The sequence below is a fragment of the Bradyrhizobium sp. SZCCT0148 genome (assembly GCF_018129985.1).
In the GTDB taxonomy this organism is placed as follows: Bacteria; Pseudomonadota; Alphaproteobacteria; order Rhizobiales; family Xanthobacteraceae; genus Bradyrhizobium; species Bradyrhizobium japonicum_H.
On the sequence record NZ_JAFCKT010000007.1, the window covers coordinates 223,895 to 277,157 of the forward strand.

Consider the following 53,263-nt stretch of genomic DNA (forward strand, 5'->3'; position numbering starts at 1 on the left):
GTCGATAAAGGCAATGTACCCTATCTGTTCTTCGTTCGCAATATGTTCTTTGCGGAATTGAGAGCTTGTCCGCGGGAATGGCGCCTTCTCTCAAGGCCGTGCCCTCCCCTCGCGTTGTGCGCACAACTGCACAGACGTCAGCCAATCGGTGGCCCCTAATGGACCATCACCGTACGAAGCATGGCTCCAATCGGTGATGAGACCGCCGATTGCGCTCCCGCCTTCCTCGCACGGAAAGGAGCATGCCATGTTCAAGCGGCGACGTTATAAGCAGCAGATGACCCTTCAAGACCGGCTTTCCGCGTGGGTGAAGCAGGTCCAGCAACAGGCGTCGAAGCTTCCGCCCGAGCCCGAGCGGGATGCCCTGCTCAAGAAGGCCCGCCGGGCCGATGTCGCCAATCACCTGCAGGACTGGGCCAAATCCCCCGGATTGCAACCGCCGAAATAGCAGGGCTGCGGCAACGCCTTTCGCCGACCGAAGCTGACGCGCATCAAAGACGCGTGGCCCGGCCGCCGTCAGAATTCCGTAATCCTGCGGCATCGGACCTTTTCACGTTGTCGGGCCTTCTTCAGGATGAGACCGCAACTCTGGGAACTTCAATCATGACGGACAACACGCACCGCGAGACGTTCAGGCGCAATCCCCTGCTGGAGACGGCGCATCGGGAGATGATGAAGTTCGAGCGCCAGGAGAACGAGTTCCGCAAGAAGGACCGCGAAGAACGCGCCGCCGAGTTGCACCTTCCGCTGAACGACATCAAGGTCCACTAGCCCCGGCGCGGAGCCGGCCAACCGACATGGGCGTGCCGGTTGGTGGCCTTCCCGACGACTGGCGGAAGGTGATCGCCCGGTCACCGCAAGCAGCAGGTCGGGCCGGGTCGATATGCACGGCCTACAGAGCGCATCACGCTCTAAAATGGCATCTGGCTCGCGAGCAAGCCATTGAAAAGACACCGCAATTTTTATGCCGTCTACTGTGCATGGGGTTGTTTTCCGGTTTTGAGTTATCCGGCATGTTCCGCGCCCCATCATCCTGGCGCTCGGCCGACGCCCTCGCGCCACCTAGAGCAGCGCCAGCAGCGCGAGGCCGATGATCAGCACGACGAAGCCAGCCGCAGTCGCGGCGGCGAATGACCGCTCAACGTTATCCATGATGCCACCCCTGGTCGGCGTGCCACGTTTCCCCCATGGCTGCGCCGAACGACGTGAAATTTTGCCGACGGGCGTGTCCGCAGTCGTGCGAACGGATGTCGGAAATGGGACGGCTGTGGGGCCAGTCTGCGGCCTCGCGTTCGGCCGGAATCTGCTGCCTGTCAGGCTGCCGTAAGCGGGGCCGGCTAGGGTGATGTGGCTATGGTGTTGCAGCCCAGCACCTCAGCCTCCAATAACTCTTGGCCCCGTCTGGCTTGCCCAGGCGGGGCTTTTTCATGCCTTCCGGGCGGTTCGCGGCTGCCTCTCCTCCTGCGTCACGAGCAGCGAGAAGGCGCGGATCGCGGGCGCCGCCAGCAGCACGATCGGCAACATCGCGGCCCATGCGATCAGCCACGACACCATCCAGTGCCCCACGAAGCTGGCCGCGCTGCCTGCGGGCAGGCTCGCAATCCCCGACGCGACCAGCGAGGTCAGTCCGGACTGGATGACGCCGAAGACGAAATGACTGTAGCGGCGGGGAATGCCGAGCATGACGGGCCCATGTTGCTGGTTGCCGTTATCGGGCCAAGCAAGGCACATGCCGCCTCTTGCAGGGAAGCGGTCATCCTCGGCGCCCTGCGGCCGGTTCGATCGACGGACCCATGCAACCGGGTGCAGGCCAGGAACTTTGTTCTTGGTCGGAGAACCACGGAGCGCCCGCACCCCCGCGCCCTCAGGCAGTACGCGTTTCGCACTGAGCTTCGGTTGTTTCGGTGCACGCGCGCTTTCGAGATATCCCCGAATTATCCGGGGCTTACCGTCAAAATTCGCTTGTGTCCGGAATATTGGGATGCCCAACGTTGTTTGCAGCCATGAAAGTGAATCGTGGGGAGGTCGCCATGAATCACAGGGGTATCGAGTTCACCGTCGCGAAGACGGCGATTCCCGGAATCTGGCAGTGGCAGTTCCGCATTGGCGGCCAGGTCAAGTCCGGCAAGACCGAGACGAAAATAGATCTGCTTGCTATCCGGCGCGTGCAGCTGCGCATCGACCGGGAGTTGAAGCGATCGGCCAGACAGCCTGAAGCGAGCGGATGACGGCATCCACGATGCGATATGCACGGCAGAGCCACGGCTGCGCGCTGCTGCGCAACATCATCCGTAGCCGCCCGGAATTGATCTGAGGATGGTTTGGGATTGCACTGCGCGCGTCCACAGCCTGGGGCAAGGCCATCACGCGTGCCATCGGTGCCAGCCATGCCGCTGTATTTTTTCGTATCCGGAATGGAAGCTACTCGGGCTGCGCGGACCAGGCGACGGAGTTTGCCGATCGCAATTCGGCCTGGAAAGAGATGACCAATGTCTGCGCCGACATGACCGCCGCCATTGCCCACAAACTCCAGGAAAATTCCGAATGGCGCATGGAGCTGCTGGACGAGGACAAGGAGCCCGTGTTCCGGATTCGCATCGTCGCGGAAACCCTCGACTAACCCAACAGACCTCTTGGATATTGCTCTAGTCGGCGCTGGGCAGTCGCCGCATGGTGAACTCGATGTCGCCGCCGGGCAGCTCGCGCCACGTCTCCACCGCACTCATATAGCCGGCCTTGGGGTAACGGGCGAAGAAGGCCTGCGCCCTTTCCCGCGCCGCCGCGCGCGGCAGCGTGAAAGTCTCGCGCAGATAGCCGTCGCGGACAGTCTGACCCGGCTTGCCGGCGCTGTTGCGCCGGCGCGCCATCCGCTCGGCGAGATCCCGCGGACGGTCGGCCATGTCCTGCCCTCCTCTACGCCTACACTCAGCACAATGTAGGGCGTGGGCCTGACGAAGAGGAGTCCTATCCGAGAGGGGCCATTGCGGCTCCCGAACGGCGTTCGGTTAGTTGGCGGCCGTGCCGCTTTTGGTCTTTTTCGGCGCGCTGGTGGCGGCCGAGGCCTTGGGCGCCGCCGGCTGCTTCGGCGGGTCGGAACGCATGCCGCCCCAGGGATCGTTGGACGTCTTGGAATCCGGGATCTTCTTCAACGTTTCCTTGTAGGCCCTGTCGCGCTCGGCTTCCGCGGCCTTCTCCTCGGGGGTCTTGCTCGGGGCATCCTGCAGCAAATTCAGATTGGGCATTTGCGCATAGGCAGGTCCCGCCAGCACGGCCAGCACCGCGGCGAAACGGAAAAGCTTCATCGTCCACTCCTTGATCATCCAAGAGGCACGAACGGTCCGCGCCTCGTCATCGTTGTCGCGGCCGTAGAGGCCGGTCGAGGCCCGCTAGAGCCGGTCCGATCTGCAGGATTTCGGCGCATGCAGCCAATCGTCCCAGATCGGACCACACTTGGTGCACCCGCTCAGCGCGAGGCCGAGCGCTGCCATACCAAAGAAGAGGACACACCGACGCAACATCATCCACCCACCCCAAGCAGGCATCATATCGGGCCAAGTCGGGCATTTTCAAGCCGACAGGGCCAGTGCCAGACCGGGTGACTTTGCCGCTCCGTTGCGCGCACAATGCTCGAAGCATCCGGCAATACAGGAGAACGCGACAGCAATGCAAATGCAGCCAGACGCCGAATTCGGCCTCGCCGACGCCAGACGCATCCTGGGCGAGGTTTTTGCCCCCTGGGTCCAGGATCTCCACCTCACCGTCGAGCACCTCGAGCACGCGCAGCCGGCGGATGCGCCGGACTGGCAGCCGGGCGCACTGCTGCGCATGCCATTTTCGGAGCGGTTGTGCCGGAACGGCGGCATTGTCTGCGGCCAGGCCCTGATGGCGCTCGCCGACACCGCGATGGTGATCGCGATCCTGGCGGCCAATCGCGGCTACCGCCCCATGACCACGGTCGACCAAACCACGCATTTCATGCGCGCAGTGTCCTCATCGGACGTGCTTGCGGACGCCCGCGTCGTACGACTCGGGCGCACCATGAGCTTTGGCCGCGTCACGCTGCTCTCGGCTGCCGACAACAAGCCGGTCGCGATGGTATCGAGCGCGTTCGCGATGTTGCCGGGCTGAACTGAATTTCAAAAGAAAAGCCGCGCGAGCGCAAAGCGCACGGCGGCTCTCCATCCCGATCGCATCTAAGCCAGTGACCGAAACGCGATCGTATCCGCGCTTCGATCCGCACGCTCCATTACTTGCCGAGCACTTCGTCGGCCGCGGTGACGATGCTGGCGGTCGGATTCTTTCCGCAATAGGCACCGAACTTCTTGGCGTTGTCGATGAACACGTCAGTGTCGATGATCGCGTTGTCCTCATCACCCTTGTACCAGCCGTCCATCCAGGTCAGCACGACCTGGATGTTGTCTTCGCCGCTCTCGAGGAACTGCTTGCAGCTCATGGTCGAGAGGTCCCACTTGACGGCGTGGGCGGGCATCGACGACAGCGAGACCGCGGCGGCGAGCAGAAGCGAAAGCGTGGTCTTCATCAGTATCTCCATCGGCGCGCAGCGCCATAAAACAAGAGCGTGGGGGAAAAGTCGGCGGAGAGATATCCGCGTCGACGTCGTAAACGAAGTCTGAAGCGCCGTGCAAGTAGCGCCAGTATTGAGTTTAGTTCAACGTAATTTCTATGCACTATTTCACGATCATCATTTTGGACCGAAGCGGATGATCGAGAAGCGAGCAGCGCAGCGTCACCGTGTTTTCAAGGGTGGAACGATCACCTTTGAAAACAGCGGCATTCCCTGCACCGTGCGAAACATGTCGGCGGGCGGCGCGGCGATCGACCTCGACACCCCCGTCACATTGCCGCCATCGATCACGCTCTCGATCACGCGCGACGATTTCGTCCGGAATTGTCGCACAGTTTGGCGCAGTGACAAGCGCATCGGCCTCGCCTTCGTGCAATAGCGCGCGCGATGTGAACCAACGTTCGCATCGCATCCACAACACGGTTATGATTGCGAGATGCGACGACGGCGACGCCAGTGACGAACGGCGGCGTTGCCTGGAATTTGATTCGCCGCATCACCTCCGGCGCGCACCGCAACATCGCCGGTGCGGAATTCGAGGACCGGTCCGCAGCGCTCGCCTCGTTCTATTTCGGCTTCTTGGCGGGTTCGCTCGGACGTGCCCCGCCCCACGGATCGTACTTGTCCTTGGGTTCGGGAATGCGCTCGAGCGCGGCCTTGTAGGCTTTCTCGTCGACCTTGGGCTTGTTGTCCGCCGGTTTGACGGCCTCATTGGGGGACCGTCGGCCCTGCGCCTGCGCCGAGGCAATCGCCAGCGCCATGACAGCGGCCGCTATGACCAAAATCCTCATCAGTGCAATCCCCCCCCCGTTTGGGGTACGAACTTAGCTTGCAATTGCGGAATATGAAATGCCGCGAGCTCCAGCACTTCAGCAAAACTTGATTGCCGGGGACTTCGCCGGATTGCTTTCCTGCCTATCTTTTTGCCCGCAGGGGACCTTCACGGATGTTGCGGATCATTATTCATGCGACGCTGCTCGCCGTCGCGCTCGCACTTGGTGCCTGCGGCTTTGCCGACAGCCGCGCACCGGTACCGGAGTTCATGCGCATGAAGGAAACCGAGCAGCCGCCGCCCGAAGCTGCCCCCGACGTCAAGCGCGTGGTGCGCGAGCAGATCGATGTCGTCTTCCTCGCCACGTCCTATCCGCGCGCCGTGCGCGTCGCCATGCCCCACCGGGAAGTGCGCGGGCCGGGCTGGACCGCCTGCGTCCGCGCCGAGCTCACCTCCGCGACCGGCACCTCCCTCGGCCCCCAGACCTACATCGTGACGATATCAGGCGGAAAAGTCGTCGATCGCCGGCGCGCGGAGGCGGACGATATATGCGGGTCGGAGACCTACGAGCCGATCTAGGGCCGCGGCAAAGCGCAGGCTCCGGGAAAAACATGCAAATCAGTCAGGAACAATCACCGCCTCCCCTTCTTGTCGTTCCATAGGGCAGTTTACGGTGGAGGACAGGATGAAGACATTTACGATTGCGCTTTTGGCAGGCGTCGGCGCTTTGGCGGCCGCGTCGGGTGCGAAGGCTTCCGATATCTACACGAGCAGCGAGTACACCAATCCGGATCTCGTCCAGCAGGTCCGGCTTGTCTGCGACGACTCCGGCCGCTGCTATCGCACCCGCGGCGGCGCGCGCGTGATTGTGCGCGATTCCTACAATACCATGCCGCGTGAGCGCTATTACGAGCGTCGCAGTTATCGCGACTGGGACGATGGTCCCCGCGCCGGCGTCGGCATTCGCGCCCCCGGCGTCAGCATCGGTGTTGGCGGCGACCGCTGGTAACGACCGCAAGGTAAGGCAGATGACCGGACGACGATCGTCGTCCGGTCCTTTTCGCGTCAGGCAAACGAAGGCGCCATTCAGCCGGGAGCGGCTTGCTGCTTGAACTGCTCATAGGCCGCGATCGCGTCGGCCGCGTACATCAGCGACGGCCCGCCGCCCATATACACCGCCATCCCCAGCGTCTCCTCGATCTCTTCGCGGGTCGCACCGAGCTTGACGAGTGCCTCGGTGTGGAAGCCGATGCAGCCGTCGCAATGTCCGGCAACGCCGAGAGCGAGCGCAATCAACTCCTTGGTCTTTTTGTCCAGCGCGCCGTCCCGCGTCGCGGCCTGCGCGAGCATCGCAAAGCCCTTCATCGTGTCGGGAATATCGCTCCGCAGCTTCTTCAAATTGGCCGAGATATTCCTGGTGATATCGACGTAATCCTTGTCCATCGTATCCTCATGAGCTGGATTTGGCTGTGGTCGGAGCTGCCTCGCGCGGCGCGCGCAAGGCGATGTAGATCGCGGGGATCACCAGCACGGTGAGCAGCGTCGACGACGCAAGCCCGAACAGCAGCGAGATCGCCAATCCTTGAAAGATCGGATCGAGCAGGATGGTCGCAGCCCCGATCATGGCCGCAAGCGCGGTGAGCAGGATCGGCTTGAAACGGACCGCTCCGGCCTCCAGCACCACTTCGCGAAGCGTCTTGCCGTCTCCGCCGCTATGCCTGATGAAATCGACCAGCAGGATCGAATTGCGCACGATGATGCCGGCCAGCGCGATGAAGCCGATCATCGACGTCGCCGTGAACGGCGCCCCCAGCAGCCAGTGCCCGATCAGGATGCCGATCAGCGTCAGCGGAATCGGCGTCAGGATGACCAGCGGCAGACGGAAGCTCCTGAACTGGGCGACCACCAGAACGTAGATGCCAAGGATGGCCGCGCCGAAGGCTGCGCCCATATCGCGGAAGGTGACCCAGGTGATTTCCCACTCGCCGTCCCACAGCAGCGTCGGATGCGACTCGTCCGTTGGCTGGCCGTGCAGGCTGATTGCGGGCTTCGGCAGCTTGCCCCAATCATGGGCATCAACGCGATCGGCGACCGCGAGCATGCCGTAGAGCGGCGCCTCGAAGCGCCCGGCGAGCTCGGCCATCACCATGTCGGCGAAGCGGCCGTCGCGACGAAAGATCGTCGGCGAGCCCTGCTCCATCGTGGCCTTCACGACCTGACCGAGTTCGACCACCGTCTTGCTGCCGGGCAACGTGTTGGCCGGCACCGGCGTCGAGGCCAGCGCCTCGTCCCAGACCAGATCGCGTTTTCCCAGATGCACCGCGATCTCGATCGGGTTGCGGTCCTTGCCGCGATGCGAATAGCCGATCGAGGTCCCGCCGAACAGCGCCTGGATGGTGTCGTAGACGTCGCGCTGCTCGACGCCGAAGAATTCGAGCCGATCCTGGTCGATCGAGAGCCGCAGCCGCGGCCGCTTCTCGCCGATGGAATCGTCGATGTCGACGATGAACGGTACTTCCGCGAAGACCTTCTTGAGCTCGGCGGTGACCGCACGGCGTGTGGCTGCATCGGGACCGTAGACCTCGGCGAGCAGCGTCGACAGCACCGGCGGCCCGGGCGGCACCTCGACCACTTTGATGCTGGTACCTGCAGGAAAATCGAGCGTCTTCAGCTTCTCGCGGAGCTCAAGCGCGATCTCATGGCTGGCGCGCTTGCGCTCGCCTCGCGCGGCCAGGTTCACCTGCACCTCGCCGAACTCGGGCCTCTCCCGCAGATAATAGTGCCGCACCAGCCCGTTGAAATTGAAGGGCGCCGGCGTGCCGGCATAGGATTGCAGCGAGGTGACCTCCGGCAATTGCCGCGCAATCTCGGACGCGCCGAACAGCGTGCGCTCGGTTGCCTCCAGGCTCGCCCCCTCCGGCAGGTCGACCACAACGGCGATCTCGGACTTGTTGTCGAACGGCAGCAGCTTGACCGTCACCGACTTGGTCGCAAACAGCGTCATCGACAGCAGCGTCGCGATGCCGACGCCGAGCAGGAAGACCCAGGCCGAGCGCTTGCTCCGCACGATCGGCGTGGCGAAGCGCCGATAGAGCCGGCCGAGCCGGCCTTCATCATGCATCGCATGCGCGGAGGCCACCTCGCCCTTTGGGGCGAGCTTGAGCATGAGCCAGGGCGCGACCACCATTGCGACGAAGAACGAGAACAGCATGGCAGCCGACGCGTTGGCCGGGATCGGTGCCATATAGGGGCCCATCAGGCCCGACACGAACAGCATCGGCAGCAGCGCCGCGACCACGGTCAAGGTCGCCACGATGGTGGGGTTACCGACTTCCGCCACCGCCTCGATCGTTGCCTGCAGGCGCGGCCTGCCGTCGCGCATGCCCCAGTGCCGCGCGATGTTCTCGACCACCACGATTGCGTCGTCGACGAGGATGCCGATGGAGAAGATCAGCGCGAACAGGCTGACGCGGTTGATGGTGTAGCCCATGAGGTTGGCGGCGAACATCGTCAGCAGGATCGTCGTGGGAATCACGACGAAGGTCACCAGAGCCTCGCGCCAGCCGATCGCAACCGCGATCAGGATGACGATCGAGACCGTCGCGAGCCCGAGATGGAACAGCAGCTCGTTGGCCTTCTCGTTGGCGGTCTCGCCGTAGTCGCGCGTCACCGTCACCTGAATATCCTCGGGGATCAGGCGCGACTTCAAGCCTTCGAGGCGCTTGGCAATATTCTCGGACACGATGACCGCATTGGCACCGGCCCGCTTCGCCAGCGCCAGGCTGACGGCCGGCGTCCGCGCCCACTGGCCAGCGGAGTTGCGCGAATCCGTCCAGACACGATGCTCGACGGTACTCGGGCCGACGACGACGGATGCGACATCCTTGACGTAAACCGGCCGGCCTTCGCGGCTTGTGATCAGCAGCAACCCGATATCGGGAATGCCGGACAGCGTCTGCCCCGCCGCAACGCTCCGCACGATGCCGGCGTCGCGGACCTGCCCGGCGAGGAACGAGCGGTTGGCGTCCTTCACCTTTGCCACGAGTTGCTGCAGCGTGATCCCGAACAGCGACAGCTTCTCCGGATCGGGCTCGACCCGGATCTGTTGCGCCGCTCCGCCCGAAATATAGGTCAGGCCGATATCGTCGACCTTCATCAGCTCCGAGCGCAGTTTGTCAGCGAGCTCGTAGAGGTCCCTGTCGGTCCAGCGGCTCGCGGCCTCCGGCTTCGGCGTCAGCGTCAAGACCGTCACCGCGACGTCGTTGATGCCCCGGCCGACGATGAGCGGCTCGGGAATGCCGACCGGAATGCGGTCGAGACTGGCGCGAATTTTCTCATGCACCCTGAGGATGGCGTCCTCGAACTTGGTGCCGACCAGGAATCGCGCGGTGACCATCACGCGGTCGTCCTCGGTCTGGCTATAGACGTGCTCGACGCCATCGATGCCCTTGACGATCGATTCCAGCGGCTTGCTCACCAGCTCGACCGCGTCCGGCCCGCGCAGGCCATCGGCGTTGACGCGGATGTCCACCATGGGAACGCTGATCTGCGGCTCCTCCTCGCGCGGGATCACCACGACCGCGATCAGCCCCACCACGAGCGCGCCGATCAGGAACAGCGGGGTCAGCGGAGATGCGATGGTCGACCGGGTCAACCGTCCTGACAGACCGAGATTCACGGCTGCACCAACTGGTCACCGGCCTGGATACCCGAGAGGATTTCGAGGCCGTCGGGAAGCGAGGGCGTCGGCATATCGCGGCCGCGCTGCACTGGCACGTCGATCGTGTCGCTTCCTTTCCGGAGCTGGACGTAGTCGATGCCGAACCGCGTCGTCACATAGCTCGCAGGAATCACGAACGCCGGCCGCGTGCCGCCGGCGATCCAGACACGCAAGCGATCACCGACGAAATATTCGCCAAGCCCCTCGACGGTCGCGTCCGCAATGACGCGCCCCTCCTCGATCTGGGGATAAACGAGGTCGATCACGCCGCGCTTCGAGGCTTCTCCCCCCAGCTCCGCGCCATCGACGCGGACCTTGTCGCCGGCCTTGAGGAAACGCGCATGGCGCTCCGGCACACGCAGCCGCAGCTTGAAGTTCTGCTCGGCCACGGTCACGATCGGGTCGCCGGCAAGCACGACGGATCCCAATATGATCAGCCGCTTCAACACGCGGCCGTCCGCCGGCGCGAGCACCTGGCCCTGGTTGAGCTGCTCGCTGATGACGGCACGCTCCGCAGTCTTGGCGCGCAGGCCATTGTCGGCGACATTGAGCGCAGTGCGCTGCTCGTCGAGCTTGATCCGCGGCAGGATACCCCGCTCGACCAGTCCTTCGGTCCGGGTAAAGTCGAGCTGCGCCTGCTTGGCCTGAGCCTGCAGCGCCTCGATTTGCGCGTCGAGCGATTTCATCTGCAGGACGAGCTTCTCGTCGCCGATGGCGGCGATGACTTGACCGGCGGTGACGCGATCGCCTTCCCGGACCTTGAGCTGAACGACGGTGCCACCGATGCGGCTACGCGCGGGAACCACGCTGATGCTCTCGACGGTCGCGAAGACAGCCTTCTCATCGATGACAGGCTGCTGCGCGACGGTCAGCGTTCCCGCGGCGGCAACGGATCCCGTCGAAACTCCGATTACCGCACACGCAGTCAGAAGCCCCACGCGCGCCAGATTTTGCATAGGACACATCCACGCCATCATCGGTTTCATCACACCGCGCCGCGGTGCCCTCTCATTTTCATCGACATCGGCCGACGTGTGTTGATCTCGCGCAAGGCGCGGCCGCCCGCCGTTTCCTAGGCTTCACTTCGTCCTTGCGGACTTCGGCGCGCAAAACACCTGATAGAGCGTCTTCAGGATCGCACGCGCCGGCTCGCTGGCGATCGAATAGAAGATCGTCTGCGCATCGCGCCTGGAGGCGACCAGGCCATCCTTGCGAAGGAGCGCAAGATGCTGGGAGACCGTCGAGTCCCGCAGGTTCAGGAACTCGGCCAGTTCGCCGACCGACCGCTCGCCGTCGATCAGCTGGCAGATGATGAGAAGACGATGACGATTCGAGAGCGCCTTGAGCAGGTCGCTCGCCTGATCCGCCGCCCGCTCCATGATCTCGCTATCTATTTTCATACTTGCGTATATACGCAAATACGAATATGTAGTCAAGCGCTGCATGACAGCCGGAGCTGAACCGGTGAAGCGGCCTGATCCAACGGAGGTTACCCATGGCGGAGATTGTCGTAGTCGGAGCCGGTCTGAGCGGAACGCTGATGGCCTATGAATTGCTGCCCCAGTTGAGAAAGGAGGATCGCCTCAGTGTCATCTCGCAAGGCGCGGTCTATCATTTCGTGCCCTCGAACCCGTGGGTGGCCGTTGGCTGGCGCAAGCGCGAGGAGATCGAAATCGATCTCGCTGACGTCATGAAGCGCAAGGGGGTGCGGCTGCTGACGCAGGGCGCAAAGCGCGTCCACCCCGAGGAGAACCGTATTGATCTCGGCGACGGCACGTCGATCGACTACGATTATCTGGTCGTCGCGACCGGTCCCGAACTCGCCTTCGACGAGATCCCCGGCCTCGGTCCGCAGGGCCACACCCAGTCGATCTGCCACGTCGATCACGCCGCGCATGCCCGCGAAGCCTTCGAGAAGCTCGCGGCCAATCCCGGCCCGGTCGTGATCGGCGCCGTTCAGGGCGCCTCCTGCTTCGGTCCGGCCTACGAATTTCTCTTCATCCTGGAAACGGAGCTGCGCCGGCGCAAGCTGCGCGACCGGGCTCCTATGACGTTCGTCACGTCGGAGCCGTATATCGGCCATCTCGGCCTTGACGGCGTCGGGGATACCAAGGGTCTTCTGGAAAGCGAGATGCGCGAGAAGCACATCAAGTGGATCACCAATGCTCGCGTCGACAATGTCGCCCCCGGCTTGATGACGGTGGAGGAGCTTTCCGACAACGGCACGTCCCGCAAGGCCCACGAGCTGCCATTCGTCTATTCAATGATGTTGCCTGCCTTTCGCGGCGTCGAGGCAGTGCGCGGCATCGAGAAGCTGACCAATCCGCGCGGCTTCGTCATCGTCGACAAGCATCAGCAGAATCCCACCTTTCCCAACATATTTGCGGTCGGCGTCTGTGTCGCGATCGCGCCGGTCGGCGCGACACCGGTGCCGGTCGGCGTCCCCAAGACCGGCTTCATGATCGAATCCATGGTGACGGCGACTGCGATGAACATCGGCGCCCTGCTCCGCGGCAAGCCGCCGACGGCGCAGCCGACCTGGAACGCGATCTGCCTCGCCGACTTCGGCGATTCCGGCGTCGCCTTCCTCGCGCAGCCGCAGATCCCGCCGCGCAACGTCAATTGGTCCTCCAAGGGCGAATGGGTGCACCTCGCCAAGGTCGCCTTCGAGAAATACTTCCTGCGCAAGATGCGGCGCGGCGAAAGCGAACCGTTCTACGAGCGCTTCCTCCTCGACAGGCTGAACATCGCCAAGATCAAGGAGGTTCGAACCGGAACATGAGCACGACACGCCAGGTCGTCTGCGGACATTGCGGGCGCATCAATCGCCTGCCGGCCGAACGCGCACCGCAAGGTGCGCGCTGCGGCGCCTGTCACCAGCCGATGTTCGCAGGCAAGCCGATCGAGGTGAACGAAGCAGCCTTCGACCGCCATGTCGCCAGCAGCGACATTCCCGTGCTGGTCGACGTCTGGGCGCCATGGTGCGGACCCTGCCGCGCGATGGCCCCGATGTTCGAGCGCGCGGCGCAAACGCTCGAACCCGGCGTGCGGCTGTTGAAGCTGAATTCGGACAGCGCGCCCGCATTGTCGTCGCGGCTCAACATCAGCGGCATTCCGACCCTGCTGCTGATGCACGGCGGCCGCGAGATCGCCCGCCATTCCGGCGCGATGGATACGCGCAGCATCGTCGCCTGGACCGAAACCAATCTGACCCGTTCGTAACGTCGCCAACCAAAAGGAGCCTGCCATGAATGTCGACAAAGCCGTTCTCGCGTTTGCGGGATTCGTCGTCCTGCTCGGTCTCGCACTGGGCACCTATGTGAATGCGTATTGGTATCTGCTGACGGCGTTTGCCGGGCTGAACATGTTGCAGGCCTCGTTCACGGGCTTCTGCCCGGCGGCGATCGTGTTCAGGAAGCTGGGCCTGAGCAGCGGCTGCGCGTTCTCCTGAACGCAACGCAGATGCAGTCAGTGATGCGGGGGAATTTGCCATGACCGACGACACCTTCATCGAAGGGCCTCTCTACGAGAAGCGCAGGAAGGTCTATCCGCAATCGGTCCGCGGCCCGTTCCGCCGCATCAAATGGGCGATCCTGTGCGTCACGCTCGGGATCTATTATCTCCTGCCGTTCGTGCGCTGGAAGCGCGGACCCGGTTTGCCCGACCAGGCCGTGCTGATCGACCTGCCGCATCGCCGGTTCTATTTCTTCTTCATCGAGCTGTGGCCGCAGGAGGTGTATTATTTCACCGGTCTGCTCATCCTCGCTGCCATGATGCTGTTCCTGATGAACGCGGTCGCAGGTCGGCTGTGGTGCGGCTATCTATGCCCGCAGACGGTGTGGACCGATCTGTTCTACGCCGTGGAGCGCTGGGTCGAGGGCGATCGCCGGCAGCGCATGCAGGGCGACAAGAACTACTGGACGTTCGACCACATCCGAAAGGTCGCGCTCAAGCACTTCCTCTGGGTCATGATCGCCTGGTGGACCGGCGGCGCCTGGGTGCTGTATTTCGACGACGCACCGACGCTGGTGAAGGAGCTCGCCACCTTCCAGGCCCCGTTCACGGCCTATCTCTGGATCGGTATCCTGACCGCGACGACCTATGTCTTCGCCGGCCACGCGCGTGAGCAGATGTGCATCTACATGTGCCCGTGGCCGCGCATCCAGGCGGCGCTGACCGACGAGTGGGCGCTCAACGTGACCTATCGCCGCGACCGGGGCGAGCCGCGCATGTCGGTGAAGAAGGCGGAAGCGGCCCGCGCCCATGGCGGTCCCGCCGGCGACTGCGTCGACTGCCACCAGTGCATCAATGTCTGCCCGACCGGCGTGGACATCCGCCACGGCATCCAGCTCGGCTGCATCCAGTGCGGCCTGTGCATCGACGCCTGCGACAACGTGATGAGCGAGATCGGCCGGCCCAAAGGCCTGATCGGCTATGACACCGACATCAATATTCAACGCCGGCGCGAGGGCAAGCCGCCGATCTATCGCATCATCCGCGCCCGCACGCTGGTCTATACCGCAGCCATTGCCATCGTCGGCAGCGTCATGCTGTACACGCTGGCCACGCGCGCGACCATGGACGTCAACGTGCTTCACGAACGCAATCCGCTGTTCGTCCAGCTCTCGGATGGCGGAGTCCGCAACGATTACACCGTCCGCATCCTCAACAAGGGCGCGCAGCGCTCTTTCGCGCTCAAGGTCTCAGGCCTGCCGGGCGCCATCGTCCGCGTCGCCGGTGTCGAGCCGGGGCCCGACGGTAACCCGCTCGTGCAGGTCGGACAGGATCAAACCCGCGAGGTCCGGATGTCTGTGCAGGTTGCTCCCGACCGTTTGCCCAAGACGGCAGTGGATATCGGCGTGGAGATTACCGACGTCGGCAGCGGAGAGCGCGCCGATGCGCGCGATCATTTCGTGCCGAAGGAGTGAACCTCGATGCTGCGGAGCAGCCTTCTCAAGCCGTGAGACGTTGCAGCATCGACTGCGCGTGCGGGGCCATGACGATATCAGGCGCGAGCTGGACGGAGCTGTCGTCAACGACCTCTTCCGTCACGACGTTGAACCGGACCAAATCCGCCCGGCCGAACGCCGTCGAGATCGCGACGTCGGCGGCGTCACGGCCGCGGGCAATGACGATCCTGCCGATGCGCGGATGGTTGTGCCGCGCATCGAACGTGTACCAGCGGCCACCGATATAAGCCTCGAACCAGGCACTGAAGTCCATCGGCGCCGGGTCGGGAGGCACCCCGATGTCGCCGAGATAGCCGGTGCAATAACGCGCTGGAATGTTCATGCAGCGGCACAGCGTCACGGCCAGATGGGCAAAGTCCCGGCATACGCCGATGCGCTCGGCATGACCTTCGGAGGCCGTGCGATCCCCGCGAGCGAATTGGTAGCCGAACTGAATGCGGTTGTGGACGTAGTCGCAAATCGCCTGCACGCGCTGTCCGCCGCCTTCGATCGCGCCGAAGGTCGACCAGGCCAGATCCGCCAGCTTCTGGGTATCGCAATAGCGGCTGCCGAGCAGATACACGAGCGCGTCGTCGGGCAGGTCCTGGAGTTGGACCTGAGCAGCCAACGGCGCCGCCGGCTCGGGAACGCCGGAATCTTCGATCACGAAGTCGTTGCGGATCTCGATCAGGCCGCTTGGCGCGACCAGCCGGGTGCAGACGTTGCCGAAGGCATCGAGATAGTCCCGGGTGCCAACACCGGGCGTGGTCTGGATGGCGTGCGGGGACAGGAGATCGCCGTGCCGGGACGGATGCACGCTCAGCATCAGGATCATCGGGACGTCTTGAAGGCAGTTGAACGCAATGTCGTAGCCGGCGCGAATCTTCAAGATCGTCTCCTCGGAGTCGTCGTTGACCTCGGCACGCCAACCCTGCCCCGGCGCATTCGTTCCGCGTCTTCGGCTGCAGCGCTGCTGAAATGAAGGGCAATCGCGCCCCAATTTCCCTCTTTCCCATGCCGTATCCTCGAATCCCTGCTTGGACCGGGGACGAAAGCAGGGTCATATGGCCGCGGGCCAGAAGCGAGCACATGACAACCTACGCCGTCCACCACCAAACGATCTACCGCTACCGTCGGGCGGTGAAGCTCGGGCAGCACCAGCTGCTCTTCCGGCCACGCGACAGCTATGACCAGCGCCTTTTGGACTGCCGGCTCGTGATCCGGCCCGAGCCTGCCGAGATCCGCTGGATTCACGACGTCTCGGGCAATTGCCTCACGTTGGTCGACTTCGACACCGTCAGCGACCAGCTCCAGTTCGACACCACCATCGAGCTCGACCATACGCCGGAGAATACGCCGGACTTCCGCATCGAGGACTACGCCCGCGAGCATCCCTTCGCCTATGCCGACAGCGAGCTGCCAGATCTCGAACCCTATATGCGTCGCCATCATCCCGAGGACGTCGCGGTGGAGGAGTGGCTGGCCAAATTCGTGGCGGCGGACGGCCGGCGGCCCACGGGCCAATTGCTGATGACGCTCAACGAGGCCATTGCCGAAGGGTTCTCCTACCAGCGCAGGGTGCTGCGGGGAACGCAGACGCCCGCGGAAACGCTCGGACTGCAGCAGGGGACATGCCGCGATTTCGCGCTGCTGATGATGGAGGCGGCACGCGCGCTCGGCTTCGCCGCCAGATTCATCACCGGCTATGTCTACGTTGCCGATCGGGACGGGCCGGTGCGGCTCGGCGGCGGCTCGACCCACGCCTGGTGCTCGATTTACGTGCCCGGCTCGGGCTGGGTGGAGTTCGATCCGACCAACGGCATCGTCGGCAATCGCGACCTGATCCGGGTCGGCGTCGCCCGGACGCCGCAGCAGGCCATCCCGCTCTGGGGCTCCTATTGGGGGGAACCCGAGGACGATCTCGGCATGGAAGTCTCGGTGAACGTGAAGACCGAGCGGGCTTCCCCGGCCGACCAGCCCGCCGCGACATCGTCAACGCAACGTTAACAATTTCGCGCAAATTGACGCGGCGCCCGAACGGCATTTTCCATCCTATGCGCTAGCATGCCCCACAGAACTCGGGCTCGGCCCGCGTGAACGGGGACGAGGGACGTGGTCGATATCGCTCAGCAGGCAGCGATCCATCCGGCACCGGCAGCGGATGCCACGACGGCGCGCGTGCCGCTCACGGCGATCGACCCCGGCCAGTGGCGCGCCCTCGCGCAGCGGGCGATCGAGCCGAACGGATATTATCTGCCCGGCTGGGAGCTCGCCGTCAGCGCCACCGCGCGCGGTCGCACCGATGCCTCGGCATTGCCCGCATTCGACGGCTTGTCGACGCGATTGATCGGGCTGATGCCGGTGATTCCGCTGTGGCGCTCCTTCAAGATTCCCCTGCCCGCGCTGGTGAGCGCGCATCCCTACGGCACGCTCTGCAGCCCGCTGATCGATCGCGATGCCCCGATCGAGGCGGCCACGCAACTGCTGCAGCAGGCCCGCGAGACCGGCGCGCATGCGCTGGTGCTCAACGACGTCGCGCTCGACGGAGCCGCGATGACTGCTTTGAAGCAGGTCCTGGACCGCGACGGCCTGAAGCCGCGCGTGCTGTCCTCCTACGTCCGCGCCAGCCTCGATGCGACGCAGGATGACGAAACGCTGCTGCGCGAGGCGCTCGGCACCAAGAAGCTCAAGGAGCTGCGCCGACAGCGCCATCGGCTCGACGAGCACGGAGCCGTTGCGTTCGACGTCGCACGTCGGCCTGACGAGATCGGGCCCGCACTCGAGACATTCCTGAAGCTCGAAGCCAGCGGCTGGAAGGGCAAGCGCGGCACCGCGCTGGTCCAGCATGCGGGCGATGCGACCTTCATTCGCCGCGCCGTGCCGGCGCTGGCCGAGACCGCGCAGTGCGAAATCATCACGCTTCGCACCGGGACGACACCGGTGGCCGCCGGCATCGTGCTGCGCCACCAGAACCGCGCGTTCTTCTTCAAGCTCGGCATCGACGAGCGCTTTGCGAAATATTCCCCGGGCGTGCAGCTCACACTCGACTTGACGCGCCATCTCTGCGCCGATCCCGCCATCGCCAGCGCGGACTCCACCGCGAGCGCCGACCATCCCATGATCAACCCGATCTGGCGCGGGCGCTTCGCGGTCGGCGACGTGCTGATCCCGCTGCGGCGACACGATCCGGTCGTCGCGCTCATTCACGGCGCGCTGCTCGGCCGCAACGCCGCGCACGAGGCTGCGCGACGTGTGGTCCACCGGCTTCGCAGATAGCCGAAGACTACTCCGCCGCTTGCGCGTTGATCTCCGCCGAGACCTGGCGGATGGCGCGCGCCAGCAGGTTCGGATCCTGCGCGCCGGAGACGGCGTATTTCTGCGCGAACACATAGGTCGGCACGCCGGAGATGCCTTTCTCGGCGGCCTCCTGCGCATCCGCCGAGACGCGCGCGACGTCCTCGTCGCTGGCAAGGCGCTTGCGCACGTCCTCGGCGTCGAGGCCGACATCGGCCGCCGCCTGCACCAGCACGTTCACATCGGTGAGATCGCCGCCGTCGCGGAAATACAGCTCCATCAGGCGCTGCTTCATCTCGGGCGCCTTGCCGATCGCTTCCGCCCACAGGATCAGGCGATGGCAGTCGGTGGTGTTGGGCTGGCGCGCCACCAGCTCGGGCTTGTAGAGAAGGCCCTCCTCGCTCGCGGCCGCCACGACACGCCCCGCGATGCCCTTGTAGGCCTCGACCGAGCCGAATTTCTGCGTGAGATAGGCCTCGCGGCTGATGCCCTCGCGCGGCACCCAGGGATTGAGAAAGAACGGGCGGAAATTGAGCTTGACCGGGACATCCGGCACGAGCGCCAGCGCGCTCTCGATCCGGTGTTTGCCGATATAGCACCAGGGGCACACCACGTCGGAGACGACGTCGATCTGGAGCGGTTTCAGCGTGCTCATGTCAGGCGCCTCCTTCGGGCGATAAGGGTTCGTCGGAAGATAAGCCGAACCCGCTCCGAGGCAAGGGCGCTACGTCATGGCTGCTGCCATCTGCCTGAGCCGCTCCGCGGTGCGCTCGTCGGCCGGGAAGAAGGTTTCCAGCGCGAGCTCCGACAAGGTGATGTCGACGGGCGTGCCGAACACCATGGTGGTGGAGAAGAAGCTCAGGATTTCACCGCCGTGGCGTAGCTTGAACGGGATCGCGACGTTGTCGCTCGACAGCGGCCCCGCGCGCGCCGGAATCGGATAGGTCTTGAGATCGGTGTAGAGCTTGATCAATTCGGGATCGGCCGTCACCTCGCATTGGCGGTGCAGGCGCTCCAGAAGATGCCCGCACCACTCCGCAAGATTGACCGTGCGCGGCGCCAGCGCCTCCGGATGAAAGGCGAGCTTGAGCACGTTGAGGGGCTGGCCGAGCAGATGCTGCGGAATGCCCGCCAGCAGCGGCGCCACCATGCGGTTGGCGGAAACCAGGTTCCAGTGCCGGTCCACCGCGAGCGCGGGATTGGGCTCATGTGCCCTAAGCACGAGATCGATCGCCTGGCGGGCAGATTTCAACGCCGGATCCTCCAGCTGGCGCTGCGGAAACGCCGGCGCGTAGCCGGCCGCGACCAGCAGCACGTTGCGTTCGCGCAAGGGTACGTCGAGACGCTCGGCGAGCCGCAGCACCATGTCGCGCGACGGCGCGGCGCGGCCGGTCTCGACGAAGCTGAGATGACGCGCGGAGATTTCGGCCTCGCCCGCGAGATCGAGCTGGCTCATGCGGCGGCGCTGCCGCCATTCGCGCAAATGGTCGCCGATGTGAACCGGCTGGCTGCGGTCGGCCTGTGCCGTGGATGCATGTGCGTTCATGAGCAAAAACCTAGCATGCGAATTTCAGAGCTTCCATTACCCCCGAGGTAATCGAAACCGATCCGGCACGGCGGCATCCTCAGTGGCAACAGGAGTTCGCCATGATTGCTCTCGTGATCTACCGCGCCGTCGCCGACCACGTCGTTCCCTTCGCCGTCACCCTGATCACCCGGATGCTGGCGCGCGGCCTCGACATGCCGGAGCCGCTGCTGCATTCGAGCGGCGACTATGTGGTCGCGCGGGTCACGGCCTTCGAGCACGGCGTCGGCAGAAACCTCTGTCCGTTCCGCCTCGCCCGCCTGCTCCGCGCCTGGTGGCGCGGATGGCGCTGAGTTTCACCCCGAGCCCACCCCAACCACGGAGACCTCAAATGATCGATGCATCTACCTTCCTGCGCCGCGCGCTGCTTGCCGATGCCGTTTTCAGCGGCGTCGCCGCCCTCGGCTTCACTCTCGGTGCCAGCACTTTTGCGACACTGTTCAATCTGCCGGAGGCGCTGCTGCGCGAGACCGGCCTGTTCCTGATCGCCTACGCCGCGCTGGTCGGCTGGCTGGCCTCGCGCGCCTCGGTGGCGAAGCCGCTGGTGTTGCTGGTCGTGGTCGGCAATGCGGCCTGGACGGTCGGCAGCATCGCGCTGCTGTTGTCGGGCGCGGTGTCGCCGAACCTCGCCGGTCAGTTGATGGTCGTGGCGCAGGCCATCGCCACCGGCGTGTTCGCCGAGCTGCAATATGTGGGGTTGCGGAGAAGCAGCACCGCTGCGGTCGCGTGATCCTGTTGTGTCCCGGACGCGCAGCAGCGCTCTTGCGCTGCGGCGCAGAGCCAGGACCCATGCCACACGGATCGCTCGCGGATACGTGGGCCCTGGCTCAGCAGCGCACCGCTGAAGTCGCGCTGCGCTGCGTGAGGGCACGAGGCCGCAATTGGATGCTTACCTGTTTCCACAATCGTCGCTGCGCTCGCAATGACCGAATGTGCGGCACCGGTTTGCGCTCTCAATCCATCTTCATTGCAGACATATCCTCGCGTTCTCGCGGCGGATTTCGCCCGAGCTTTGCTGCCGTATTGCGCCCATGGATTGCCAAAGGGCGCAGGGAAGGCCGGGCGCCGGCGGCACCCGAGTCCGTGTACAAGGAAGATGCACACGGGGTGGACTACAGGTGTTGCCGGTCGCCCGGCCTTCCCTGCGCGGATGGTTTTAACGGTGTCCTTCGTGCTCTCCTCGGGGAGCGTTGCACTATTGCCCCCGTCGCCTCGCAGTCGGTTGATGCGCGCACCGGTCGGCCGCTGCACCACTGCGAGCCTTGACGCCAGAACCCCGGGCGTCGGGACCACACGACTTCTCCGTCCGCGGACGGCCTGGCCTCAGCGCCCGGTGCTTGGTGTGCACACCCCGGACCATCGACCAAACCGCTGTGACCGCGCCGTGTCGTATGCGCATCGCCTGGGACTCACGGTTGCCCGCCCTGTCCCCAGACAAATTGCGCCGGCGCTACCGCGTCCACCGCACCCCGGCCCGCATCTCGTGACGATCGCGAAGCGCCCCTCTGGCAGGGCCAGGATGAGCCACCTATGCCATAAATCCGAAATTCGGAAAAGCGATATATTTTAACCGGGAGGGATTGACGGGTTCCAGGTGTTTTGCCCGACGCGTCGCCACGGCCTCGTCAAGCTATCGGATGGTGGAGGCGAAGACCATCGTCACCGGCGTGTCTGCCGAACTGCAATGTTGGATTGAGCAAGAGCGGGTGCGTGGTGGCGGCGTGAGGCCACTCTGTCCCGGAAGCGCTGCGACGCTTTCGGCGTTGCGGCGCGGAGCCGGACCCACGCAACACGGATCGCTCGCGGACACATGGGACCCGGTCCTGAAGCGCACCGCCGAAGAGACGCTGCGCCGCGTCTGGCAAGAGAGCCGAGCTAAGCTCGCGCGCGGCCGTTCGCCCTGGCAACGGCGTGACCGTTCAGCTTCCTCTTGTTGGCGGCCTTGGTCTTCGAACCCTTGTTCGAACCCTGAGCGGCTAACTTCTTGGCGGTGCGCGCCTTCACCTTGGCGGCTTCAGCCCGAGCCTCGGCGCGCAGCTTCTTGCGCTTCTTTTCGCACGACTCGCACTTGCAGCCGATCGGCTTCAGGTAGGCTTTGAAATAGTCGGTGCCGTAATCGTAGTTGATCTCGTCGCCCGGCTCGATGTTCTTGATGGCGCGGATGAAGACCTTGCGCTCGCGCGGCCGGACGTCGGACTCGGCGTTGGGCCGGCAGGAATGGTTGATGTAGCGGGCGAGATTCTTGCGCACCGAACCGTCGATGGTCCAGCGGCCGTTGAGCTCGAAAAGGTATTTGTTCTCGATCTCGTCGTGCGCGGGAATCTTGGAGTCCAGAATCGGTCCGAAATAACGGATGATCCGGGTCCCCTTCTTGATCGGCATGGTGGCGAACAGGCCGAGTCCGGTCTTGGAGCGGCCGACCCGGTAGGATTTTCTGGAAGCGATGGCTGGCATGATCAAGAGTATTGAGAAGCGCAAACGAGGCAAGAGACCTCAGGCGAAGCCGCTCTTCTAGAACGATTCCGTACCGCTGTCAGGTCCATCCCACGCCGGTTTGAACCTTGCCCACAATGAAGACGTCTGATGGGACGGAGTTCCCTGCAATGAAGACCTCATGATGAACCGCATCACCCTAGGCCTGGCTGTCTTGCTGACGTGCGCCGGCCTGAACAGCGCGGGCGCCCAATCGGTGGGCAGCACCTACACCTCGACGGCCCCGAAGGATTGCCGTCAGGTCGGCAGGCCCAGCGAACTCGACGGCAGCACGACGCGGACATGCCCGGGCAAGGACGGCCTGACGGTGCTGATTGCTGAAGATGATCTTCGCGAAATCGTTTCGGTCGGCCGCAATCGCCGGCAAGCTGCCGAGGAACCGGCGGCCAAGACCTGGTTCGGCCCGTTCAATTCGTCGGAGACCACGATCGAATGGCGCGCCGTTGGCGCCAAGCCGTTCGCGATCATCCAGCGCTGGCACATCGCCGACAATGACGATCCCGACAAAAAAGGCCGGCCGAACACCAGGGCCATGCTGGTCGTGACCCGGTTGCCGCCGGGCCCGGTCTGTCACATCGCCTATGTCGATGCGATCGCCAACCCCACCGCCAACGAGCTCGCCCGCAAGGCCGCCGACGATGTCGCCCGCGGTTTCATGTGCGGCAAGGACGAGGTGAAGATCATCGGCACGCGCGGCCGCGCCGTCGACCTTGCGACGATGCGCTAGGCCTTCGCCTTGGCCCGCCGATAGCGGGCCAACAGCCGCTCGCCCTTGGCAGCGATGCGCCGGGCCGCTGCCACGGTCTTCGGGACCGGCTCGCCCCAGGCATGCGCCGACAAGGCGTGGCGGGTCGGCCGGCCCTTGGCATCGACCAAAGGCGGCAGCTTGGCGCGGCCATAGAATCGCACGGCCCAGCTGCCTTTCCGCCGCATCTCCTGCGGCGTCATCTCCGACTCTGTCTTGGTAACACCGGGTCGCAAATGGGCGCCCTGCTTGCGCGCAAATGCCTTGCGGCCGGCCGCAGTCAGACCGCCGCGCGGATCCTTTTCGCGCACAGATGCGCTGCGTTTGCGGGAAGACCTGGCTTTCTTCTTCGCTGTGCGCTTGCGGGCCTTCTTTGCAGTTTTTCTGGCCGACTTTGTCTTCGACGATTTCGACGCCTTCGACTTGGAAGTCTTTTTCTTGGAGGCCTTCTTGGTGGTCTTCTTCGCTACCATGCGCATGTTGTCCACGAGGTTGGGATAACGGCGGCCGGCGCGTCGCGCGCGCGCCTTCGCCGCCGATTTCTGCGCGGGACTGAGGTGCTTGGAGGCTTTGCCTGCCCGCTTGCGGGGATTGGAGCGTTTCCAGGGCGCGCGTGATGTTTTTGCCATGCGCCGTCAACGCTTCACCACGGCAAGAGTTGCGTATGCGGCGTCACGGACCGGGCGGCTTGCCCGCCATCGGCACCGTCAGCATCGCCTCGAGCAGCCGCTCCGCCGTCGTCCCCTCGGGCAGCCGCCCGAGGATGTCCTCGAGCCGTCCGTCCAGCAGCAACGTGGTGAAGCCGTGCACCATCGACCAGGCCCGGGCGATCGCGGCGCCCTGGTTCAAGGTCAGCGCGTCGCCGCTGATCCGCTCCTGTCGCATCATGCCGATCGCATTCGCAAGCCCGGCGAAAGAAGCCTCGGCCGCCTCGTGCAGCGAAGGCCTCGAATAGTCCAGCCGCTCGGTGCGGAACATGATGCCGTACATGCCGGGATGGGCCTGCGCATAGGCGACATAGGCTTTGGGGCGCGCCAGCGCAGCTTCGAGCGGCGTGGTGGCGGCGTCGCATGACGACGCCATCGCCGCGTTGAACTGGCGGAAGCCGACGGCCGCGAGTTCGCTGAGCAGGCCGGTGAGATCGCCAAAATGATGGGTAGGTGCGGCATGCGAGACGCCCGCCTCGCGCGCCACCGCGCGCAAGGTGAGACCGGCGAGCCCGTCGCGCTCCAGCACCCGTTCGGCGGCCTCGAGCAGCGCCTCGCGCAGGGCGCCGTGATGATAGGGCGTCTCACTCTTGACGCTCGCCGCGCCGCGCTTCGGGCGCGATGCCGCAGTCGAACTCGTTCTGGGGGGACGCGTGCGTCGCGCCGTTTCGCTCTTGGTGTCGATCTTGGCCATCCGCAAGATATATGACGCAATATTGACAGTGTAAAGATTTCGCTTGACGGACGCGACGATCGGCGATAATTGATCTTTACGATGTAAAGATGGGAGGGTTACGCCGTGCAGCACGACGCCGTCACCGAGCGCCGCAACAATATCGCGCCGATCCCGTTCGAGGCGGACGCGCCATTCCTGAAGATCATCGGCGAATTGCCGCGCGAGCTGAACGGGGTGCTCTATCGCAACGGTCCCAATCCGCAATTCGAGTCCCCCGGCGCACATTGGTTCGTCGGCGACGGCATGCTGCACGCCTTCCATCTCGAGAACGGGCGCGCCAGCTATCGCAACCGCTGGGTCCGCACACCGAAATGGCTCGCCGAGCACGATGCGGGCCGCGCCCTGTTCGGCGGCTTCGGCCGCAAGCTGCCGGATGCGCCCGCTGACCTCACCGATGGCGGCGTCGCCAACACCAACATCATTTTCCATGCCGGCAAGCTGCTGGCGCTGGAAGAAGCGCATCTGCCGACCGAGATCGAGCCGGGCACGCTGGCGACGCGCGGCTATCACAACTATCAGGGGCGCGTCGCCGGCAGTTTTACCGCGCATCCGAAGATCGACCCCGTCACCGGCGAGCTCGTGTTCTTCGGCTACAACGCGGCGGGACCGCTGACGCCTGCCCTCTCCTACGGCTCGATCGATGCAGCCGGCAAGGCGACGCGCTTCGAGCGGTTCGATGCGCCATACGCCAGCATGGTGCACGACTTCATCGTCACCGCGAACCACGTGCTGTTTCCGATCCTGCCGATCACAGGCAGCATGGAGCGCGCGATGAGCGGACGGCCGCCATACGCCTGGGAGCCTGACAAGGGCGCCTATGTCGGCGTGATGAAGCGCAGCGGCACGGCAAAGGACATCGTCTGGTTTCGCGGTGAAGCCTGCTACGTCTTCCACATCATGAACGCGTGGGAGGACGAGAACCGCATCATCGCCGACGTCATGCAGTTCGAGGAAGCGCCGCTGTTTCCGCATCCTGACGGCCGGCCGACCGATCCCGAAAAGTCGCGCGCCCGGCACTGCCGCTGGACCTTCGATCTCTCCGGAACTACCGACCGCTTCCAGCAGACTTATCTCGACGATCTCACCGGTGAATTCCCGCGCATCGACGACCGCCACGCCGGGCTGAGGAATCGTCACGGCTGGTACGCCTGCGCCAACCCGAAACGGCCGACATTCGGCGCGCTGTCCGGCATTGTCCATGTCGACGGCAACGGCAGGCGTCTCGGCCATTACCTGCTGCCCGCCGGCGACACCATCTCCGAACCGGTGTTCGTCGAGAGATCAAAGGACGCGGCCGAGGGCGATGGCTGGCTGCTGGCCGTCATCTGGCGGGCGTGGGAGAATCGCAGCGACCTCGCCGTCTTCAACGCCACCGATGTCGAAGCGGGCCCGGTCGCGCTGGTGCAGCTCGGCCACCGCGTGCCCGACGGCTTTCACGGCAATTGGGTGGGAGCGCAGTAGCTCCCGTCATGCCGGGTGCGCTTCTTGCGCACGCCCGGCCACAGCACGACGTGTCACCAGGAGGCCCGAATGCAGATGCCCTCGATCACCGCAGACCTCCTCGCCATCCTCGCTTTGGTCTGCGCCGCGCTCACCCTCGAGCTGATCCGGCTGCGGCGGAGTGGCGAGATCTTCTTCAATGGGGGCATCCTGCTCGCCCTCGGCCTTGCGATCGCCTGCGGGCTTCCACTCCTGTCGCGCCTGAACTGGGCGGATCTGGTCGACGAGGCGTCCGACCAAGCCATTGCGGCCATTCAGCTTCTCCATGCCGCCTACCTAATTTTGACACTGTAAACATTTCGCTTGACCCGATCACGTCGCTGAACTATTGATCTTTACATCGTAAAGATCGGCTTGACCGAGGGTGGCAATGGCGATTTTCCTGATTCTTTCGCCCTACGGCGCGTTCAGCCTGCTGATGCTGGTGACGTCGGCCGCTTCAAGCGTGTTCGCGGCCTCCGCGATCTGCCTCGCCACCGTCGCAACCGATGTGCTGCGCGGACGCTCGGTGAAGATTCTGGCGGCGGGCTCGGCGATCGTGTTCGCCGCCATCGGCCTCTACCTCGCGCTGATCGACCCGCAGCTCGGAACGCTGGGCGTCAAGCTCGCGGTCGATATCGGCATCTTCGTTCTCTCGCTCGGCTCGCTGCTGGTCCGCCGTCCCTTCACGCTGCAATATGCTCTTGAAGCGGTGCCGGCCGAGACCGCGGCAATGCCCGGCTTTCTCACCGCCAATTACGTCATCACCGGCGCCTGGACCGTGGCCGCGCTGTTGATGGCGGCCGGCAATCTCGTGCTGCTCTACGTCCCCGGCCTGCCGCTGTGGTCGAGCCTCGCGGTCGCCTTTGCCGCCCGGAACAGCGCGATTTACTTCACAAAATGGTACCCCGAGTATCGTCAGATCAAGTACGGTACGCCCGCCCGCGCCTTGCACGACGCAAGCTGAACAGGATTGACGATGAAGGACGTATTCGCCCGCCTCGCCTCCGACCTCTTCTCCGCCATCGTCTTCCTGGTCGTCTATCTCGTCACCGACAACGTCATCCTGGCAACCTCGGTCGCGATCGCCGGAGCGTTCGCGCAAGTGGTCTACGCCCGCATCAAGGGGCAGCAGCTCAACTACATGACTTACGCGAGCCTCGCGCTCGTCGTCGTCCTGGGCACGGTCACGCTCTTGACCAATGATCCCCGCTTCATGCTGGCAAAACCAGCGATCGCGCATTTCGCGATCGGTCTGATCATGCTCAAGCGCGGCTGGATGCTGCGTTACATGCCGCCAATCGTCGTCGAGACCGTTCCGGAATATGTCACGGCCGCCGGCTATGCCTGGGCGGCGCTGATGTTCGTGATCGGCGCCGGCGTCATCGTGGTCGCCTCCACAGGCGATCTGAAGCTGTGGGCGTTCTACCTCACGGTGGTCGCCGGCGGCGGCAAGATCCTGGCCTTCGCCGTGCAGTATGTCGTGCTCCGGCTCATCGTCACCAGCCGCCGGCGCGCCGCCGCCCGCGCCTAAATGCCCTGTTCGAGGGTTAGTCAGGAGCCGCGAGTTGAGCTATAGGCTCGCTTAAGGACTGGCCGCGGATCGTCGCGGTCCGCCGGGATTTGTTCGGGAGACGGGAATGGCCGTAGACGGCAACTGGAATCTGACCATGACGACGCCGATGGGTGAGCGCCAGGCGACGCTGAGCCTCAAGGCCGCCGGCGGCACGCTCACAGGCACGCAGGGCGCGGAAGGCAATACCGCCGAGATCTTCGACGGCACCGTTTCCGGCGACAACGTCTCCTGGAAGGTCTCGATCGACAAACCGATGCCGCTCACGCTCGAATTCACCGGCACCGTCTCCGGCGACAGCATCAGCGGCGAGATGGGCATCGGCCCGATGGGCAGCTTCCCGTTCACGGGCGCCCGGGCGTAAGGCGCGCTGGCCATCATGCGCGTGCTCCGTTTCGTCGCGGCGACGATGCTGTGCGTCGCGATGCAAGCGGCGCGCGCGGATGACACCGAACCGGCGTGGCGCGCAAGCGCGCTCGCCCTGGTGCCGGCGGGTTATATTGCCGGTACCGCCTATCGCACCGAGGGTTCGACAGGCTATCTCGCCGTCTATCCCGCGCCATCGAACGATCCGAAAACGCCGGCCAGCGTATTCGCCGCGCGGCAGGCCCTCGTGGTCGCGCTGACACCGGATGCGACACACGCCGTCTCCGCCGAGTTGAAGCCGCGCGTGGAGCCCGATCCGGACGATGACGAGACCGATTTCGCAAAGCTCCACGCCGAGCTTGCGGCCAAGCGGGCGACGCTTCCCGATGGCACCGAACCCTGCAGTCTAGGCGCCTGGTCCATCGACAAGGACCCTGCCGGCCTCAACGTGCGCGCCGAGCCGTCGGTGACGGCGCGCGTGCTCGGCACGCTGCCGCCGCCCTACCGCCTGAAGCTCGGCGGCGCCGAGAACACGCCCGACGGCGGCTGGCTCACCGAATTCCACATCATCGGCTTCAGGAACGGCTGGTTCCTGATCGAAGGCGCCAAGCCGCCGGGCAAGGACTACGAGGATGACAGGAAATATCCGCGCAGCGCGCCAAAGCCCTATGCCGGGCGCGGCTGGGTCGCCGCGAACAAGGTCGGCGCCGCCTATGCCAATGGCAGCACCCGCATGGGCGGGCTGTTTCAGGCGCCCTTCGTCGATGCCAAATGGATGCCCGCCCAGCGCGAGCTCGGCGGTCCGATCGACACCGATGGCGGCCCGAAGCGCATCTTCGCGTGCAGCGGCCTCTGGGGCCTGGTCGAGAGCCAGGACGGCGTGCGCGGCTGGTGGCGCGCACTGTGCTCGAACCAGGTCACGAATTGCAGCTAGGGCAAACCGAGGGAGACTGAGCAATTATCTCGTGTCCCGGACGCGGTGCAGCGCGTAGCGCTGCTTCGCAGAGCCGGGAGCCACGACGCCGAGTGGACCCCGGATCAGCAGCGCATCACGTCATGCTGCGCAGCATCCGGGGAACGCAGCCTCAACCCAGATTCAATTCCTTGAAGAAGTCGTTGCCCTTGTCGTCGATGATGATGAAGGCCGGGAAGTCGACGACCTCGATGCGCCAGATCGCTTCCATGCCGAGCTCGGGATATTCGAGCACCTCGACCTTCTTGATGCAGTGCTCGGCGAGGTTCGCCGCCGCACCGCCGATCGAGCCGAGATAGAAGCCGCCATACTTCTTGCAGGCCTCGCGCACCGCCGGGGCGCGGTTGCCCTTGGCGACCATCACCATCGAGCCGCCGGCGGCCTGGAACTGATCGACGAAGGAATCCATGCGGCCCGCCGTGGTCGGACCGAACGCGCCGGAGGCGTAGCCCTCGGGCGTCTTGGCGGGGCCGGCGTAATACACCGGATGGTTCTTGAAGTAATCCGGCAGCGGCTCGCCCTTCTCCAGCCGCTCGCGCAGCTTGGCGTGGGCGCTGTCGCGCGCGACGATCATGGTGCCGGTCATCGAAACCCGGGTCTTGATCGGGTGCTTCGAGAACGTCGCCAGGATGTCCTTCATCGGCTGGTTGAGATCGATCTTGACGACCTCGCCGCCGAGCGCCTGCTCGACCTCGGGCAGGTACTGCGCCGGGTTGTGCTCGAGCTCCTCGAGATAGACGCCGTCCTTGGTGATCTTGCCAAGAACCTGGCGGTCGGCCGAACACGACACGCCAAGCCCGATCGGCAGCGAGGCGCCGTGCCTGGGCATGCGGATCACGCGGACGTCGTGGCAGAAATACTTGCCGCCGAACTGCGCGCCGACGCCGAGCGACTGCGTCATCTCGTGGATTTCCTGCTCCATCTCGACGTCGCGGAAGGCGTTGCCGTCGGGCGAGCCGTGGGTCGGCAGCGCATCGAGATAGCGGGCCGAGGCGAGCTTCACCGTCTTCATGCAGAGCTCGGCGGAGGTGCCGCCGATCACGATGGCGAGGTGATAAGGCGGGCACGCGGCGGTGCCGAGCGTCAGGATCTTCTCCTTCAGGAAGGCGAGCAGTCGGTCCTTGGTCAGCACCGAGGGCGTCGCCTGGAACAGGAAGCTTTTGTTGGCGCTGCCGCCGCCCTTCGCCATGAACATGAACTTGTAGGCGTCGTCGCCCTCGGCATAGATCTCGCACTGCGCCGGCATGTTGTTGGCGGTGTTCTTTTCCTCGTACATCGAGAGCGGCGCGACCTGCGAGTAGCGCAGATTGCGGCGCAGGTACGCATCGCGCGCGCCCTCCGACAGCGCCGCCTCGTCGTCGCCGTCGGTGATGACGTTGCAACCCTTCTTGCCCATGATGATCGCGGTGCCGGTGTCCTGGCACATCGGCAGCACGCCGCCGGCCGCGATGTTGGCGTTCTTCAAGAAATCCAGCGCGACGAATTTGTCGTTCGGGCTGGCCTCGCCGTCCTCGAGGATGGCGCGGAGCTGCTTCAGATGGCCGGGGCGCAGGTAATGGTTGATGTCGCCGAAAGCCGCCTCGGACAGCGCCCGCAGCGCTTCGCGCGACACCACCAGCATGTCCTTGCCCAGGACCTTCTCGACCCTGACGCCCTCCGCCGTGATCTTCTTGTAGGGCGTCTCGTCCTTGCCGAGCGGAAACAGCGGGGTGTGCTTGTAGGGCGGAACGGGCTTGGACTGGTCGGGAAAAGCGGTGGGAGCGTTCATGGGTCGAATCTCGGGGTTCTGGAGCCGTCGTGCGGGCCCTCGCGTAGAAGCGTTCTAAGCCCATTTCGAGCGGAAAGGAAAGGGAACGACGCGCACGGGACAGACCGGCTTGGGCTCGGGGAAGGCGCTGAAACAGCACGTGGAAATGCCCGTTGCCACCCTTGCGCTTCGCGCCCGACGACGCTTGAATGCGCCGCTTAAGGGGCTTTTCGACATGACATTGAAACTGAACATCCGCGGCGCGATCCTGGTCGCCGCCGCCATCGCCGGCCTTGTGACCCTCGTCTCGCCCGCCCGCGCGGACCGCTGCGACGACAGTGCCAAGGAGCTGGCGAACCAGGTCGATCGCCTCAAGGTGAATTTCCGGGCTGCCAACGTTGTCTACATGACGCACCCGGCAGCCAAGGAGCTGTCGGTCGGCTGCCGCGGCGACAAATATTCCATCGAGCTCTTTGCCAAGGGTGACCGCAAGCCGACGCCGGAATTCTATGCGCTGGTGGGATCGATGGCAGCGATCGTCTTCACCGTGACCAAGGACGACACCACGACCGGCGCGACACGCTGCCTGAAGCGAATGGGTCTCTTGCGCGGCGACAAGGTCAGCATGCGCTATCGACGGCTCAACATGGAATGCACGCGCACCAAGAAGGACGCGTCCATCGCGATCACGCGCGGCAAGGACGAGTAGCGGTTCTATCCACACTCCGTCATTGCGAGGAGCCCTTGCGACGAAGCAATCCAGGCCGTCTCCGCGGAGATGGTCTGGATTGCTTCGGTGCGCTCGCAATGACGAGGAGAAGTCTCGTTGTCTCGTTGATAAAGCGCGAGGCCGCGCACGAAATCAGCCCATCTACCGCACCAGATTGCTTGCATTTTAACGATTGGCTTGAAGGAATTTTCGTTCGCCGCAGCGCAGGATCGGCCTGTTTCCATATGTGAGGATTTGCGGATGAACGTTTCAACCGTTGCGCCGCCGCCGATCGCGGTCGTGGTGCCGAGCTACGACACGACCAAGCAGCAGGACGACCAGACCAAGACCAGGGATGCCGACCCCACCTACAAGCCGCAGCCGCCCGCGCCGCTGCCGCCGGGTCAGGGCACGCGGATCGATCAGCTCGCCTGATCTGTCCCCTCGATGACGAATTGCCCGATCCGGTCGATCGGGCCGTTTCGCGTCCGGCCAAATCTTCTGGCCGGATCGCGGGATCGACATTGTGCGCGGCCTCTTCAAGAGCCTGCGCATGATCGCGCGACTGCCGTTGCTTGACGCCACTGTCGCCGCCATGAGCGCGCGAACCTTTCGCCGGTCTCGATGCCTCTCGCCGCGCCCGGCCGTGGTCATTTACCCTCCGCACAATTGGGTCGTAGACTGCCGCCTCCGTCTCGGCGCGCATCCTCAAGTGTGATCCGCCTTATCAAATCTCCGCAACCGTCGTGCTCATCTGCGGGGCCGAACGAGCATGCGTCGATGGGACAGGCCGATGGAACTGAATGACAAGCTGCTGTCGCTGGTGGCGGACATCTACGACGCAGCGCTCGACGATTCCCGATGGTCGTCGACGCTTCGATGCATCGTCGACATCGCGGGCGGCCAGAGCGGCGGTCTGGTGCGGATCGGAGCAGCCGGCGAGGCCGTGATCGCGCATGCCGTCGGGGTCGAACCCGCCTATGTTCAGTCCTACATCGAAACCTATGAACCGTTCGATCCCTCGCGCAGCGTGCTCCACGCGCCGGTGGGCCAAATCCAGACCATCAGGGACTGGATCGACGTCGACGAATTCCGCACCACCCTGTTCTACAACGAATGGACGCGGCCGCAGGGCCTCGAGGACGCCGCCAATATCCTGCTCGACAAATCTGCCGAGGGCATATCCCGCCTCTCGATCATGAAGGCCGGCGGTCCGGTCGATCGCAGGATGGTCGAGGTGATCTCGCAGCTCACGCCGCATCTACAACGGGCCATGATCGTCAGACAGAAGCTGCAGCAGCAGAATGCGCTGGAGGATATTTCGGTCCGCACGCTCGACGCCCTGCGAACCGCCGTGCTGCTGCTCGATGCCGAGGCTCATATCACGCACGCCAATGCCGCTGCGCGCGACATTCTGGACGATGCCGGAATCCTTCGTTCGGTCCGGAGCCGACTGGTGACGTCCGACCCGAATGCCGATCGTGTGTTGCGGCAGGCGCTGGCGAGCACGATGGTCGGCGACCGGGCGATGACGAGCGCGAGCATCTCGCTGCATCTGGCGGCCCGCGACGGCTCACATTTTGTCGCGCATCTCCTGCCGCTGACCGCCGGGCGCCGGCAAAGCTTCGCAGGCAGCTACGATGCCTGCGCCGTCCTGTTCGTCAGCAAGGCCGCGTTCGATACCAGCGTCGCGCCCGACCTGATCCGCAAGCTGTTCAAGCTGACGCCGACCGAGCTGCGCGTGTTCCTGTCCATTGTCGAGGTCGGCGGTGTCCCCGACGTGGCTAGGAGCATGGGCGTTGCCGAAAGCACGATCAAGACTCATCTCGCGCGGATCTTCGCCAAGACTGGCACCAAACGACAGGCGGATCTGGTCCGGCTGATGGCGGCCTTCACACCGCCGATCAAGGTCTGAAGCCGGAACGTCGCGCGGGCAGCAGAATCGCGCCTCCTCCTCCGATCGACTGACGTCGCCGCAAGCGATCGTCGCTAGAGGGAACCGCATCCACGCAACGGGAGACGACGATGTTTTGCAAGCCACCCTGCCCCGACGAGCAAGACCTCTCTCCCATCCCCGACGATTCCAACAATCCGCCTGAGCCGGAGCGTTCACGTGCGCTTCCCGGCCACGACGCGTTCGGGCGACCGATCTCGCCCGAAGCGGCCGGTCCGGAACGGGGGCTGCCGCCAGCCTCCCTCCGGACCGGCTAGATTCCCTGCGTTGAAAACGCTCTAGCCATCCAGTTCGCGATAGCGGCGGAAGATGCCTTGCTCGTTGAAGGGAATGCGGCGCTCGCTTGCCAGATAGGCCTTGATGTTCGGCCGCGCGGCGATGCGGTCGTGCAGGGCGACGAGCCCGGGAATGTCCGTCTCGAACGCCGTCATGCGCTTGGGGAAGGCATAGCGCAGTCCGTCGACGATCTGGAATAGCGAGAGATCGACGTAAGTGAGCCGCCGGCCGGTGACATAGGCGCCGCCATTTCCGGCGAGAAGCTGCTCGAAATAGCCGAGATATTTCGGCACCCGCTCGCTCCAGAAATCCGCCGTGCGTTTCTTCGCCGGCGGCTTCTGGTCCTCGTAATAGAGCGAGGGCCCGAGCGGATGATGGGTATCGTGGATCTCGACCACGAAATCGGTGATGGTGAGCTGCAGCTGGTGCACCCAGAGCTTTCCGGCCTCCGTCTTCGGCGCGAGCCCATGGCGGGCGCCGAGATAGTGCAGGATGTTGGCGGTCTGGCCGATGACGAGCTTGCCCGCTTTCAGGAACGGCGGCGCAAAGGGCGGCGTGCCCTGATGCACGTCCATCATCTTCATCATCGCCGCCGTGCCGCGGGGGCCGCGCGCGACATCGACGTAGGCGGCCCCCGCCTCCTCCAGCGCCAACCGCACATATTCGCCGCGGGCCTGGATCTCGGGCCAGTAGTAGAGCTCGTATTTCATCGGACTGTCCTTTGAGAGCGCGGGACAAACCTAGCACGCGGCGCAGGTTCCGCCACGGTGACGCCTGCGCGCGAAGCGCCCAACGAAAAAGGGCGCCGTGCCGGAGCACGACGCCCTTGTCTTCGATCTGCTTGCGATCAATTGGTCTGCTGGATCGCCGACAATTCCCAGCCGCTGCCGGGCCGTCGGGCGAAGGTCCAGACCTCGGTGACTTCGCCCGGCTGTTCGCTGCCGGCGACGACCGTGCCGCTGTTACGGTCGAGCGTCTTGTCGGTGAGCGCGAAGCGCAGCGCCACCGTCGCGTAGTCGGTCTCGCCTTCGCGCCAGGCTTCCGCGAGGTCGCCCTGCAGCAGTTTCACGTCGGTCACCTTGTTGACGACGTTGCGCGCGCGGTTCTGAGCGAGGTCCTGCTCGAAATAGGAGACCATCTCCGGCGTCGCGAGCGTGTGCAGCTTGGCCACGTCCCCGTTCGACCAGGCGGTCTGGACGTCACCGAGCAGGCGCTCGAACGCCTCGTAATCGTCCGGCTTGATCTCGAGCGGCGCATTGTTTGCGTTCGCGCCGAAGCCGAAGCCGCCGAGACCACCGCCAAGACCGCTGCCAAGTCCGCCACCGAGGCCGCTACGCTGGTTCGGCTGAGGTCCGGGGGCTGCGCTCGCATCGGCATTGGCATAGGCCGCCTGCGGCGTGTGACGGCGCTGCCACCAGGACATCGCCAGCCGCACCACCAGCACCACGAGCGCGATCTGGATGATCAGGCCGATGATCGAGGACAGGCCGCCGAGGCCGCCGAACAGGCCGCCGCCGAACAGCATGCCGAGCAGGCCCGCGCCGAGGAAGCCGGCCGCAAGGCCGCCCATGAAGCCACCGGCGCGACCGCCGAACAGGCCGCCACGCGCGGGCGCGGTAGCAGCCGAGTTCATGCCTGCGCCCGGCTGGGTGTAGGTCCGGTTGAACTGCGAAGCCGAGCCCGGCGCCGTGGAGGTCGAGGGCGGCGCCGAAAAGGTGCGCGAGCCGCGTGAGCCCGACGAGCCGCCGCCGCCGACACGCGCGTCGGCCGACGAGATCGCCAGTGCGGTCGGCAGCGCAAGCGCCAGCACGACAGCGATCGTCTTGAAGAGACTGCGGGAGCGAAGCGAGAAATTCATGTGCGTTTCCCAAATCCCCGGCATGGGGACGTGCCCCTAAGATGGGCAGACTTCCCGAAAAGTGAAGACGCTTTCGGAACTTGCCACTGCGGCCCTCAGTCGCGGGGATGTGGCAAAAGCCCATATTTGGCGGGGCCTTGGCAAGAGGCGCGGGGGAACCGTGGTCGCGGGATACCGGCGGCGTGAGGAAGTGAGCTCCGCGTTTCCCTCGTCAATGACGACAGGAGCGCCCCCTCACCCCTGCTTCGCCATCGTCTCCTTCACCGCCGCCACCAGCTGGCTGAGCGTGAACGGCTTCGGCAGGAAGTCGAACTGCTGTCCCTCGGGCAGGCTCTTCTCGAAGGCGTCCTCGGCATAGCCGGAGACGAAGATGAATTTGATGTCGGGATTCTTCTCCCGCATCGCCTTCAAAAGCGTCGGGCCGTCCATCTCGGGCATGACGACGTCGGAGACGACGAGATCGATCGCGCCGCTCTGCTCCTCCAGCACTTCCATGGCATCGACGCCGTTCTCGGCCTCTACCACGGTGTAGCCGCGCGAGCGCAATCCGCGTGCGTTCAGCGCGCGCAGGCCCTCTTCGTCCTCGACCAGCAGGATGGTGCCCTGCCCCGTGAGGTCGGTGCGCGGCTTGGCGTCGGCCGCCGCGGCGTCCTTCCCGGCGCCATTGGTCGCGCTGACCGCAGCCGCCGGCGGCTCGACCTGCGCCTCAGGCTCGGCATGGTGACGCGGCAGGAAGATGTGGAACGAGGTCCCCTTGCCCGGCTCGGAGTCCACGTAGATGAAGCCGCCGGTCTGCTTGACGATGCCATAGACGGTGGACAGTCCAAGGCCGGTGCCCTTACCGACTTCCTTGGTCGAGAAGAACGGCTCGAAAATCTTGTCGCGGATGTCGGCGGGAATGCCGGTGCCGGTGTCGGCGACCTCGATGCGGACATAATCCGCAGCAGGCATCCCCTTGTAGGCGAGCTTGGCCGCTTCTTCCGCGGGGACGTTGGCGGTGCGGATGATCAGCTTGCCGCCGTCGGGCATGGCGTCGCGCGCGTTGACCGCGAGATTGACGATCACCTGCTCGAACTGGGAGACGTCGACCTTGACCGGCCAGAGATCGCGGCCGTGGATGGTCTCGTGCTTGACCTTCTCGCCGATCAAGCGGCGCAGCAGCATGGCGAGATCGGACAGCGCATCGCCGAGATCGAGCACCTGCGGCCGCAGCGTCTGCCGCCGCGAGAATGCCAGAAGCTGCCGAACCAGCGTGGCCGCGCGCGTGGCGTTCTGCTTGATCTGCATGATGTCCTGGAACGACGGGTCGGTCGGCTTGTGCGCGTTCAGCAGGAAGTCGTTCGCCATCATGATGGCGGAGAGAACGTTGTTGAAGTCGTGGGCGATGCCGCCGGCGAGCTGGCCGACCGTCTCCATCTTCTGCGACTGATTGATCTGGTTCTCCAGCGCGCGCCGCTCGGTGGTCTCGAGCATGTGCACGATGGCGGCTTCCGCCTCGTTCTCGGCCGCATCCACCGGCGTGACGAAGAACTGGCCCCAGCGCTCCCTAGGCCCTTCCAGCGCCACTTCCACCGGCGCGACGTCGGCCTGGCCTTCGGCGGCCTGGTTGATGGCCGCGATCAGGAGGTGACGGTCGCGCGAATTCACCGCACGGAAGATCGACTTGGAGGAACTGTCGAGCCCGAGCGCCTGCCCGAGCTTGGCATAGCGCGCGTTGGCGCGCACCACGTTGCCGGCGCGGTCCACGGTCGCGATCGCCATCGGCGTATGGTCGAAGAAGCGCATGAAGCGCACTTCGGCGGCGCGATCGGGATCGCTGCGCTCGTCGCGGGCGCGGCTGATCACGAGCGTGCGCGACGGACCCGGCGCGCCGTCGGCGCCGAAGGCGAGCTTGTGATAGAGCCGCACCGGCATGGTCTTGCCGGTGCGCATCCGCAGGTCGATATCGAAGACCTCGGTCTTCACCTCGCCCGGCACCGCCACGATCGAGGTCAACAGCGAGGCGCCGTCGCCGGAGACGATGTCGGTCAGCTTGAGGCCACCAGAGCCGATCTCGGCGAGGTCGTAGTCGAGCCAGTTCGCCAGCGTCGCATTGACGTAAGCAAGCTCTCCGGCCGGATTGACCGAGAAGAACCCGCAGGGCGCGTGGTCGAGATATTCGATGGCGTGCTGGAGCTCCTGGAACACGTCCTCCTGGCGCTCGCGGTCGCGGGTGATGTCGGCGATCGACCATACCGCGTATTTCGCCTCGCGCTTGCCGGTACCGAGCGGGCGCACACGCATGCGCAGCCAGCGGCCCTGGCTGCCGTCCTGGCCGGAGATGCGGACCTCTTCCTGCTGCCGCTTGCCTTCGCGCGCGGCCTTGAGCAGGCGGAACACGGCCTCCGAAACGTCGGGATTGCCGATGAAGACACGCTCGACCGGGCGCACGTCCTGCGGACCGCTGGCGCCGGTGAGCGTCAGATAGGCGGCGTTGGAATAGACCACGTGGCCGCGCGGATCGGTCACGGCGAGGCCATCGAAGCCGTGATCGGCGATACGGCCCACGACCGGATCATCGAGGCTGCGGTCGGCGAAGCGGATGATTCCGGCGGCGAAAGCGAACAGGTTGAACAGGCCGATCATCGCCAGCACGGCAAGGATGCCGAGAATATAGGGCTGCGCCTGCACGCGCCCGAGCGTCATCAGCCCGACGGCGACGGCGACGAGGCCGGCGGCCACCAGCAGCACCAGCGCAATGCTGCCCGAGCGCGGCGACGGCTCGTGCGTCGCAACGGGCTCGCGGGTGAGGTCGTGGTCGGACTCGGCGGTCATTCTCGAGCTGGCGCAGCCTGTCGGCAGAGAATCAACGCGCGACAGCGCGCGTGGGGTTCTCCCTGCCTGAATCGGACCCTGAGGTGCAAGGGCCGCAGGGGCGAAAGGTACGCTGATTCCCAGATTACGGCCATTTCCGGTACTTTCGGGTGATTTTTATCCTCGCCCGGCGCTGAAGCCACGCTTCAGCCGCATGACGTAGCCGATGACTTCGGCGACCGCATGGTAGTGCTCGGCCGGGATTTCCTGGTCGATCTCGACGGTGGCGTAGAGCGCGCGGGCGAGCGGCACGTTCTCCACGATCGGGATATCGTGCGCGCGCGCGATCTCCCGGATCTTGAAGGCGAGATTGTCGACGCCCTTGGCGACGCAGATCGGAGCCGTCATGCCGCGCTCGTAAGACAGCGCCACCGAGAAGTGGGTCGGGTTGGTGATGATCACCGAGGCCTTGGGAACCGCCGCCATCATGCGCTTCTTGGAGCGTTGCTGGCGCAACTGCCTGAGCTTGCCCTTGATGTGCGGATCGCCTTCGGACTGCTTGAACTCTTCCTTGATCTCCTGGAGCGACATCTTCTGCCGCTGGAACCAGCTGCGGTACTGGAAGAAATAATCGGCAATGGCGATGATCGCGAGCGCCGCGACCACTGCCCCGAGCAGATGGATTGTCATGCTGGTGCTGGCGCCGAGCATGGCGGCCGGGTCGAGCCTGACCATCGCCTCCATGCGATGCCGCTCCGGCCACAGGATCATGGTCATGACCACGCTGAGCGCGATCAGCTTGCCGATACCCTTGAGAAAATTGGCCGCCGCCTGCTTGCCGAAGATGCGCTTGAAGCCGGCGCCGGGCGAGATCTTGCTGAATTTCGGCGTCAGGGATTCGGTCGACCAGACCAGGCGGTGCTGCAGCATGTTGCCGGCAATCGCCGCCAGCATCAGCATCATCAGCGGCACGCCGATCGCCGCGAGAATGGCGAATTCGATCTGCTGCATCAGCGCGATCAGGGCCTTGCCGTCGGTCTTGATCATCCAGGAATTGGCGAGCAGGCCCCGCATCGGCGCCAGCAACCCGTCGCCCACCGAGCTCGAGAAGGTAGAGACCACGAGCGTGCCGCCCGCCATCATGAACCAGGTGTTGATCTCCTGGCTCTTGGCGACGTCGCCGCGTTCGAGCGCGTCGTCCAGACGCTTTTGCGTCGGGTCTTCTGTTTGACTCTCTGGGTCCTTGTCTTCTGACATCGATCGACCGTTACCTCAGCGGCATCAACTGGTGCATGACACCGATGAAGTAATCCAGATACGTCCCCATCATCGCCGACAGCACCACGGCGAGCACCAGGAAACCCGCGAAGATCGAGAGCGGCACGCCGACGAAATAGACCTGCATCTGCGGCATCAGCCGCGCCAGCACGCCAAGGCCGATGTTGAAGACCAGGCCGAACACCAGGAACGGTCCGGAGAGTTGCAGGCCGAGGCGGAACGCGGCGGCAAAGGCGCGCGTCGCGAGCGAGGCCACATCGCCGCTCGATACGGTCTCGCCCGGCGAGAAGATCGTGTAGCTGTCGTTCAGCGCGGCGATCACCAGATGATGGCTGTCGGTGGCGAACAGCAGCGTCACCCCGAGGATGGTCAGGAAGTTGCCGACCAGCACGCCCTGTTGGCCTTGTGTCGGATCGACCGAGGTGACGAATCCGAGCCCCATCTGTTGCGCGATCACCGATCCCGCGACCTGGAGCGCCGACAGCGTCACGCGCGCGGTGGCGCCCAGCACGATCCCGATCGCGATCTCGTGCAGCATCAGGACCAGGAGCGGCGCCAGCGAGCCCATGTCGACGTTGTAGGCGTTGCGATGCAGCGGCAGGATGATCAGGGTCAGCAGCAGCGCGATCGACAGCTTGATCCGCGTCGGAATATTGGTCTCGCCCAGCCCCGGCAACAGCATCACCATCGCGCCGACCCGGGCGAAGGCGAGCATGAAGGAGGCGGCGAGCGCCGGCAGCAGCGAGACGTCGATGCGCATAATTGACGCATCCTGCCTCAGCCGCCGATGATTCGCGACGAGATCCGCAGCATGTGGGCATGGAGCGCGTCGGCCATGAACGGCAGCGCCAGCAGCATCGTGGCAAAGATGGCGAGGATCTTCGGCACGTAGATCAGCGTCTGTTCCTGGATCTGCGTCAGCGCCTGGAACAGCGACACGATGACGCCGACCACCAGACCGACCACCATCAGGGGGGAGGACACGATCACGATCGTCCAGATCGCATCGCGCGCAACGTCGAGGGTTTCGGGTCCGGTCATTTTGAATTCCCACTCTCAATTGTTTGTCGTCATTCCGGGCTCGCGAAGCGAGAGCCCGGATTCCATACTCCCGATCGTGGTTATGGATTCCGGGCTCGCGACTTCGTCGCGCCCCGGAATGACAACCTCGTCAAATCGGCATCTTCATGATGTCTTCATATGCGGCGATCACGCGGTCGCGGACCGAGACCAGCGTGGACACCGCGACGTCGGTGTCCGCCACCGCCGTCACCACGTCCATCACGTTGGCCTTGCCGGCGGCCATCGCCACCGTCTGCGCGTCCGACTTGCGGCCGGACTCCATCACGCTGCCGACGGCGTCCTTCAGCATCGAGGCAAAAGATTGCCCGCCGGCCTCGGTGGCCTTGCCGGCACCGCCGCCGCTGTTCTCCAGCACGCGGGCAAGGTTGGCATAGGCGTTGGCGGCGATTGACGGTGATGCCATGGCTCAATTGTCCTGTTCAGCTCTTGAGGATGTCGAGCGTGCGCTGGATCATCCGGCGCGTCGCACTGATGATGTTGAGGTTGGCTTCGTAGGACCGCTGCGCGTCGCGCATGTCGGTCATCTCGACCACCGAGTTCACGTTGGGATATTTGACGTTGCCGCTGGCGTCCGCGACCGGATTGCTAGGCTCGTATTTGACGCGGAAGTTCGACTGGTCGGGCTTGATCTTGCCGAGCGTAACGACCTGCGCGTCGAGCGTGCGGTCGAGCGCGGAAGAGAAGGTCGGAACCTTGCGCCGATAGGGATCGCCGCCGGCGGTCTGCGCGGTCGAATCCGCGTTCGCGATGTTTTCCGAGATCACCCGCATGCGGCCGGCCTGCGCCCGCAGACCGGAGGTCGCGATCGCCATCGAGCGGGCAAAGTCGCTGCTGTCATTGGCCATGATGCGCCTCCTCTAGCTCTTTGGTCTGAGCATGATCTCTTCGGAAACCCGCTTCATACTTTTCCGGATCATGCTCTAGCCCTTGCCGATCGCGGTCTTGAGCAGATGCAGGCTCTTCGAATAGAGCGAGGTCGCCGCCGCGTAGTCCATCTGGTTGCTGGCCGCCTTCATCATCTCCTCTTCGAGATTGACGGCGTTGCCCGCGGGGCGGGTCTCGAAGCCCGCGTTCCTGTTCTGGTCGAATCCGGACGCAGCCCCCGACGGCGTCATGTGAGAGCCGCTGGTGCGGGTCATTGCCAGAGGGCCCATCGAGCCGGTGACGGCTCCGGCCTTGTCGAGCTTGGGCTCGACCAAGTCGCGCGGCCGGAATTTGGGCGTGTCGGAATTGGAGACGTTCTCGGACAGGACGCGCTGGCGCTCCTGGTGCCACTGCATCTTGGTTCGAAGCGCCGACAGCACCGGGAGGTCGTTGATGGACATCGTCGCGGCTCCTTCCGCCGTCTTGCGAACCCAAGGGTCCGCCGCTAGGCAGAATTTGCCGCGTGTATGGTTAACAGCTGGTTAAGACCGTCCTCGAAGCCTGTCCCCAGGCGGGACAGCATTTTCCGCTCCCGTGATTCTACGTCTCCAAAACCGGCATTAACCCAACCATTTGGCCGCCCGTGCACAGCCCAAGAAGTCGTTTTGGATCGAGCGATTCATGGGTTATTAAGAGTTGGGGACGGCAAAACTTGCCGTGGGACGTTAAGAAATCGCAGTTTGGGGCATCGTTAAACCAGTGGTTGGCGCGTCCAACCATAGGCACGAGAACAGCGCCATTTGTCGGGGACAAGTATGCAAGGCAGCCCTATCACCTTCATCGTCGCGTTCATCGTCGTCCTGGCGTTGATCGGCGTCGCTGCCTGGCTGGTGCGCCGATTCGCCGGTAGCCGGGTCGGCGCCAACACCCAGCGCGGCCGGATGCCCCGGCTCGCGGTGATCGACGCTGCCGCGGTCGACGGCCGGCGCCGCCTGGTGCTGGTCCGGCGTGACAATGTCGAGCACCTCCTGATGATCGGCGGGCCGACCGATATCGTCGTCGAACCCAACATCGTTCGCGCCGCGCCCGGCCGCGACCAGCTTCCGCAGCGTCCGAACGCCGCGGAACCGCCGCGGCTCGCGCCCATGCCGGATACCAGCAACTGGGCCGACGAAGCACCGCGGCCGGAAATGCTCGATCATCCCGAGCCGCAAATGCCCGAGCCGCCGCCGCGGCCCGCGCGCCCGTCCTTTGCCGACGAGGTGCGCCGGCCCGCTCCCGCGCTGGCCGAACGCCGCAGCGATCCCCTCGCCGGCTTCACGGCCGAGCCGACCGCGCCACGCCTCGAGCGCGAACCGCGGCCGGAGCCGCTGCCGCCGCGCGTTCCGCGCAGCGAGCCGCCGCTGATGCCGCGGCCGCCGCGCCAGAGCGAGCCGCCGAAGATGCCGCCGGTGCGCGCCGAGCGCGTCGCTGCCCCGCCGCCGCCGGTGCCGCAGGCTCCGCCCGTTCCGCCGCCGGCCCCTGCTGCAGCGCCCTCCAGTGCCGAGCAGAATCTCGCCGAGATGGCGCAGCGGCTCGAAGCCGCGCTGCGTCGCCCGGCCGGCGAGACGGTCGCGCCTCCGGTCGCGCCGGAGCCGCCTGCTGCTTCCCCGCGCGCCGCACGCAGCGAGCCGCCGGCACCACCGGCCCCGCCCGCAAAGCCGGCCGCGGAAAAGACCAGCTTTGAAAATCTCGAAGACGAGATGGCCTCGCTGCTCGGCCGTCCGAAGCCGTCTTCGTGAGGCTGCCGTCCCTTCCGCGTAGAGTTTTTTTCCTTTCTGTCCTGATCGGCGCGGCATCGGCAGCGATGCCGGCGCATGCGCAGGACATCAGCATCAATCTCGGCGGCGGCGCTGGCGGTGGCGGCGTCACCGAGCGCGCGATCCAGTTGATCGCGCTGCTCACCGTGCTGTCGATCGCGCCGTCGATCCTGATCATGATGACGTCGTTCACGCGCATCGTGGTCGTGCTGTCGCTGCTGCGCACCGCGCTGGGCACGGCAACCGCGCCGCCGAACTCGGTGATCATCGCGCTTGCGATGTTCCTCACCTTCTTCGTGATGGGGCCGGTGCTGCAGAAATCCTACGACGACGGCATCCGCCCGCTCGTCGCCAACCAGATCGGCGTCGAGGACGCGCTGCAGCGCGCCTCCGTTCCGTTGCGCGGCTTCATGCAGAAGAACGTGCGCGAGAAGGACCTCAAGCTGTTCCTGGATCTCTCGGGCGAACCGCCGCCGGCCACGCCCGACGAGCTGGCACTGCGCATCCTCGTCCCCGCCTTCATGATCTCCGAGCTGAAGCGCGCCTTCGAGATCGGCTTCCTGCTGTTCCTGCCCTTCCTGATCATCGACCTCGTCGTCGCATCGGTGCTGATGTCGATGGGCATGATGATGCTGCCGCCGGCCACGATCTCGCTGCCGTTCAAGCTGATCTTCTTCGTGCTGGTCGACGGCTGGTCGCTGGTGGCGGGAAGCCTGGTGCAGAGTTACGGCGGGTAGCGAGCCTCTGGTGACGCCCGCGTCCACTGCGCTCGCGCGATAGCCCCGCCCCCCCTCCCCGTCACTGCGAGGAGCCCTTGCGACGAAGCAATCCAAAATCCCCCAGCGAGAAATGCGGGATTGCTTCGCTGCGCTCGCAATGACGAAGTTGTGGCGCTGTCGCGGCCCGCGCTTCGCGCGGCAGCAGAGGCCTATCGAGTCATCTTGATCTGCCGCACGACCGGGATCGTCGGCAGCGAGCCGGTGTGGTCTTCGTCCTTGGCCTGCGGCGCGCGGGCGGTGGCGTCGGGGAAGCGCTGCTTCATCTCGCGCAGGAAGCCGTCGAGCGTATCGACGCTGGCGGCGAGCTTGGCGATCTCGGCGAATTCGGCGCTGGAAGCCGCGGCCGGCTTGCTGGCGATGTCGAAGGCGAGACGGTCGGCGCTCTCGCTCATCAGCGGGGCGTACTTCTCGCGGAAGCGCGACAGGCCGATCGAGTCGTCCGCAAGCGCATAGCCGACGGCGGCGCGGATGATGTCGCTCTTCTCCACCGAATTGAGCGGCTTGAAGTCGCGGAAGCGCTCGCCGTAATAGAGTTCGATCTGCTCGGCGGACTCGCGCCAGCGCCGTGCCGCCCAGAAGATGTCGGACCGCAGCCGCAGCACTTCGCGCCCGGTGACGTTCGAGATGATGTCGAGTCCGAGATCGTGACGGCCGACGTCGCTCTGCGCGCGCGCTTCCAGGAGCAGGCGCTGCTGCCTGAGCTCGCCGGAGAGATCGCTGATGCGGCTCGCGCGCAGCGCCGTGATCGCCTTGTCCGGCTTGCGGTTGGCGAGATAGATCATGGAGAGGCGCGCGGCGACCTGGGCGCGGGCGGCGCCTTCGAGGCGGTGGTCGACCTGGTATTGCAGCAGCTCGGCCGCCTGGTCGAGCAGGTCGATCGAGGCGAGGCGGTCGGCGAGACGGCGGATCAGCTCGTCGCCGCGCCTGCCGATCGGCGTCAATTCACGAAACTCGTAGAACAGCCCGAGCGCCTCGACCTCGGGCAGCTGGTCACCCTTCGGGCCGAGGAATATCTGCGTGAAAAGGTCCGAAGCGAGATCCTGCGCCTGACGCGAGGCGTCCGCGTTCGGCTGCAGCCTGGTCGCGGTGCGAGCCGCAGTGAGCGCGTCGCGGTAGCGCCCGGCCTCGGCGTACATCTTGGACAGGATCTGCAGCGTCTTGACCTCAATGGAGTCGCCGCGCCAGGTCATCGACAGGGTCTCGAGCTCGTTCAGCGCCTCGTCCTTGCCGATCTCGTCGCGCTTCTGCCGCAGCGCGATCTCGAGCTGCTTGGCCTCGGCCGCAGCCGGCCGATCGGCCGAGGCCGCCGCGAGCCTGTAATCGTCGAGCGCGTCCTTGTCGTGGCCGAGCGCCTCGGCGAGCCGGCCGCGCAGCACGGCAAAGCCGGGCGCAGCCTCAGGCGATACTCCGACGACCTCGAGTTCGCTGCGGCGCTTGGAGGCGCCGGCATAGTCCTTCACCTCGAGCGCGGCGCGCATCGCATCCATCGTCACGATGCGCTGAATGTCGAGCGGCAGCGAGGCGATCGCGAATTCGACGTTCTTGAACTTCTCGCGCGCGTCAGCCCATTTGCCCTGGCGCGCATAGGCGAGCGCCTTCCAGAGCTGGGAATCGTGGCTGTTGCCGATCACGGGATTGGCGAGGTCCTTCAGGCCCTGCGCCGGGCGGCCGATCAGGATGCTGGCGATCGCATGCATGATGAGCGCACCGCTCTCCTCCTTGTTGAGCGGATCGCTCAGCATCAGGTCGGTGACGGCCTTGGCTTCGTGATACATTGCGCGCGACATGTAGAATTGCGCGAGATCGAGCCGCGGCAGTGAGCGCAGCGCCGGCTCGACGGCCGCGATCGCCGTGATCAGCTCGCTCTGGCGCGCGATGAAATTTTCCGACTGGCCCTTGCGCCAGCCCTCAGGGCTGAACACCGGACGCACCGCGGTCGGCGCCCGCTCGGCCGAGATGTCGACCGGCGACAGCGTCAGACCGCCCTTCTTGCCGAGGATCACCTTGTCGGCGCCGACTTCGACGCCGACCTCGTCGGAATTCGGGCGGATCGCGATGCCGTGCGCGGATTCCAGCAGCGAGAGATCGACGAGATCCTGCCGCTTGATGAAGCCGCGCACCGGCCGCTGCGCGGTGACGACATAGAGCATGTCGCCGGCATCGGGGTCGGTGAGCTTGTGCAGCTGGCCCGGATTGGCAAAGGGGATGGCGATGTTGGCGAGCGCGGGGTCGGTGATGTTGCGCGACATCATCAGCGGCAATGGGGTCGTCTGGATCTTGTCGGCGAGCGTCAGCAGCCAGTTGGTCTCCTTGCCGACCTCTTCGCTCGCCAGCGAATAGACCAGCGGGCGGGTGAGACGGATGCGCACCGCCTGGCCCTTGTCGAGCGCAATGCGGCCGACCTCGCCGATCATCACCCCGCCCTTGCTGCGGATCGCCTCGACGTCGATCGGCTTCGGCGTATCGAACACCAGCCACACCGTGTCGCCGCGGCGGAACGCCGCCGCCGGTGTCGCGACCGCAATCGGGAACGTCACGCGCAAGCCGTCGCTGTCGCGGCGCGCATCGACGCTGGCGACGGGGGGCTGCGGCGCGGCCGGCGCCTCGGCGGACGCAGCCTTGACGGCGTCCTTGACCGGCTCCTTCGCGGCCTCTTTCGGCGCCTCCGCAGGCGCCGGCTTGGCGGGCGCGGCCACGGCTTCGGCAAGCGGCGGCGCGGGCTTCGCTGCTTCCTTCGAGATGTCCTTCGGAGCCTCCTTCAAAGCTTCCTTGGGCGCGACCTTTGGCGCTTCCGGCGCGGGGGCGGCCTCGATCGCGGGAGCCGGCACTGGTTTCGGCGCTTCCGCGGGCGGCATCGCGGCGGGCGCGTCCGGCTTCACCTCGGGCTTGACGTCGATCTTCGCTTCACGCGCGATCGTCTCGGAGGTCGGTGGCGCCATCTCGGCAGGGGCGTCCTTCGGCTTCTGGGCCGCTGGCTTGTCCGGCGCCGGCGCCGGTCCGCGACCGGCAGGCTTCATCTGCGCGATCGCCGCCTCGGGCGTTGCGGCGACCTTGCCCTTGTCGGGCTGGAAGGAAACATCGACGACGTAGTTCTTGTCGTCGCGGAACGAATGCACGTCGGAATCGCCGATCAGCGCGATCTCGACATTGGTCTGGTCGATATCGGCCTTCTGCTTGATCGAGGCGACGTTCGGCGGCGCTGCAACGACCGCGTCCGCCAGATCGAAATTGAGGTTGGCGTTGAAGGCGAGCGTGAGCTTCTGCTCGTTGAGCACGGAGGACACGCCGACGCCGTCGGGCATCTCGAACACGAAGCGAACGAAGGTCGGCTGCACCGAAGCACGCACGCGGATCTGCGGACGCTTCTTGCTTTCCGCCGCGGCACGCTGGGCGCGCAGTGCGCGCTCGGCCACACGGGCGCGCTCGGCCAGCTCCTTGACCACGTCCATCGGCAGGCTCGGCGGCGGTCCCTTCCACCCCTCCGGCAGGAGGTCGACGAAGGTGCGCTCGCCGGCATTCATGGTGTTGACGGTGACGCGGCGCGCCAGCGACAGGCGGATGGCGCCGCCATCGGGATCGCGGCGCGCCGAGTTGACGTAATCGGGCGCGCCTTCAGGCACGCGGTCGACGGGAACGTCGACTGGCCGGTCGAAGCGGATGATGAGGATGGAGCCCGCGGTCGTCACCTCAGAGGGAACGTCCTCGCCGAGCTTGATGACGAGACGGGCAAAGCCGCCGCCGGCCGAGAAGCTCGCCTCGCCCCTGACGGCGTCGGCAGCCCGGGCCGGCGTACCACAACCTGCCAGCAGGCAGAGCGCCAGCACGCGGACATGACGCGACAGCCCCGGCGCCAGAGCGCGGGCTCGCGACCACAATCCATCGGCAGCCTCTCGCGCCATTGGCGGCATGTCTTCCGTTTCGACGGGTCCACGGCGGCACTGGTGCCGTCCCCTGCCCCAGACTCTAAGGTTTTGCCAATTAAGGACTTCTTAAGTATGAGCCCTCAATTCGGCTTTTGCGTCGGCTTGCCGTCGATCTTCGGCAGTTCGCCGGCCGAGGCCGACTGATCGCCGCCGCCATTGGCACGGCGGGCCATCTCGACCGTCAGCTTCTCGGCGGCCTCCGGCGACATCAGTCCCATGATGTCCGACATCTTCCGTGGCGCGATCGCCGAGGCGATCTCGATCAGCACGCCCATCTCGAGCCGGTCGAACACCCGCGCGGCGTCCTTGGGCTTCATGCCTTCGTACATGGTCACGAGGCCCTTCATGCGCTGGGCTTCGGCGGCCTTCTGGTCTGCCTGCGTTGCGGAGATGCGGGTTTCCACCGCCTTCATTTCCTCGACCTTGCCTTCGATGCGCTTCTCGGCCGATTTCAACAGGCTCTCGCGGATGTCGATCTCGCGCTGGCGGGCCTCGATCTCCTGGCGGCGCGCCTGTAACCGCTCGAGGATCGCGCGCTCGGAGGGCGAGATCTGCGGCTCTTCGATTTTGATCGGTGTGCCGCCTTCCATCTTGGTCTCGGGCGCGGCCGGCTTCGGCGCCTCCTTCGGCGCGCCATGGGTCGAGCCGGTGATATCGGGATCGTCGCGGCCGGTCGGGAAGTTCAAATTCTCCTGCGCCCAGGATTTCTTGGTCTGGTTCGGCTTGTAGTCGAAGACATAGCCGCCATTGATCGCGAGGCCCGCCACCTTCAGCGTGGCGAGGCCTGCGATGGCGACCAGGACGACCGGAATGACGCGAATGTTACGAAAGGACTTCATACCTTGACTTTATGCCGCAAGGCCGTTGGATCGTCTGCGTTCGGAGAAAGCTTCGGCCGCAGCCGCCACCGCCTTCGCCGACGAGGGCTTGGCTGCGGGTGCGGCGACCGTTTCCGGGTTCGTCATGGGACGCGCGGCGATCGCGATCTTGGACAGCCGCCGGACCACGTTGTCGGCTTCGCCGAGCTGTTTGTAGAGCTGGTCCGACATCTGCGTCGCCGCGGCGAGCTGGCTGCCGAGATTCTCGTTGACGTCGCGCACCGCGAGCTTGAGCCCGCCGATCGCGCGCTCGGCGATCTCGGTCGCGGTGATCAGTTCGCCGATCACCGCCTTCAGCGAATGCTCGTCCGCCTTCAGCCGCGTCAGCCGCTTGTTGAGCATGACGCAGTAGAAGATCGTCAGCATCAGCAGGATAGCCACCAGCGTTTCGATCGCCATTCCCAGGGAGTGGTTCATGGGGCCTCCATCATCTTGTTCTGCTCGTCCACCTTCTCGAACATCGCAAGTGTCGTACTTGGCTTGCGCAAGGGTTTCGTCACGCGGATCGCGACGCGGTCGCCGACCCGGCCCATCCGCCCCTCGGTCAGCGTGACGTCGCCGCAGCGCACGGTGACGTTGGCGTCGGCGCGCATGTCCAGCGGCAGCGTGTCGCCGACCTTGAGCCGCATCAGCTGCTTGAGCGGAATGTCGGCCTCGTAGAGCACGGCATCGACGGCGATCTCGGCCTGGTTGATCTCGGTTGCGAAATGGCCTTCCCAGACCGGATCGCGGCCGAACTTTTCGCCCATGAACATCTGGAGCAGGACGCCCCGGATCGGCTCGATGGTCGCATAAGGCAGCAGCAGCTCGATGTTGCCGCCGCGGTCTTCCATGTCGATGCGCAGGCGCACCAGGATCGCGGCATTGGCGGGACGGCTGATCGCGGCGAAACGCGGATTGGTCTCGAGCCGGTCGATCGTGAAGGTCACCGGCGACAGCGGCCGGAATGCCTGTTCGGCGTCGGCCATCACCACCTCGACCAGCCGCTTGACCAGCTCGGTTTCGATCGTCGTGTAGGGCCGCCCCTCGATGCGGAGCTGGCTGGTGCCGCGGCGGCCGCCGAGCAGCACGTCGATCATCGAGTAGATCAGGCTGGAATCGACCACCGCCATGCCGAAATTGTCCCACTCTTCGGCCTTGAAGACGGTGAGGACGGCGGGCAGCGGGATCGAATTCATGTAATCGCCGAAGCGCACCGAGGTGATGCGGTCGAGCGAGACTTCGACGTTGTCGGAGGTGAAGTTGCGCAGGCTCGTCGTCAGCAACCGCACCAGGCGGTCGAAGACGATTTCGAGCATCGGCAGACGCTCGTAGGAGACCATCGCCGAATCGATGATGGCGCGAATGCCGGAATGGTCGTCGAGGGTGACGTCGCCGACGGCGAAGCCGAGGAGGTTGTCGATCTCCTCCTGCGACAGCACCCGCTCGCCGGAGTTCTTGCCGGTGCCGAGATCGCGGCTGCCGTCCTCGACCATGGCCGCCCATTGCAGGGCCATGGTCTCCGATAATTCGTTTTCGGCGGCAGCCTTCGCGGCCTCCGCGGGATCCTCGGAATCGAGCGATGCCTCCCATTGGGCGGCAATCGCATCCTGGTCCATTTGCTCGTTGCCGGCCATGACGCTAGCCCGTTACCTTCCGCAAGCCGTCACTGGATCACGACTTCCTTGAACAGCACCGCGCTCACCTGCACCGGGGCAACCGCCGCGTTGACGCGCTTGGTCAGTTCCTCCTTGAGGCGGAAGATGCCGGCGGAGCCGTTGAGGTCGGCGGGGCGCAGTTCGCGCACGTAAGTCTGGAAGATGTCGGTGACGCGCGGCATCGTCGGCTTGATGGCCTCGATCTGCTTTTCTTCCTTCAGCTCCAGCACGATCTTCAGCCGCAGATATTGCACGCGCTCGCCGGGCGCGCCGGCGAGGTTGACCATGATGTCGGGGACGTCGACGAAGGACGGCGGCTTCGGCGGATGTGCGGCCTCGGCATGATGCTCGTCTTCGCCGTGCCGGAAGAAGAAGAACCATGTCGCGGCACCGCCGCCGAGCACGGCGAGCAGGCCGACGGCCATGATGATGAGCTTCAGCTTGTTCTTCGGCGGAGCGGCTTCCGCGCCTTCAGCGGCTGCGCCGCCTTCCGCTTCATTCTCTGCCATGGTCGCCGCGCCCGAATCTCTCAAAGGGGTCGAAAGAGCGAAGCCATAAGACAAGAACGCGATACAAATGCCCCGGCGCGATGCGCTCCTCTTCATGCAAACGCTACGGTAATAATGGTTAACGGAACCTTTCGATCGGGCATCTGCTAGGAAAAATCTGCCGGGCAGACATGGCTAACAGAACCTTTCTGCCGCCCTCCGACGCCCCTCGAAAATGAGCAAGCCACTGAAAATGCGTACTTTTTCAAGTTGGCACGGCTTTCGCTGAGAAAGGGTCGAGACCGAACGGTTTGGGAGAACCCGACGGTCTCGTTCACGGGGTCCGCCACGGCGCTTGGGAGAGCGAAATGGCAGATCCGCTCAGGGGAGATTTCCGATGCAGAACGCGCTTCTGATCGGCTTGTCACGGCAGATGACGTTGGAACGGCAGATGGATGTCATCGCCAACAACGTCGCCAATGCCAACACCAACGGCTTCAAGGCCGACCATTCGCTGTTCGAGGAATTCCTCAACTCGAACGCGCGAGAAGACAATTTCGTCGGCGCGGACCGCCGCGTGTCCTACGTGCAGGACCGCGGCACCTACCGCGACATCGGCCCGGGGGCGCTGGAGGCGACCAGCAACCCGCTCGACATGGCGATCGACGGCAACGCGTATTTCGCGGTGCAGGCCAATGGCGGCGAAATGTTCACGCGCGACGGCAAATTCACGCTCAACAGCACCGGCCAGCTCGTCACCTCGAGCGGCAATCTGGTGCTCGGCACCGGCGGCCCGATCACCTTCCAGCCGACCGATCACGACATCAACGTCGCGCCGGACGGCACCATCACGGTGCTCGAAGGCACCGCCAAGACCGACTCGATCCGCGGCAAGATCCGCATGGCCTCGTTCGATGATCCGACCAAGCTGACCAAGCTCGGCGCCAATCTCTATTCCGCCGGCTCCGCCACCCAGCAACCCGATGCCAAATCCACCGTGCGCCAGGGCTATATCGAGAAATCCAACGTGAACTCGGTCGGCGAGATGACCCGCATGGTCGAAGTCATGCGCAGCTACACCGCCATCGCCAACCTGCTTCAGCAGCAGAGCGATCTCCACAAATCGGCGATCGAGAAGCTCGCCGACGTTCCGGCCTGATTGAGAGAGAACTGATATGCAGGCGCTTCACACCGCAGCGACCGGAATGGCGGCACAGGAACTCAACGTTCAGGTGATCTCCAACAACATCGCGAACCTCCGCACCACCGGCTTCAAGAAGCAGACCGCGGCGTTCCAGGACCTGATCTACGAGCACGTTCGCCGCGTCGGCGCGCAGGCCTCTGACCAGGGCACCATCCTGCCCGTCGGCGTCGACATTGGCGGCGGCGTCAAGACCGTCGGCACGCCGCGCAGCATGACGCAGGGCACGCTGTCGCAGACCGGCAACGATCTCGACCTCGCGATGTCGGGCGAAGGCTTCTTCAAGATCCTGATGCCGGACGGCACCTATCAATACACCCGCGACGGCACCTTCCAGATGGACAACCAGGGCCGCGTCGTCACCGCCCAGGGCAACCCGGTGCAGCCCACGATCACGATCCCGAACAACGCCTCGGGTATCTCGGTGAGCGAGCAGGGTCAGGTCTCGGTGACGCTGCCGGGCTCGTCGACCTCGTCGATCGTCGGCCAGATCGGCGTGACCCGCTTCATCAACAAGGCCGGCCTGCAGCCGGTCGGCAGCAACCAGTTCACCGAGACCCCGTCGTCCGGCCCGCCGCAGGATGGCACCGCGAACTCTGAGGGCTACGGCAAGATTACCCAGGGCAGCCTCGAGCAGGCCAATGTCGACGTCGTCTCGGAGATGAGCGACCTGATCGCCGCCCAGCGCGCCTACGAGATGAACGCCAAGGTGATCAGCGCCGCCGACCAGATGATGCAATCGACGACGGCGCTGTTCCGCTGAGGTGATGACGATGATCCGCACCACCCTCGCCACCATCTCCGCCCTGCTCGCGCTGGCCCTGCCGGCAGCGGCCGCGGACGACTTCATCGCCTCGCCGACGCTGCGCGCGAGCGTCACCGTCACTTCGGACGTGGTGCGGGTCGGCGATCTCATCGACAATGCCGGATCGGCCGCGCTGATCCCGGTCTACCGCTCGCCCGATCTCGGCACCACCGGCACGCTGACCGTCGGCCAGGTGCTGTCGGTGCTCCGCGCC

At 65.1% G+C, this 53,263-nt stretch carries 61 protein-coding genes (1 of these 61 only partly in view); 31 read left to right on the plus strand and 30 right to left on the minus strand.

The window, feature by feature from the left end:
- Positions 1 to 247: 247 nt before the first annotated feature.
- Positions 248 to 448 (plus strand): hypothetical protein, encoded by a 201-nt coding sequence (locus JQ580_RS22100; RefSeq protein WP_212282315.1) that lies wholly within the window; start codon positions 248 to 250, stop codon positions 446 to 448.
- A 155-nt stretch (positions 449 to 603) separates the two neighbouring features.
- The gene (locus JQ580_RS22105) at positions 604 to 771 is read left to right on the plus strand and encodes a hypothetical protein (protein ID WP_212282316.1); all 168 of its coding nucleotides are present in this window, start codon (positions 604 to 606) and stop codon (positions 769 to 771) included.
- A gap of 654 nt (positions 772 to 1,425) precedes the next feature.
- Here the strand turns inward: JQ580_RS22105 and JQ580_RS22110 are convergent.
- Positions 1,426 to 1,683: a DUF2798 domain-containing protein gene (locus JQ580_RS22110; RefSeq protein WP_212282386.1), complete on the minus strand. Its 258-nt coding sequence runs from the start codon at positions 1,681 to 1,683 to the stop codon at positions 1,426 to 1,428.
- 347 nt (positions 1,684 to 2,030) lie between these two features.
- Between JQ580_RS22110 and JQ580_RS22115 the strand changes: the two genes are divergently transcribed.
- Both JQ580_RS22115 and JQ580_RS22120 read left to right on the plus strand, forming a co-directional pair.
- Positions 2,031 to 2,228 carry a hypothetical protein gene (locus JQ580_RS22115; RefSeq protein WP_212282387.1) on the plus strand — a complete coding sequence of 66 codons (198 nt, stop codon included), beginning with the start codon at positions 2,031 to 2,033 and terminating at the stop codon, positions 2,226 to 2,228.
- A gap of 146 nt (positions 2,229 to 2,374) precedes the next feature.
- Positions 2,375 to 2,620: a DUF6894 family protein gene (locus tag JQ580_RS22120; RefSeq protein WP_212282388.1), complete on the plus strand. Its 246-nt coding sequence runs from the start codon at positions 2,375 to 2,377 to the stop codon at positions 2,618 to 2,620.
- A 25-nt stretch (positions 2,621 to 2,645) separates the two neighbouring features.
- Here the strand turns inward: JQ580_RS22120 and JQ580_RS22125 are convergent, their stop codons facing one another.
- Positions 2,646 to 2,900: a hypothetical protein gene (locus JQ580_RS22125; protein WP_212282317.1), complete on the minus strand. Its 255-nt coding sequence runs from the start codon at positions 2,898 to 2,900 to the stop codon at positions 2,646 to 2,648.
- Between the two features lie 105 nt (positions 2,901 to 3,005).
- On the minus strand, positions 3,006 to 3,302 hold the full coding sequence (locus JQ580_RS22130) for a hypothetical protein (RefSeq protein WP_212282318.1): 297 nt from the start codon (positions 3,300 to 3,302) through the stop codon (positions 3,006 to 3,008).
- 361 nt (positions 3,303 to 3,663) lie between these two features.
- Between JQ580_RS22130 and JQ580_RS22135 the strand changes: the two genes are divergently transcribed.
- Positions 3,664 to 4,128 carry a PaaI family thioesterase gene (locus JQ580_RS22135; protein WP_212282319.1) on the plus strand — a complete coding sequence of 155 codons (465 nt, stop codon included), beginning with the start codon at positions 3,664 to 3,666 and terminating at the stop codon, positions 4,126 to 4,128.
- 118 nt (positions 4,129 to 4,246) lie between these two features.
- Here the strand turns inward: JQ580_RS22135 and JQ580_RS22140 are convergent, their stop codons facing one another.
- Positions 4,247 to 4,540 (minus strand): HdeA family protein, encoded by a 294-nt coding sequence (locus JQ580_RS22140; protein WP_212282320.1) that lies wholly within the window; start codon positions 4,538 to 4,540, stop codon positions 4,247 to 4,249.
- A 100-nt stretch (positions 4,541 to 4,640) separates the two neighbouring features.
- Between JQ580_RS22140 and JQ580_RS22145 the strand changes: the two genes are divergently transcribed.
- Entirely contained in the window at positions 4,641 to 4,964 is a 324-nt protein-coding gene (locus JQ580_RS22145) for a PilZ domain-containing protein (RefSeq protein WP_311982474.1), read from the plus strand.
- A 187-nt stretch (positions 4,965 to 5,151) separates the two neighbouring features.
- Here JQ580_RS22145 and JQ580_RS22150 read toward each other — a convergent pair whose 3' ends face one another.
- On the minus strand, positions 5,152 to 5,376 hold the full coding sequence (locus tag JQ580_RS22150) for a hypothetical protein (protein ID WP_212282321.1): 225 nt from the start codon (positions 5,374 to 5,376) through the stop codon (positions 5,152 to 5,154).
- 155 nt (positions 5,377 to 5,531) lie between these two features.
- On the opposite strand from JQ580_RS22150, the gene JQ580_RS22155 reads away from it, so the two are divergent.
- Positions 5,532 to 5,936, plus strand: coding sequence for a hypothetical protein (locus JQ580_RS22155; RefSeq protein ID WP_212282322.1), 405 nt, complete (start codon positions 5,532 to 5,534; stop codon positions 5,934 to 5,936).
- Between the two features lie 106 nt (positions 5,937 to 6,042).
- Entirely contained in the window at positions 6,043 to 6,366 is a 324-nt protein-coding gene (locus JQ580_RS22160) for a hypothetical protein (RefSeq protein ID WP_212282323.1), read from the plus strand.
- A 77-nt stretch (positions 6,367 to 6,443) separates the two neighbouring features.
- Here JQ580_RS22160 and JQ580_RS22165 read toward each other — a convergent pair whose 3' ends face one another.
- The 4 genes from JQ580_RS22165 to JQ580_RS22180 all read right to left on the minus strand — a co-directional run bounded on the left by JQ580_RS22165 (position 6,444) and on the right by JQ580_RS22180 (position 11,456).
- Positions 6,444 to 6,800 (minus strand): carboxymuconolactone decarboxylase family protein, encoded by a 357-nt coding sequence (locus JQ580_RS22165; RefSeq protein WP_212282324.1) that lies wholly within the window; start codon positions 6,798 to 6,800, stop codon positions 6,444 to 6,446.
- 7 nt (positions 6,801 to 6,807) lie between these two features.
- Positions 6,808 to 10,035, minus strand: a complete 3,228-nt coding sequence (locus tag JQ580_RS22170; RefSeq protein ID WP_212282325.1) for an efflux RND transporter permease subunit — start codon at positions 10,033 to 10,035, stop codon at positions 6,808 to 6,810.
- The gene (locus JQ580_RS22175; protein WP_212282326.1) at positions 10,032 to 11,033 is read right to left on the minus strand and encodes an efflux RND transporter periplasmic adaptor subunit; all 1,002 of its coding nucleotides are present in this window, start codon (positions 11,031 to 11,033) and stop codon (positions 10,032 to 10,034) included. The genes JQ580_RS22170 and JQ580_RS22175 overlap by 4 nt, the downstream gene beginning before the upstream one ends.
- Positions 11,034 to 11,156: 123 nt before the next feature.
- Positions 11,157 to 11,456, minus strand: coding sequence for an ArsR/SmtB family transcription factor (locus tag JQ580_RS22180; protein WP_249134340.1), 300 nt, complete (start codon positions 11,454 to 11,456; stop codon positions 11,157 to 11,159).
- Positions 11,457 to 11,572: 116 nt separating this feature from the next.
- Here JQ580_RS22180 and JQ580_RS22185 point away from each other — a divergent pair, with 116 nt between their 5' ends.
- Genes JQ580_RS22185 through ccoG form a run of 4 tightly spaced genes read left to right on the plus strand, consistent with a single transcriptional unit; the run spans position 11,573 to position 15,005 of the window.
- Positions 11,573 to 12,859, plus strand: coding sequence for an NAD(P)/FAD-dependent oxidoreductase (locus JQ580_RS22185; RefSeq protein WP_212282328.1), 1,287 nt, complete (start codon positions 11,573 to 11,575; stop codon positions 12,857 to 12,859).
- Positions 12,856 to 13,299, plus strand: coding sequence for a thioredoxin TrxC (gene trxC / locus JQ580_RS22190; protein WP_212282329.1), 444 nt, complete (start codon positions 12,856 to 12,858; stop codon positions 13,297 to 13,299). Before JQ580_RS22185 ends, trxC begins: the two co-directional genes overlap by 4 nt.
- 25 nt (positions 13,300 to 13,324) lie before the next feature.
- A complete protein-coding gene (locus tag JQ580_RS22195; RefSeq protein ID WP_028181089.1) occupies positions 13,325 to 13,528 on the plus strand; it encodes a YgaP family membrane protein in 204 nt (67 codons plus the stop codon).
- A 40-nt stretch (positions 13,529 to 13,568) separates the two neighbouring features.
- Complete coding sequence (ccoG, locus tag JQ580_RS22200) at positions 13,569 to 15,005, plus strand: cytochrome c oxidase accessory protein CcoG (protein ID WP_212282330.1); 1,437 nt, start codon at positions 13,569 to 13,571, stop codon at positions 15,003 to 15,005.
- A 25-nt stretch (positions 15,006 to 15,030) separates the two neighbouring features.
- Here the strand turns inward: ccoG and JQ580_RS22205 are convergent, their stop codons facing one another.
- Positions 15,031 to 15,915, minus strand: a complete 885-nt coding sequence (locus JQ580_RS22205; RefSeq protein WP_212282331.1) for a transglutaminase-like domain-containing protein — start codon at positions 15,913 to 15,915, stop codon at positions 15,031 to 15,033.
- Positions 15,916 to 16,115: 200 nt separating this feature from the next.
- Here JQ580_RS22205 and JQ580_RS22210 point away from each other — a divergent pair, with 200 nt between their 5' ends.
- Positions 16,116 to 17,033, plus strand: coding sequence for a transglutaminase family protein (locus tag JQ580_RS22210; RefSeq protein WP_212282332.1), 918 nt, complete (start codon positions 16,116 to 16,118; stop codon positions 17,031 to 17,033).
- A 105-nt stretch (positions 17,034 to 17,138) separates the two neighbouring features.
- Positions 17,139 to 18,302, plus strand: a complete 1,164-nt coding sequence (locus JQ580_RS22215) for a GNAT family N-acetyltransferase (RefSeq protein ID WP_212282333.1) — start codon at positions 17,139 to 17,141, stop codon at positions 18,300 to 18,302.
- A gap of 7 nt (positions 18,303 to 18,309) precedes the next feature.
- On the opposite strand, the gene JQ580_RS22220 is transcribed toward JQ580_RS22215, so the two are convergent.
- Both JQ580_RS22220 and JQ580_RS22225 read right to left on the minus strand, forming a co-directional pair.
- On the minus strand, positions 18,310 to 18,975 hold the full coding sequence (locus JQ580_RS22220; protein WP_212282334.1) for a DsbA family oxidoreductase: 666 nt from the start codon (positions 18,973 to 18,975) through the stop codon (positions 18,310 to 18,312).
- Positions 18,976 to 19,044: 69 nt separating this feature from the next.
- Positions 19,045 to 19,866: a helix-turn-helix domain-containing protein gene (locus JQ580_RS22225; RefSeq protein ID WP_212282335.1), complete on the minus strand. Its 822-nt coding sequence runs from the start codon at positions 19,864 to 19,866 to the stop codon at positions 19,045 to 19,047.
- 101 nt (positions 19,867 to 19,967) lie between these two features.
- Between JQ580_RS22225 and JQ580_RS22230 the strand changes: the two genes are divergently transcribed.
- Positions 19,968 to 20,198 carry a hypothetical protein gene (locus JQ580_RS22230; protein WP_212282336.1) on the plus strand — a complete coding sequence of 77 codons (231 nt, stop codon included), beginning with the start codon at positions 19,968 to 19,970 and terminating at the stop codon, positions 20,196 to 20,198.
- Positions 20,199 to 20,236: 38 nt separating this feature from the next.
- Complete coding sequence (locus tag JQ580_RS22235; RefSeq protein WP_212282337.1) at positions 20,237 to 20,635, plus strand: hypothetical protein; 399 nt, start codon at positions 20,237 to 20,239, stop codon at positions 20,633 to 20,635.
- Between the two features lie 1,145 nt (positions 20,636 to 21,780).
- Here JQ580_RS22235 and JQ580_RS22240 read toward each other — a convergent pair.
- Positions 21,781 to 22,359 carry an SET domain-containing protein gene (locus tag JQ580_RS22240; protein ID WP_212282338.1) on the minus strand — a complete coding sequence of 193 codons (579 nt, stop codon included), beginning with the start codon at positions 22,357 to 22,359 and terminating at the stop codon, positions 21,781 to 21,783.
- 160 nt (positions 22,360 to 22,519) lie between these two features.
- Here JQ580_RS22240 and JQ580_RS22245 point away from each other — a divergent pair, with 160 nt between their 5' ends.
- A complete protein-coding gene (locus tag JQ580_RS22245) occupies positions 22,520 to 23,125 on the plus strand; it encodes a hypothetical protein (RefSeq protein ID WP_409363222.1) in 606 nt (201 codons plus the stop codon).
- Here the strand turns inward: JQ580_RS22245 and JQ580_RS22250 are convergent.
- Both JQ580_RS22250 and JQ580_RS22255 read right to left on the minus strand, forming a co-directional pair.
- Entirely contained in the window at positions 23,122 to 23,772 is a 651-nt protein-coding gene (locus JQ580_RS22250) for a DUF6321 domain-containing protein (protein WP_212282339.1), read from the minus strand. The genes JQ580_RS22245 and JQ580_RS22250 overlap by 4 nt on opposite strands.
- 43 nt (positions 23,773 to 23,815) lie before the next feature.
- Complete coding sequence (locus tag JQ580_RS22255) at positions 23,816 to 24,544, minus strand: TetR/AcrR family transcriptional regulator (RefSeq protein ID WP_212282340.1); 729 nt, start codon at positions 24,542 to 24,544, stop codon at positions 23,816 to 23,818.
- Between the two features lie 105 nt (positions 24,545 to 24,649).
- On the opposite strand from JQ580_RS22255, the gene JQ580_RS22260 reads away from it, so the two are divergent.
- The 6 genes from JQ580_RS22260 to JQ580_RS22285 all read left to right on the plus strand — a co-directional run bounded on the left by JQ580_RS22260 (position 24,650) and on the right by JQ580_RS22285 (position 28,938).
- The gene (locus JQ580_RS22260) at positions 24,650 to 26,047 is read left to right on the plus strand and encodes a carotenoid oxygenase family protein (protein WP_212282341.1); all 1,398 of its coding nucleotides are present in this window, start codon (positions 24,650 to 24,652) and stop codon (positions 26,045 to 26,047) included.
- A gap of 69 nt (positions 26,048 to 26,116) precedes the next feature.
- Positions 26,117 to 26,380 carry a hypothetical protein gene (locus JQ580_RS22265; RefSeq protein ID WP_212282342.1) on the plus strand — a complete coding sequence of 88 codons (264 nt, stop codon included), beginning with the start codon at positions 26,117 to 26,119 and terminating at the stop codon, positions 26,378 to 26,380.
- A gap of 76 nt (positions 26,381 to 26,456) precedes the next feature.
- A complete protein-coding gene (locus tag JQ580_RS22270) occupies positions 26,457 to 27,032 on the plus strand; it encodes a hypothetical protein (protein WP_212282343.1) in 576 nt (191 codons plus the stop codon).
- A 12-nt stretch (positions 27,033 to 27,044) separates the two neighbouring features.
- Positions 27,045 to 27,599 (plus strand): inner membrane-spanning protein YciB, encoded by a 555-nt coding sequence (locus JQ580_RS22275; protein WP_106951791.1) that lies wholly within the window; start codon positions 27,045 to 27,047, stop codon positions 27,597 to 27,599.
- A gap of 106 nt (positions 27,600 to 27,705) precedes the next feature.
- Positions 27,706 to 28,002 carry a hypothetical protein gene (locus JQ580_RS22280; RefSeq protein WP_024340938.1) on the plus strand — a complete coding sequence of 99 codons (297 nt, stop codon included), beginning with the start codon at positions 27,706 to 27,708 and terminating at the stop codon, positions 28,000 to 28,002.
- Positions 28,003 to 28,017: 15 nt separating this feature from the next.
- Complete coding sequence (locus JQ580_RS22285) at positions 28,018 to 28,938, plus strand: SH3 domain-containing protein (protein WP_212282344.1); 921 nt, start codon at positions 28,018 to 28,020, stop codon at positions 28,936 to 28,938.
- A gap of 151 nt (positions 28,939 to 29,089) precedes the next feature.
- On the opposite strand, the gene JQ580_RS22290 is transcribed toward JQ580_RS22285, so the two are convergent.
- Positions 29,090 to 30,745 carry a fumarate hydratase gene (locus JQ580_RS22290; RefSeq protein WP_212282345.1) on the minus strand — a complete coding sequence of 552 codons (1,656 nt, stop codon included), beginning with the start codon at positions 30,743 to 30,745 and terminating at the stop codon, positions 29,090 to 29,092.
- A gap of 214 nt (positions 30,746 to 30,959) precedes the next feature.
- On the opposite strand from JQ580_RS22290, the gene JQ580_RS22295 reads away from it, so the two are divergent.
- The 3 genes from JQ580_RS22295 to JQ580_RS22305 all read left to right on the plus strand — a co-directional run bounded on the left by JQ580_RS22295 (position 30,960) and on the right by JQ580_RS22305 (position 33,348).
- Entirely contained in the window at positions 30,960 to 31,433 is a 474-nt protein-coding gene (locus JQ580_RS22295; RefSeq protein ID WP_212282346.1) for a hypothetical protein, read from the plus strand.
- Positions 31,434 to 31,694: 261 nt separating this feature from the next.
- On the plus strand, positions 31,695 to 31,868 hold the full coding sequence (locus tag JQ580_RS22300; protein WP_162848669.1) for a hypothetical protein: 174 nt from the start codon (positions 31,695 to 31,697) through the stop codon (positions 31,866 to 31,868).
- Positions 31,869 to 32,226: 358 nt separating this feature from the next.
- Positions 32,227 to 33,348, plus strand: a complete 1,122-nt coding sequence (locus JQ580_RS22305) for a helix-turn-helix transcriptional regulator (protein ID WP_212282347.1) — start codon at positions 32,227 to 32,229, stop codon at positions 33,346 to 33,348.
- Positions 33,349 to 33,665: 317 nt separating this feature from the next.
- Here the strand turns inward: JQ580_RS22305 and JQ580_RS22310 are convergent, their stop codons facing one another.
- The 9 genes from JQ580_RS22310 to flgB form a co-directional block, all read right to left on the minus strand.
- Positions 33,666 to 34,373 carry a glutathione S-transferase gene (locus JQ580_RS22310; RefSeq protein WP_212282348.1) on the minus strand — a complete coding sequence of 236 codons (708 nt, stop codon included), beginning with the start codon at positions 34,371 to 34,373 and terminating at the stop codon, positions 33,666 to 33,668.
- Between the two features lie 137 nt (positions 34,374 to 34,510).
- The gene (locus JQ580_RS22315) at positions 34,511 to 35,545 is read right to left on the minus strand and encodes a Tim44 domain-containing protein (protein WP_212282349.1); all 1,035 of its coding nucleotides are present in this window, start codon (positions 35,543 to 35,545) and stop codon (positions 34,511 to 34,513) included.
- 210 nt (positions 35,546 to 35,755) lie between these two features.
- Positions 35,756 to 38,335: a cell cycle histidine kinase CckA gene (gene cckA, locus JQ580_RS22320; protein ID WP_212282350.1), complete on the minus strand. Its 2,580-nt coding sequence runs from the start codon at positions 38,333 to 38,335 to the stop codon at positions 35,756 to 35,758.
- Between the two features lie 156 nt (positions 38,336 to 38,491).
- The gene (gene flhB / locus JQ580_RS22325; protein ID WP_212282351.1) at positions 38,492 to 39,571 is read right to left on the minus strand and encodes a flagellar biosynthesis protein FlhB; all 1,080 of its coding nucleotides are present in this window, start codon (positions 39,569 to 39,571) and stop codon (positions 38,492 to 38,494) included.
- 10 nt (positions 39,572 to 39,581) lie between these two features.
- Positions 39,582 to 40,352, minus strand: coding sequence for a flagellar biosynthetic protein FliR (fliR, locus tag JQ580_RS22330; RefSeq protein ID WP_212282352.1), 771 nt, complete (start codon positions 40,350 to 40,352; stop codon positions 39,582 to 39,584).
- A 17-nt stretch (positions 40,353 to 40,369) separates the two neighbouring features.
- Complete coding sequence (gene fliQ, locus JQ580_RS22335; RefSeq protein WP_018321865.1) at positions 40,370 to 40,633, minus strand: flagellar biosynthesis protein FliQ; 264 nt, start codon at positions 40,631 to 40,633, stop codon at positions 40,370 to 40,372.
- Between the two features lie 130 nt (positions 40,634 to 40,763).
- A complete protein-coding gene (gene fliE, locus JQ580_RS22340) occupies positions 40,764 to 41,078 on the minus strand; it encodes a flagellar hook-basal body complex protein FliE (protein WP_212282353.1) in 315 nt (104 codons plus the stop codon).
- A 16-nt stretch (positions 41,079 to 41,094) separates the two neighbouring features.
- Positions 41,095 to 41,520, minus strand: a complete 426-nt coding sequence (gene flgC, locus JQ580_RS22345; protein WP_094895709.1) for a flagellar basal body rod protein FlgC — start codon at positions 41,518 to 41,520, stop codon at positions 41,095 to 41,097.
- Positions 41,521 to 41,595: 75 nt separating this feature from the next.
- Positions 41,596 to 42,000 carry a flagellar basal body rod protein FlgB gene (gene flgB / locus JQ580_RS22350; protein WP_106951778.1) on the minus strand — a complete coding sequence of 135 codons (405 nt, stop codon included), beginning with the start codon at positions 41,998 to 42,000 and terminating at the stop codon, positions 41,596 to 41,598.
- A 354-nt stretch (positions 42,001 to 42,354) separates the two neighbouring features.
- On the opposite strand from flgB, the gene JQ580_RS22355 reads away from it, so the two are divergent.
- Positions 42,355 to 43,320 (plus strand): flagellar biosynthetic protein FliO, encoded by a 966-nt coding sequence (locus JQ580_RS22355; protein WP_212282354.1) that lies wholly within the window; start codon positions 42,355 to 42,357, stop codon positions 43,318 to 43,320.
- A complete protein-coding gene (gene fliP, locus JQ580_RS22360; protein WP_212282355.1) occupies positions 43,317 to 44,075 on the plus strand; it encodes a flagellar type III secretion system pore protein FliP in 759 nt (252 codons plus the stop codon). Before JQ580_RS22355 ends, fliP begins: the two co-directional genes overlap by 4 nt.
- Positions 44,076 to 44,266: 191 nt before the next feature.
- On the opposite strand, the gene JQ580_RS22365 is transcribed toward fliP, so the two are convergent.
- From JQ580_RS22365 to fliL, 5 genes are all read right to left on the minus strand, one after another.
- Positions 44,267 to 48,016 (minus strand): tetratricopeptide repeat protein, encoded by a 3,750-nt coding sequence (locus JQ580_RS22365; RefSeq protein ID WP_212282356.1) that lies wholly within the window; start codon positions 48,014 to 48,016, stop codon positions 44,267 to 44,269.
- Between the two features lie 104 nt (positions 48,017 to 48,120).
- Positions 48,121 to 48,879: a MotE family protein gene (locus JQ580_RS22370; protein WP_212282357.1), complete on the minus strand. Its 759-nt coding sequence runs from the start codon at positions 48,877 to 48,879 to the stop codon at positions 48,121 to 48,123.
- A 9-nt stretch (positions 48,880 to 48,888) separates the two neighbouring features.
- Positions 48,889 to 49,335, minus strand: a complete 447-nt coding sequence (locus JQ580_RS22375; protein WP_212282358.1) for a DUF6468 domain-containing protein — start codon at positions 49,333 to 49,335, stop codon at positions 48,889 to 48,891.
- Positions 49,332 to 50,534: a flagellar motor switch protein FliM gene (gene fliM / locus JQ580_RS22380; protein WP_094895716.1), complete on the minus strand. Its 1,203-nt coding sequence runs from the start codon at positions 50,532 to 50,534 to the stop codon at positions 49,332 to 49,334. Before fliM ends, JQ580_RS22375 begins: the two co-directional genes overlap by 4 nt.
- 29 nt (positions 50,535 to 50,563) lie before the next feature.
- A complete protein-coding gene (gene fliL / locus JQ580_RS22385; RefSeq protein ID WP_212282359.1) occupies positions 50,564 to 51,064 on the minus strand; it encodes a flagellar basal body-associated protein FliL in 501 nt (166 codons plus the stop codon).
- Positions 51,065 to 51,440: 376 nt separating this feature from the next.
- Between fliL and flgF the strand changes: the two genes are divergently transcribed.
- The 3 genes in view from flgF to flgA are tightly spaced (at most 16 nt apart) and all read left to right on the plus strand, a layout consistent with a single transcriptional unit that may run on beyond the window.
- A complete protein-coding gene (flgF, locus tag JQ580_RS22390; protein ID WP_212282360.1) occupies positions 51,441 to 52,202 on the plus strand; it encodes a flagellar basal-body rod protein FlgF in 762 nt (253 codons plus the stop codon).
- Between the two features lie 16 nt (positions 52,203 to 52,218).
- Positions 52,219 to 53,007, plus strand: coding sequence for a flagellar basal-body rod protein FlgG (gene flgG / locus JQ580_RS22395; RefSeq protein ID WP_091965437.1), 789 nt, complete (start codon positions 52,219 to 52,221; stop codon positions 53,005 to 53,007).
- Between the two features lie 10 nt (positions 53,008 to 53,017).
- Positions 53,018 to 53,263, plus strand: partial view of a flagellar basal body P-ring formation chaperone FlgA gene (flgA, locus tag JQ580_RS22400; protein WP_212282361.1) — the beginning only. Its footprint extends 888 nt past the window's final position; the window shows 246 of its 1,134 coding nt (coding positions 1-246); the start codon lies at positions 53,018 to 53,020; the stop codon falls past the right edge of the window.

What these genes read in the sequence shown, in the direction of transcription:
- JQ580_RS22150 (WP_212282321.1), bottom strand. Translation starts at nt 5,376, where the DNA reads ATGAGGATTTTGGTCATAGCGGCCGCTGTCATGGCGCTGGCGATTGCC.
- cckA (WP_212282350.1), bottom strand. Translation starts at nt 38,335, where the DNA reads ATGACCGCCGAGTCCGACCACGACCTCACCCGCGAGCCCGTTGCGACG.
- JQ580_RS22275 (WP_106951791.1), top strand. Translation starts at nt 27,045, where the DNA reads ATGAAGGACGTATTCGCCCGCCTCGCCTCCGACCTCTTCTCCGCCATC.
- JQ580_RS22250 (WP_212282339.1), bottom strand. Translation starts at nt 23,772, where the DNA reads ATGGCAAAAACATCACGCGCGCCCTGGAAACGCTCCAATCCCCGCAAG.
- trxC (WP_212282329.1), top strand. Translation starts at nt 12,856, where the DNA reads ATGAGCACGACACGCCAGGTCGTCTGCGGACATTGCGGGCGCATCAAT.
- JQ580_RS22155 (WP_212282322.1), top strand. Translation starts at nt 5,532, where the DNA reads ATGTTGCGGATCATTATTCATGCGACGCTGCTCGCCGTCGCGCTCGCA.
- JQ580_RS22165 (WP_212282324.1), bottom strand. Translation starts at nt 6,800, where the DNA reads ATGGACAAGGATTACGTCGATATCACCAGGAATATCTCGGCCAATTTG.
- JQ580_RS22160 (WP_212282323.1), top strand. Translation starts at nt 6,043, where the DNA reads ATGAAGACATTTACGATTGCGCTTTTGGCAGGCGTCGGCGCTTTGGCG.
- JQ580_RS22185 (WP_212282328.1), top strand. Translation starts at nt 11,573, where the DNA reads ATGGCGGAGATTGTCGTAGTCGGAGCCGGTCTGAGCGGAACGCTGATG.
- JQ580_RS22375 (WP_212282358.1), bottom strand. Translation starts at nt 49,335, where the DNA reads ATGAACCACTCCCTGGGAATGGCGATCGAAACGCTGGTGGCTATCCTG.
- JQ580_RS22195 (WP_028181089.1), top strand. Translation starts at nt 13,325, where the DNA reads ATGAATGTCGACAAAGCCGTTCTCGCGTTTGCGGGATTCGTCGTCCTG.
- JQ580_RS22310 (WP_212282348.1), bottom strand. Translation starts at nt 34,373, where the DNA reads ATGAAATACGAGCTCTACTACTGGCCCGAGATCCAGGCCCGCGGCGAA.
- flgG (WP_091965437.1), top strand. Translation starts at nt 52,219, where the DNA reads ATGCAGGCGCTTCACACCGCAGCGACCGGAATGGCGGCACAGGAACTC.
- JQ580_RS22285 (WP_212282344.1), top strand. Translation starts at nt 28,018, where the DNA reads ATGCGCGTGCTCCGTTTCGTCGCGGCGACGATGCTGTGCGTCGCGATG.
- JQ580_RS22110 (WP_212282386.1), bottom strand. Translation starts at nt 1,683, where the DNA reads ATGCTCGGCATTCCCCGCCGCTACAGTCATTTCGTCTTCGGCGTCATC.
- JQ580_RS22295 (WP_212282346.1), top strand. Translation starts at nt 30,960, where the DNA reads ATGACATTGAAACTGAACATCCGCGGCGCGATCCTGGTCGCCGCCGCC.
- JQ580_RS22365 (WP_212282356.1), bottom strand. Translation starts at nt 48,016, where the DNA reads ATGGCGCGAGAGGCTGCCGATGGATTGTGGTCGCGAGCCCGCGCTCTG.
- flgF (WP_212282360.1), top strand. Translation starts at nt 51,441, where the DNA reads ATGCAGAACGCGCTTCTGATCGGCTTGTCACGGCAGATGACGTTGGAA.
- JQ580_RS22370 (WP_212282357.1), bottom strand. Translation starts at nt 48,879, where the DNA reads ATGAAGTCCTTTCGTAACATTCGCGTCATTCCGGTCGTCCTGGTCGCC.
- JQ580_RS22225 (WP_212282335.1), bottom strand. Translation starts at nt 19,866, where the DNA reads ATGAACGCACATGCATCCACGGCACAGGCCGACCGCAGCCAGCCGGTT.
- JQ580_RS22235 (WP_212282337.1), top strand. Translation starts at nt 20,237, where the DNA reads ATGATCGATGCATCTACCTTCCTGCGCCGCGCGCTGCTTGCCGATGCC.
- JQ580_RS22255 (WP_212282340.1), bottom strand. Translation starts at nt 24,544, where the DNA reads ATGGCCAAGATCGACACCAAGAGCGAAACGGCGCGACGCACGCGTCCC.
- flgB (WP_106951778.1), bottom strand. Translation starts at nt 42,000, where the DNA reads ATGTCCATCAACGACCTCCCGGTGCTGTCGGCGCTTCGAACCAAGATG.
- fliM (WP_094895716.1), bottom strand. Translation starts at nt 50,534, where the DNA reads ATGGCCGGCAACGAGCAAATGGACCAGGATGCGATTGCCGCCCAATGG.
- JQ580_RS22280 (WP_024340938.1), top strand. Translation starts at nt 27,706, where the DNA reads ATGGCCGTAGACGGCAACTGGAATCTGACCATGACGACGCCGATGGGT.
- JQ580_RS22355 (WP_212282354.1), top strand. Translation starts at nt 42,355, where the DNA reads ATGCAAGGCAGCCCTATCACCTTCATCGTCGCGTTCATCGTCGTCCTG.
- JQ580_RS22230 (WP_212282336.1), top strand. Translation starts at nt 19,968, where the DNA reads ATGATTGCTCTCGTGATCTACCGCGCCGTCGCCGACCACGTCGTTCCC.
- JQ580_RS22220 (WP_212282334.1), bottom strand. Translation starts at nt 18,975, where the DNA reads ATGAGCACGCTGAAACCGCTCCAGATCGACGTCGTCTCCGACGTGGTG.
- JQ580_RS22125 (WP_212282317.1), bottom strand. Translation starts at nt 2,900, where the DNA reads ATGGCCGACCGTCCGCGGGATCTCGCCGAGCGGATGGCGCGCCGGCGC.
- JQ580_RS22270 (WP_212282343.1), top strand. Translation starts at nt 26,457, where the DNA reads ATGGCGATTTTCCTGATTCTTTCGCCCTACGGCGCGTTCAGCCTGCTG.
- fliL (WP_212282359.1), bottom strand. Translation starts at nt 51,064, where the DNA reads ATGGCAGAGAATGAAGCGGAAGGCGGCGCAGCCGCTGAAGGCGCGGAA.
- flhB (WP_212282351.1), bottom strand. Translation starts at nt 39,571, where the DNA reads ATGTCAGAAGACAAGGACCCAGAGAGTCAAACAGAAGACCCGACGCAA.
- fliR (WP_212282352.1), bottom strand. Translation starts at nt 40,352, where the DNA reads ATGCGCATCGACGTCTCGCTGCTGCCGGCGCTCGCCGCCTCCTTCATG.
- ccoG (WP_212282330.1), top strand. Translation starts at nt 13,569, where the DNA reads ATGACCGACGACACCTTCATCGAAGGGCCTCTCTACGAGAAGCGCAGG.
- JQ580_RS22245 (WP_409363222.1), top strand. Translation starts at nt 22,520, where the DNA reads ATGATGAACCGCATCACCCTAGGCCTGGCTGTCTTGCTGACGTGCGCC.
- JQ580_RS22305 (WP_212282347.1), top strand. Translation starts at nt 32,227, where the DNA reads ATGGAACTGAATGACAAGCTGCTGTCGCTGGTGGCGGACATCTACGAC.
- JQ580_RS22140 (WP_212282320.1), bottom strand. Translation starts at nt 4,540, where the DNA reads ATGAAGACCACGCTTTCGCTTCTGCTCGCCGCCGCGGTCTCGCTGTCG.
- JQ580_RS22290 (WP_212282345.1), bottom strand. Translation starts at nt 30,745, where the DNA reads ATGAACGCTCCCACCGCTTTTCCCGACCAGTCCAAGCCCGTTCCGCCC.
- JQ580_RS22315 (WP_212282349.1), bottom strand. Translation starts at nt 35,545, where the DNA reads ATGCCGGGGATTTGGGAAACGCACATGAATTTCTCGCTTCGCTCCCGC.
- JQ580_RS22240 (WP_212282338.1), bottom strand. Translation starts at nt 22,359, where the DNA reads ATGCCAGCCATCGCTTCCAGAAAATCCTACCGGGTCGGCCGCTCCAAG.
- JQ580_RS22265 (WP_212282342.1), top strand. Translation starts at nt 26,117, where the DNA reads ATGCAGATGCCCTCGATCACCGCAGACCTCCTCGCCATCCTCGCTTTG.
- JQ580_RS22300 (WP_162848669.1), top strand. Translation starts at nt 31,695, where the DNA reads ATGAACGTTTCAACCGTTGCGCCGCCGCCGATCGCGGTCGTGGTGCCG.
- JQ580_RS22130 (WP_212282318.1), bottom strand. Translation starts at nt 3,302, where the DNA reads ATGAAGCTTTTCCGTTTCGCCGCGGTGCTGGCCGTGCTGGCGGGACCT.
- flgC (WP_094895709.1), bottom strand. Translation starts at nt 41,520, where the DNA reads ATGGCCAATGACAGCAGCGACTTTGCCCGCTCGATGGCGATCGCGACC.
- JQ580_RS22175 (WP_212282326.1), bottom strand. Translation starts at nt 11,033, where the DNA reads ATGCAAAATCTGGCGCGCGTGGGGCTTCTGACTGCGTGTGCGGTAATC.
- JQ580_RS22115 (WP_212282387.1), top strand. Translation starts at nt 2,031, where the DNA reads ATGAATCACAGGGGTATCGAGTTCACCGTCGCGAAGACGGCGATTCCC.
- JQ580_RS22100 (WP_212282315.1), top strand. Translation starts at nt 248, where the DNA reads ATGTTCAAGCGGCGACGTTATAAGCAGCAGATGACCCTTCAAGACCGG.
- JQ580_RS22210 (WP_212282332.1), top strand. Translation starts at nt 16,116, where the DNA reads ATGACAACCTACGCCGTCCACCACCAAACGATCTACCGCTACCGTCGG.
- JQ580_RS22135 (WP_212282319.1), top strand. Translation starts at nt 3,664, where the DNA reads ATGCAAATGCAGCCAGACGCCGAATTCGGCCTCGCCGACGCCAGACGC.
- fliE (WP_212282353.1), bottom strand. Translation starts at nt 41,078, where the DNA reads ATGGCATCACCGTCAATCGCCGCCAACGCCTATGCCAACCTTGCCCGC.
- fliQ (WP_018321865.1), bottom strand. Translation starts at nt 40,633, where the DNA reads ATGACCGGACCCGAAACCCTCGACGTTGCGCGCGATGCGATCTGGACG.
- JQ580_RS22180 (WP_249134340.1), bottom strand. Translation starts at nt 11,456, where the DNA reads ATGGAGCGGGCGGCGGATCAGGCGAGCGACCTGCTCAAGGCGCTCTCG.
- JQ580_RS22105 (WP_212282316.1), top strand. Translation starts at nt 604, where the DNA reads ATGACGGACAACACGCACCGCGAGACGTTCAGGCGCAATCCCCTGCTG.